The sequence below is a fragment of the Streptomyces sp. NPDC058685 genome, assembly GCF_042714725.1.
GTDB lineage: Bacteria > Actinomycetota > Actinomycetes > Streptomycetales > Streptomycetaceae > Streptomyces.
This window is the reverse complement of sequence record NZ_JBHXSL010000008.1, coordinates 91487-148706: the sequence shown is the minus strand read 5'-3', so window position 1 is coordinate 148706 and position 57220 is coordinate 91487. Positions and strand designations below refer to the sequence as shown.

The window sequence follows — 57220 nt, the reverse complement described above, 5'->3', positions numbered from 1 at the left end:
GCGTGGGGCGTGGCGGGCGGCCTCGCGGCCGTCGCCGCGCTGTTCCTCACCGTCTTCCCGACCCCCGGGCTGGAACGCGCCACCTCGCTCGCGGCGCTCAAGGCATTCCCTGCCGCGATCCTCGGTGGACTCGACTCCACCACCGGCGCCCTCGCGGGCGGGCTGATCGTCGGTGTCACCGAGTCGTTCGCCACCGGGTACCAGAGCGAACTGTCCTTCCTGGGCCGGGGCATCGGCGATCTCGCGCCCTATCTGGTGATGGTGCTCGTCCTGCTCATCAGGCCGGCCGGACTCTTCGGCACGAAGGAGCCCGCGCGTGTCTGACACCCTGCCCGAGACGCTCGACAAGTCCCCGTCCCTCAGGGCGCCCAGGGTCTCCGTGGCGTTCAGGAACCCCCGGGCGTACGCCTGGATCCTCGGCGGTCTCCTGCTCCTCGCCCTGCCCTTCTACCTCGACCGCTTCTGGCTCCAGGCCGGACTGTTCGCGATGGCCGCGGCGATCGGCGCCATCGGCATCAATCTGCTCACCGGCGCGACCGGCCAACTCTCCATGGGCCACGCCTTCTTCCTCGCCGTCGGCGCGTACGGCTACTGCGTCCTCGCGGGCGGGAACGACGTCGAGAACGGTCACCGTCTCACCGGCCTCGGCCTGCCGACCTGGCTGGCCGCGATCCTCGCCGTCCTGCTCGCGGGCGCGGCGGGCGGTCTGTTCAGCCCCATCGCCGGCCGGCTGAGCGGGGCGTATCTCGGGATCGCCACCCTCGCCCTGATCTTCATCGGCCAGCATGTGCTGTTCAACGCGAATGATCTGACAGGGGGGTTCAACGGCCGGGCCGTCCCGCCGCTGTCCCTGTTCGGATTCACCTTCGACGACACGGAGGTCGTGATCGCCGCCGTGCCGTTCCAGTCGGCGGAGAAGCTCTGGTACGCGGCCCTGGTCGCGCTCCTCGCCTGCGGGCTGTTCGCCCGCGGTGTGCTGCGCGGCCGCCCCGGGCGCGCCATGAACGCCCTGCGCGACCACCGCATAGCGGCGGGCGTGATGGGAGTCCCGGTCGCCCGCTACCGCGCCGCCGTCTTCGTCCTCTCGTCGATGTACGCGGGTCTCGCGGGCGTTCTGCTCGCCCTGGTCTTCCAGCGCACGGTCCCCGAGTACTTCGGCATGATCCTCTCGCTCGAATACCTCGCCATGATCGTGATCGGCGGTCTCGGCACGGTCGCGGGCGCGGTCGTCGGCGCGGCGTTCGTGTCCCTGCTGCCCCAAGTGCTCACCCACTACAGCGACAGCCTCCCGCTGGTCGCCGCCCCGGGCACGGGCGGCGTCTCGCCGGGGGAGGCGTCGCGCTATCTGTACGGCGCCGCGGTGGTCGCGGTGGTGCTGTTCCTGCCCGGCGGACTCACCCGCCCGACAGTGTCCCGACGGGAGAAGACATGAAGCCGAAGAGATACATGGCGGTGCTGGCCGTACTGGCGCTCAGCGCCGTCGGATGCAGCGAGAAGGCGACGAGCGGTGACGGCGGTGGGAAGGACGCCGGGGGAGTGAAGACCGGCGAAGGCGTCACCGCCAAGACCATCACCCTCGGCGTGCTCACCGACATGACCGGGGTCTACGCCTCACTCGGCAAGAGCGTCACCCAGGCCCAGCAGCTGTGGGCGAAGCAGACCAACGCGGCCGGCGGTGTCTGCGGCCGGCAGATCGAGCTGACCGTGCGCGACCACGGCTACGACCCGCAGAAGGCCCTCGCCGGCTACACCGAGCTCGAACCGAAGGTACTGGGCTTCGCGCAGTTCATCGGCTCGCCGTTCGTGGCGGCCGTCAAGCAGCGCATCGACGGTCAGGACAAGGGCCTCGTCCTGCCGCAGGCATGGTCGGCCAGTCTGCTCGGCAGCCCGTACGTCCGAGTGGTCGGCGCGACGTACGACATCGAGACGATCAACGCGATCGACTATCTGCTCTCCCAGAAGCGCATCGCCAAGGGCGACAAGATCGGTCACGTCTACTTCGAGGGCGACTACGGCGAGAACGCCCTCGCCGGGTCCAAGTACGCGGCCCAGCAGGCGGGCCTCAGCATCGTCGAGCAGAAGATCAAACCGACCGACAACGACATGTCGGCCCAGGTGGCCGCGCTCAAGAAGGCGGGCGTCAAGGCCGTCGTCATCAGCGCGGGACCGCGTCAGGCGGCCTCTCTCGTCGGCGTGGCGGCCGCCGGCGGCTTCAATGTGCCGGTCGTCGGCAACAACTCCGCCTACGCACCGCAGCTCCTCGCCACCCCGGCGGGGCCCGCGCTGATGAAGGACTACTACGTCGCCGCCTCCACCCTCCCCATCGGCGCCACGGACGCGGCGCCGGCCAAGCTGGCCAAGGAGTACGCGGCCGCCTACCCGAAGGACGGCCTCGACAACGGTGTGGTCGCCGGCTACACGGCCATGGGGGTCTACGGCGAGGTGCTGAAGAAGGCATGCGCCGACAAGAACCTCACCCGCGAGGGCATCGACAAGGCCCTGCTGACCCTCTCCGCGTACGAGAGCGGCTTCGGCATCACCCATGACTTCTCCGACCCGGCCGCGCCGTCGACCCGGCAGAGCGTCATCATGAAGCCCGACAACAAGGTCCCGGGCGGACTGAAGGTGGTGCGGCCCGCGGCCGTGGCCAAGGCGGCGGAGTCCTTCAAGAGCGGCGGCTAGGGCCTGTCCCACCGCGGCTGAACCTGTCGCACATACGAGGAGGGCCCGGGTGCGGATCGCACCCGGGCCCTCCTCGTATGCCGTCGCCGTGTCAGGGCAGCTGCGCCGCCCGGGCCTCACGGCTCTCACGACGGTTGTCACGGATCGTGTTCACCCGTCGTGCCGTCGCGAAGAGCGGGATCGTCGCCGCCAGCACGATCTGCAGGGCGCAGCCGGTCTGGAGCAGCAGCTGACCCGCCGGGGCGTCGAACGCCCAGGCCGCCAGCAGCCCCATCGCGGCCACGATCCAGCCGAGCATCGCCACCGCCAGGACACCCCGCGGCTTCGGGTACTCGACCCGGCTCACCATCAGCCACGCCGTACCGATGATCGCCAGCAGCGTCGGGATGAACGGCAGCTCCAGCAGAACGATCGAGACCACCGTGAGCGCGCCGAAGGGGCTCGGCATGCCCTGGAACATGCCGTCCTTCAGGGTCACGCACGAGAATCTCGCGAGCCGCAGGACCACCGCCAGGAGGACCACGATCGCGGCCACCGCCGAGACCCGCTGGTGGGCGTCGTCCGCGACCATGCCGTACACGAGTACGAAGTAGGCCGGGGCGAGCCCGAAGCTGATCAGGTCGGAGAGGTTGTCCAGCTCCGCGCCCATCGGTGAGCTGCGCAGCTTGCGCGCCACGAGCCCGTCGCAGAGGTCGAAGATCGCGGCGAGCAGCATCAGGATCACGGCGGTGGCGGCGCTGTGCCGCGCCATGCCGGTCTCCTGGCTGCCCTGGAGATGCGGGATGAGGATGCCGGTGGTGGTGAAGTACACCGCCATGAATCCACACGTCGCGTTACCGAGAGTGAGGGTGTCCGCTATCGACAGCCGCAGAGAGAGAGGCATCTCCTCCGCGTCGTCCTCGGCATCCGCCTCGGAGGCCCAGCCCGCCTGCGTGTCGGGATCAACCACGGTCAATGCGAGTCACCCCCGCAGTCGTGGTCTGACCGACCTCGACAGCGACATCGACACCTTCCGGAAGGTAGATGTCCACGCGCGAGCCGAAGCGGATCAGGCCGATACGGTCACCCTGCTCGACCTTCGTGCCCTGGGGCACGTAAGGAACGATGCGCCGCGCGACGGCACCGGCGATCTGCACCATCTCGATGTCGCCGAGCTCGGTGTCGAAGTGCCAGACAACGCGCTCGTTGTTCTCGCTCTCCTTGTTGAACGCCGGCACGAAGCCGCCGGGGATGTGCTCCACGGACGTCACCGTGCCCGCGAGGGGCGCGCGGTTGACGTGGACGTTCAGCGGGCTCATGAAGATCGCGACCCGGGTGCGTCCGTCCTTCCACGGCATGATGCTCTGCACCACACCGTCGGCCGGGGAGATGACGCGACCCTGAGTGATCTCGCGCTCGGGGTCGCGGAAGAACCACAGCATGCCCGCCGCGAGCGCGGTGGCGGGCACGGCGACGACCGCCGCGCGCCGCGAACGGCGCGAGCGGGCGAGGCTGAGGGCGGCGGTGGCGACGGTCGGCAGAAGCCACGGCGATGCTCCGCGCGCGAGGCGTACACGGCCGCGAGGTGCAGAGGTTTGGCTGTGGGGCATGGATGACCTTCGTAGCGGATGATGCCGCGCTGGCAACGGGGGACGGCGGCTTTCCGAGCGATGTTATCGGTTGTGAGCCGTAACTGGGAAAGCCAGAAGCCGAGTCGGTCGGCCGGAAACCCTCAGAGAACGCTGACAGGGTGTGATCTTCTTCGCGGTCGAACCGCCACGAAAGAGACAATCACCCCTGGAACCGGTACTCCTCGAGCAGCCTGCGTCCAATGATCATTTTCTGGATTTCGGCGGTACCTTCACCGATCAACAGCATCGGAGCCTCGCGGTAGAGGCGCTCGATCTCGTACTCCTTGGAGAAGCCGTAGCCGCCGTGGATCCGGAAGGCGTCCTCGACGACTTCCTTGCAGTACTCGGAGGCGAGGTACTTCGCCATCCCTGCCTCCAGGTCGTTTCGTTCCCCGGAGTCCTTTTTGCGTGCCGCGTTCACCATCATCGCATGCGCGGCCTCCACCTTGGTAGCCATCTCGGCCAGCTTGAACTGGATCGCCTGGTGCTGGGCGATGGCCTTGCCGAAGGTGTGGCGCTGCTGTGCGTAGGAGACGCCCAGCTCAAAGGCACGTTGCGCGACACCGCAGCCACGTGCCGCGACATTGACGCGGCCGACCTCGACGCCGTCCATCATTTGGTAAAACCCTCGGCCGGTGGTGCCGCCGAGTACCCGATTGGCCGGAATGCGCAGTCCGTCCATGATGAGTTCGGTCGTGTCGACGCCCTTGTAACCCATCTTGTCGATCTTCCCGGGGATGGTGAGGCCCGGACGGACCTCTCCGAAGCCGGGCTCCTTCTCGACGAGGAAGGTCGTCATCGACTTGTGGGGGGCGGTGCCCTCCGGGTGTCCTTCGTCACTCCGGCACAGAACGGCCACCAGATTCGACGTTCCGCCGTTCGTGAGCCACATCTTCTGGCCGTTGAGGACGTACTCGTCGCCGTCCCTGACGCCCTTGGACGTGATGGCCGACACGTCCGAGCCCAGCGCCGGCTCCGACATGGAGAACGCGCCGCGCACCTCGCCCAGCGCCATCCGGGGCAGGAAGGTGTCCTTCTGCTCCTGGGTGCCGTGCTGCTTGAGCATGTACGCCACGATGAAGTGCGTGTTGATGATGCCCGAGACGGACATCCAGCCGCGGGCGATCTCCTCGACGCACAGTGCGTACGTGAGCAGCGACTCGCCCAGACCGCCGTACTCCTCGGGAATCATCAGCCCGAACAGGCCGAGCTCCTTGAGGCCTTCGACGATCTGCGTCGGGTACTCGTCGCGGTGCTCCAGCTCGGTGGCGACCGGGATGATCTCCTTGTCGACGAAGTCCCGGACCGTCGACAGGATTTCCTGCTGGATGTCGGTCAGCCCGTGCGTCTGGGCGAGTCGGCTCATGACTACTTCTCCGGCTTCTTGGAGGGCTCGATCAACTCCGGGCGGCCGGGCTGCTCGCCGCCGCGCTCCTTGATGTACGTCTCGGTCGGGACCATCACCTTGCGGCGGAACACGCAGACCAGCGTGCCGTCCTGCTTGTACCCCTTCGTCTCGACGTGGACGATGCCGCGGTCGCTCTTGGACCGGGACGGCGTCTTGTCGAGGACGGTCGTCTCGCCGTAGATCGTGTCGCCGTGGAACGTCGGCGCGACGTGCTTCAGCGACTCGATCTCCAGGTTGGCGATGGCCTTGCCGGAGACGTCCGGCACGGACATACCGAGGAGCAGCGAGTAGATGTAGTTGCCGACGACGACGTTCTTGCCGAAGTCCGTCGTCTTCTCCGCATAGTTGGTGTCCATGTGGAGGGGGTGGTGGTTCATGGTCAGCAGACAGAAGAGGTGGTCGTCGTACTCGGTGACCGTCTTCCCGGGCCAGTGCTTGTAGACCGCCCCGACCTCGAACTCTTCGTAGGTGCGTCCGAACTGCATGGTGCTCAGGCCTCCGGGGCTTCGAACGTCGAGGTACGGGTCATGCCCGCGGCACGGCCCTTGCCGGAGATGACCAGGGCCATCTTGCGGCTGGCCTCGTCGATCATCTCGTCGCCGAGCATCGCCGAGCCCTTCTTGCCGCCGGCCTCGGACGTGTAGTAGTCGTACGCGTCCAGGATCAGCTCGGCGTGGTCGTAGTCCTCCTGCGAGGGCGAGAAAACCTCGTTGGACGCCTCGACCTGACCCGGGTGCAGGACCCACTTGCCGTCGAAGCCGAGTGCCGCGGCCCGCTGGGCGACGGCCTTGTAGCCCTCGATGTTCTTGATCTGGAGGTAGGGGCCGTCGATCGCCTGGAGGTTGTTGGCACGGGCGGCCATCAGGATCTTCATCAGGATGTAGTGGTAGGCGTCCGCCGGGTAGCCGGGCGGCTGCTCGCCGACGACCAGCGACTTCATGTTGATCGAGGCCATGAAGTCGGCCGGGCCGAAGATGATGGTCTCCGTGCGCGCGGATGCCTGGGCGATCTCGTTGACGTTGTTCAGACCCTGCGCGTTCTCGATCTGCGCCTCGATGCCGATCTTGCCGACCTCGAAGCCCATCGTCTTCTCGATCTGGGTCAGCAGCAGGTCCAGCGCCACGATCTGCTGGGCGTCCTGCACCTTCGGCAGCATGATGCAGTCGAGGTTCTGCCCGGCGCCCTCGACGACGGTGACCACGTCGCGGTAGGTCCACTCGGTGGTCCAGTCGTTGACTCGCACGACCCTGGTCTTGCCCGTCCAGTCACCCTCGTTGAGGAACTTCACGATGGTGTGCCGGGCGTCCGGCTTGGCGAGCGGCGCGCAGGCGTCCTCCAGGTCCAGGAAGACCTGGTCCGCCGGGAGGCCCTGGGCCTTCTCCAGGAAGCGCGGGTTGCTGCCCGGCACTGCGAGGCAGGAGCGGCGCGGCCTCAGACGGTTGACAGTCATGCGGGGACCTCCAGAGGGTCGAGCTTGTTCGCTTTCCGGATCTCGTCGACGATACGGCCGATGATCTCGGTGATGCCGAAGTCCTTCGGGGTGAACACGGCGGCCACGCCGGCCGCTTTGAGAGCGGTGGCGTCGGCGTTCGGGATGATTCCGCCGACGACGACCGGGATGTCCGCCGCCCCCGCCTCGCGGAGCCGGTCCAGCACGTCGGGCACCAGCTCGGTGTGCGACCCGGACAGGATGGACAGGCCCACGCAGTGCACGTCCTCGGCCAGCGCCGCGTTGACGATCTGCTCGGGCGTGAGCCGGATGCCCTGGTAGACCACCTCGAAGCCGGCGTCGCGGGCGCGTACGGCGATCTGCTCGGCGCCGTTGGAGTGCCCGTCCAGGCCCGGCTTGCCGACCAGCAGCCGCAGCCGTCCCGAGCCGAGCTCGTCGGCGGTGCGGGAGACCTTGTCGCGGACGACCGCGAGCGGCGTGCCCGCCTCCGCGGTGACCGCGACGGGTGCGCTGGAGACGCCCGTCGGGGCGCGGAACTCGCCGAACACATCGCGCAGCGCCCACGCCCACTCGCCGGTGGTGACACCCGCACGGGCGCACTCGACGGTGGCCGCCATCAGGTTCTCGGTGCCCGCGGCGGCCTTCTTCAGCGCGGTGAGCGATTCCGTGGCACGGGTCTCGTCGCGGTTGTCCCGCCACTCGTGCAGCTTGGCCACCACCCGCGCCTCGTTCTCCGGGTCGACCGTCATGATCGCCGTGTCGAGGTCGGCCGTCAGCGGGTTCGGCTCGGTGGTCTCGAAGATGTTCACGCCGACGATCTTGTCGTCGCCGCCCTCGATCCGCGCCCGACGCTCCGCGTGCGAGGAGACCAGCTGCGACTTGAGGTACCCGGACTCGACGGCCGCCATCGCGCCGCCCATCTCCTGGATCCGGGTGATCTCCGCCAGGCACTCGTCGACCAGCGAGTCCACCTTGGCCTCGATGACGTGCGAGCCGGCGAAGATGTCCTCGTACTCCAGCAGGTCCGACTCGTGGGCGAGGACCTGCTGGATGCGCAGGGACCACTGCTGGTCCCACGGCCGCGGCAGACCGAGCGCCTCGTTCCAGGCCGGGAGCTGCACCGCGCGGGCGCGGGCGTCCTTGGACAGCGTGACGGCCAGCATCTCCAGCACGATGCGCTGCACGTTGTTCTCCGGCTGCGCCTCGGTGAGCCCCAGGGAGTTGACCTGGACGCCGTAGCGGAACCGGCGCTGCTTCTCGTTCTCGATGCCGTACCGCTCACGGGTGACCTGGTCCCAGATGCGGCCGAAGGCGCGCATCTTGCACATCTCCTCGATGAAGCGGACACCGGCGTTCACGAAGAACGAGATACGGGCGACCACGTCGCCGAACTTCTCCGCCGGCACCTGGCCCGAGTCCCGCACCGCGTCCAGCACCGCGATCGCGGTGGACATCGCGTACGCGATCTCCTGGACCGGCGTGGCGCCCGCCTCCTGCAGGTGGTAGCTGCAGATGTTGATGGGGTTCCACTTGGGGATGTTGGCCACCGTGTACGTGATCATGTCGGTGGTCAGCCGCAGGGAGGGCACGGGCGGGAAGACATGCGTCCCGCGCGACAGGTACTCCTTGACGATGTCGTTCTGTGTGGTGCCCTGAAGCCGGGTGGCGTCCGCGCCCTGCTCCTCCGCGACGACCTGATAGAGCGCCAGCAGCCACATCGCGGTGGCGTTGATCGTCATCGAGGTGTTCATCTGCTCCAGGGGGATGTCCTGGAACAGCCTGCGCATGTCACCGAGATGCGAGACGGGAACCCCGACCCGGCCGACCTCGCCGCGGGCGAGGATGTGGTCCGGGTCGTAGCCCGTCTGCGTCGGCAGGTCGAACGCGACCGACAGACCGGTCTGGCCCTTGGCGAGATTGCGCCGGTAGAGCTCGTTGGACGCCTCGGCGGTGGAGTGGCCCGCGTACGTCCGCATGAGCCACGGCCGGTCCTTCTGACGCTCTGTCATGTGTGGGACCTCAGTCAGACGTTGCGGAAGCGGTTGATGGCGTCCACGTGCTTCTCGCGCATCTCCTCGTCGCGCACACCCAGACCCTCGCTCGGGGCGAGAGCGAGGACGCCGACCTTGCCCTGGTGGAGATTGCGGTGCACGTCGTACGCGGCCTGGCCGGTCTCGTCGAGGGAGTAGACCTTGGAGAGGGTGGGGTGGATCTTGCCCTTGGCGATCAGGCGGTTGGCCTCCCACGCCTCGCGGTAGTTGGCGAAGTGGGAGCCGATGATGCGCTTGAGCGACATCCACAGGTAGCGGTTGTCGTACTCGTGCATGTAGCCCGAGGTGGAGGCGCAGGTGGTGATGGTGCCGCCCTTGCGGGTGACGTAGACGCTCGCTCCGAAGGTCTCGCGGCCGGGGTGTTCGAAGACGATGTCGATGTCCTCGCCGCCGGTGAACTCGCGGATGCGCTTGCCGAAGCGCTTCCACTCCTTCGGGTCCTGCGTGTGCTCGTCCTTCCAGAACCTGTAGCCCTCGGCGCTGCGGTCGATGATCGCCTCGGCGCCCATCGCGCGGCAGATGTCCGCCTTCTGCTCGCTGGAGACGACACAGATCGGGTTGGCGCCGCCGGCCAGCGCGAACTGGGTGGCGTAGGAGCCGAGTCCGCCGCTGGCGCCCCAGATCAGGACGTTGTCGCCCTGCTTCATGCCCGCGCCGTTGCGCGAGACGAGCTGGCGGTACGCGGTGGAGTTGACCAGGCCGGGGGATGCGGCTTCTTCCCAGCTGAGGTGGTCGGGCTTGGGCATGAGCTGGTTGGACTTGACCAGGGCGATCTCGGCGAGGCCGCCGAAGTTGGTCTCGAAGCCCCAGATGCGCTGCTCGGGATCGAGCATCGTGTCGTTGTGGCCGTCGGACGACTCCAGCTCGACGCTCAGGCAGTGCGCGACCACCTCGTCGCCCGGGTTCCAGGCGTTCACGCCGGGTCCGGTGCGCAGGACGACGCCCGCGAGGTCGGAGCCGATGACGTGGTAGGGCAGGTCGTGGCGCTTGGTGAGCTCGCTCAGGCGGCCGTAGCGCTCCAGGAAGCTGAAGGTGGACACCGGCTCGAAGATCGAGGTCCACACGGAGTTGTAGTTGACCGAGCTGGCCATGACGGCCACCAGGGCCTCGCCGGGGCCGAGTTCGGGGACCGCGACGTCCTCGACATGGAGGGACTTGCGGGGGTCCTTCTCCTTGGTCTTGAGACCGTTGAACATCTCGACCTCGTCCTTGTGCACGGTGACCGCGCGGTAGGACTCGGGGATGGGCAGTGCGGCGAAATCGGCGGGCGTGCTGTCCGTCGACTGAATGGCGTCCAGGATGTCCTTCACGGGTGCCTCCGGCGAAGCGCGTTGCGGGGAACGCTGAGGGGAACGTCGGTGTGCTGCTGTGTGGAGGTGTGCCGTCGGTTCGGCGGGTGGTGCGGGTGTGGCGGCGCCGGTGGGCGCGAAGGGTGCCTGTGACGCAGGCGTCCGGGCCGCAAACTCAGGGTTTGCTGGGACAGCCGGCGTACGAATGGTCTCTGCACGCCGGCCGCCCGGACAACTTCAACGTATGGCACGGCGTGCCATGTGACAAGACACTGCGTGCCAACAATTTCTCTCAGTTGTCATCCGGGCGGCACGTATGAGCAACAACGGCCGCCCCCGAGGGGACGGCCGTTGCTCACTGTGAGTGATCGCGTGCGCTCCGCTGCTCGGAGCGGGGAGCCCGGGGGTGATTCCCGGGGCGGCCCGGCGGTCGCGGGTACCGCCATCCGTATGAACTTCAGGGTCCGGCGGAGAGGCCGGGACCCCTGGGGCGTCGGGTCAGCCGCGGCGGTCCTGAAGTGCCCGCTCGATCGTGCGCATCACGTCGTCCAGCGGCGCGTCCGTACGCGCCACGGCCACCAGGACCTCGCCCTCGGTGGTCACCGCCGCGGCCGGTGCCGGATCGCCGGAGCGGGATGCGGACGCCGTGGGCACCCGGTCCCGCGAACGGCCGGCTCCTATGCCGGTGCCGAAGGTGTCGCGGACGATCGCGAAGGCGTGGTCGAGCTGGGTCTCCACGTCGCCCTGGCCGCCGGCGCGCAGCCAGCGGCGCAGCACGTGGTTGTGCGCGGTGACGACCGCGGACGCCGCCACCTCCGCCAGCAGTGGATCGTCGTTGCCGTCGTGGTGGTCGCGCTCGTCGAAGTGCCCCAGCAGATAGCGGGTGAACAGCCGCTCGTAGCGGGCCACCGAGGCGATCTCGCGCTCCCGCAGGGTCGGGACCTCGCGGGTCAGCCGGTAGCGCTCCACGGAGACGGCGGGTGAGGCCGCGTACATCCGCATGACCTCCTTGATTCCCCGGCACACCGTGTCGAGCGGGTGCTCGTGCGGCGGAGCCGCGTTCAGCACGGCCTCGGCCCGAACGAGCGTGTCGTCGTGGTCCGGGAAGATCGCCTCTTCCTTCGAGCGGAAGTGGCGGAAGAAGGTCCGCCTCGCGACGCCCGCGGCCGCCGCGATCTCGTCCACGGTCGTCGCTTCGTAGCCCTTGGTCGCGAACAGTTCCATCGCCGCGGCGGCCAGTTCGCGCCGCATCTTGAGGCGCTGTGCGGCGGCGCGACTGCCGGCTGCGCTCTCCGGGGCGTCGGACGTGGCCTTGGTACGGGCGGGCTTGGCGGGCTGCGGCATGACCTGAACGTACTGCATCCGTGCAGGAGAGCGCGCCTGTGGGTGGGGAGCGCCCGCCCCTGTGGCGGGGGCGGAAACGGGGGCCGGAGCCGGGGGCGGACCGTCCGAGGGATCGAGCAGTCCGCCCCAGCCGGCGGTGTGATCAGCGGCGGGCATATTCGCGGAAGCCACGCCCGGTCTTCCGGCCGAGGCAGCCCGCGGCCACCAGGTGCTCCAGCAGCGGCGCGGGAGCGAGACCCGGGTCGCGGAACTCGCGGTGCAGCACCTTCTCGATCGCGAGCGAGACGTCGAGCCCCACCACGTCGAGGAGTTCGAAGGGCCCCATCGGGTAGCCGCCGCCCAGCTTCATCGCGGCGTCGATGTCGTCGAGGGTGGCGTAGTGCTCCTCGACCATCTTGATCGCGTTGTTCAGGTACGGGAAGAGCAGCGCGTTCACGATGAATCCGGCGCGGTCGCCGCAGTCCACCGGGTGCTTCTTGATCTTCGCGGTCACCGCGCGGACCGTGGCGTGGACGTCGTCCGCCGTCAGAACGGTGCGGACGACCTCGACCAGCTTCATCGCCGGCGCCGGGTTGAAGAAGTGCATGCCGATGACGTCCTGCGGGCGCGAGGTGGCGCGGGCACAGGCCACGACCGGCAGCGAGGAGGTGGTGGTGGCGAGCACCGCACCCTCCTTGCAGATCTTGTCCAGGGTGGCGAAGAGCTGCTGCTTGATCTCCAGGTCCTCGGCGACGGCCTCGACCGCGAGATCGACGTCCGCGAAGGCGTCCAGGGAACCGGCGGGAGTGATCCGGCCGAGCGTCTCGTCCCGCGCTTCGGCCGTCATCCGGCCCTTGTCGACAGAACGGGAAAGAGACTTGGTGATACGGGACTTGGCCGTCTCCGCCTTCTCCAGCGAGCGCGCGGCGAGCACCACGTCGTAGCCCGCCTTGGCGAAGACCTCGGCGATACCGCTCGCCATGGTGCCGGAACCGGCCACGCCCACGGAACGGACCTCACGGCCGCCCGCCCCCTCGGCCGCCGGCTGCGGGGTGAGCGCGTCCGGCACCGGGGTCGCGGCACCGGGTGCCGCGTAGGTGTAGAAGCCGCGCCCCGCCTTGCGGCCGGTCAGACCGGCCTCGCTCAGCTGCTTGAGGATGGGGGCCGGCGCGTGCAGCCGGTCGCGGGACGCGGAGTACATCGCGTCGAGAACCGTCCGGGCGGTGTCGATGCCGATCAGGTCCAGCAGGGCCAGCGGTCCCATCGGCAGGCCGCAGCCGAGCTTCATCGCGGCGTCGATGTCCTCGCGGGAGGCGTACTTGGCCTCGTACATCGCGGCGGCCTGGTTGAGGTAGCCGAAGAGCAGTCCGTCGGCGACGAATCCGGGCCGGTCGCCCACGGCGACGGGCTCCTTGCCGAGCTCACGCGCCAGCGCGGTGACCGCTTCGACGGCGGCGGGCGCGGTCAGCACCGAGGAGACGACCTCGACCAGCTTCATCGCGGGGGCCGGGTTGAAGAAGTGCAGTCCGAGCACGCGCTCGGGGTGCGACGAGTCGGCGGCCAGGCGGGTCACGGACAGGGCGTTGGTGCCGGTGGCGACGATGGTCGTGGGGCGCACGATGTCGTCCAGCGCACGGAAGACCTGCTGCTTGGCCTCGTACGACTCGGACACCACCTCGATCACGAGATCCGCGTCGGCGGCCGCCTGGAGATCGGAGAACGTGCGGAATCGGGCGAGCGTGTTGCTCCGCTCCTCCTCGGTGATCCGCTCGCGCTCCACGGCGCGTGCGGTGGAGGCTTCGAGGGCGACGACGGCCTGGCGGGCGGCCGCGGCGCTGATGTCGATGCCGATGACCTCACGTCCGGCCCGGGCGAGCACCTCGGCTATGCCGGTGCCCATGGTGCCGAGGCCGACGACGGCGATGGTGTGGAGAGGGGTGTCCATCAGGGGACTCCAGGGATGAGTGACGACTGAAGAAGAGGCGCGCGCGGGGAGATGCGCACGGGCGGTGCGCGTGGGAGGTGCCAAAGGGCGCACGGCGCACGAGGATGGCTGTCGTGGTGAAGGGCCGGCGGACTCTGTCCCGGAGTCACGCCGTACGTGATACGTCCACCGACGCATCACGGTGCTTGCCGAACCGACTGCACTCGCGGTGGCTGCGTCACCAGGCCACCGGGAGCTCTGCGGGGGTACCCGCTCACTTGAGATTAACTCGCCAGTAACGAGCGCGCCAGACCTGGTCCGGTGTGATCTGGATCGCCGCCGTGCGCGGCCCCTCCCGTCGCTACGCTGACCGGCATGGACGAGGAGTTACGGTCCCTGGCCCAGCGGCTGAGGGGCGAGTCGGGCGGCTCGGTCAGCTACGAACGGTTGCTGGCGACCGAGGACCAGGAGGAGCTCGCGGGCGTCCTCATCGAACAGGAACGCCCCTTGTGGGCGCGGGAGATGGCAGCCTTCCGGCTCGGGTGCGCGGGGGACCGGCGTGCTTTCGAAGCCCTGGTACTGCTGCTCAACCACCGTGATCCGGCGCGCTGCGTCTCCGCTGCCCACGCGCTGGCGGCGCTGGGCGATCCCCGTACCCCGCGGGCGGCGGCCGCGCTGGCCACGAACGAGCTCAGGGTCGCCTACGCCCTGGTGCCGGTCCGGCTGCTGACCCGCCTGCGCGCCCCGGAATCGGCGCCGGCCCTGATCACGGTCCTCCGGCGACGGCTGGCGCCGGGTGATCCGCACTGGCGGGTCGCGCTCGCGTGTGTGGAGGGCCTCGGCGCCCTCGGTGACCGGCGCGCGGGGGACATACTGCGCTCCGCGCGGACCCATCCACGTCTCACGGCGGCGGCGGAGGCGGCACTGGCCCGGATCGGCTGACGGACCGGCGGTCGAACATCGTTCCGTCACGAGGGCGCGCTCGACGAAGGCGCTCTACGGAGGCGCTCCACGAAGGCGCTTCCGGGGCGACCGGGTACCGAAGGCGGAACGACGCGAGCCTGCGCCGGGCCGCAGCGACGCAAGCGGGCTCCGGGCCGGAGGATTCCGGACCCGGAGCCCGCGGGCTCCCCCGATGTGCCCGTCGGGGTCGGTAGAACCCGACGGGCAGTCTGTGGCGTGCGCGTGCGACGCCGACCCGCGCCGGCCCGCGCTGGTCGGTGTGGCCGGCGCCGCGAGGATCAGTAGAGCTTGGCGACCGCGGTACGCGTGGTCTTCCGGAACCCGTCCAGGGGCGCCCCGTCCAGCTCGCCCAACTGGCTCCAGCGGACGACTGTCACGGCCTTGCCGTCGCGGCCGACCGAGTAGAGCGCGATGTCGGAGGAGCCGATCTCGGTGTCGTGGGTGTCGATGCTGTAGACGTTCGCACCTTCCTCCACATCGACCCTGCCGTGGTGGAATGCCTCGCCCTCGATGGTCGGGTACTGCTCCTTCATCCGGTCGAGGCAGCTCTCGACCGATGCCCGGAGCTTGGTGACGAGCGCCTTCGCCTTGGCTTCGGTGGCCGCGACCGTGATGGTCTGCTGCGCTCCCGTGTCCAGCTCGGTCCTGAACTCCCGGTGCTTGCTGCCTGCCTTGGGCGCGACTGCCTGGGTGCAGAAGTCGTCGCCCGTGCCGGGCTTCACCGGGTCGGCGTGCCAGGCGGTGTAGGCGGCCGGCAGCTGGGAGGCGGACAGGAAGGCGGGCGACACGGGAGCGGCGGTGGCCGCGCCGATCGTGACGACGGTCAGACCGACGGCCGCCGTGGTCAGGGCAGCGGTGCGGAACATGTTCATGAAGGACTTCCCCGTTGTTCGTGGTTGGTGGAGCGATCACCAGCTTTGACGGCTCGTGAGGCGGCGGCAAGCACCTGGGGCACGTCCGGAACCGTGGAACCATTCCACCCCCGTTGACGTGGGACTCTTCAGCAGGGGTGAAACGCCGTCATGGGACGGCCGGGGGGAGCTGAAGGCGTGAGCACACCGCGGGAGTCCGATACGGAGGCGTTCGCGCAGCGGCTGCGCGAGATCCGGGACGCGTCGGGCCGCAGCTACGGCGCACTGGCACGCCGGGTGGGCGTCAGCGCGTCGACCCTGCACCGGTACTGCTCGGGAAGCACGGTGCCGGTGGAGTTCGCGCCGGTCGAACGACTGGCCCGGCTGTGCGGGTGCGGCGGTGAGGACCTGATCGCGCTGCACCGGCTGTGGGTTCGGGCGGACGCCGACCGCCGCCGGCGCATGGAGAGCGGCGGCGGGCGGGCGGACGCGGGTGACCCGCACGGCACTTCGGGCCTGGCGGCGACTTCGGAGGCATCGGACACGTCGGAGGCGCCGGCCACCTCGGACACCTCGGAGGCATCCGAGGCACCGGCCACGTCGGGTATTTCGAAGGCTTCGGGTACTTCGAAGGCGTCGGGCAATCCCGCTTCGGGCGCCCCCGTTCCGGCCGCCCCCGCCGAGGACGCGCGTGTCGGCATCCCCGTGCCGGGCGGGCTCCCGGACGGAGACCGGGTATCCGCACACCGGCCCCGGCAAGCGGCCGCACCGGCAGCCGTGCCCGCATGGGCCGGCTCGGGTCTGTTCCGTCGTCCCGCTGCCTACGCCGCCGCCCTCGTCGCGTCCGTCCTCGCGCTCGTCCTGCTCATGGCCTTCGACCAGTCACCGCTCTCCGCCGCGGACCGGCAGCGCCCGACCGCCCAGCAGCCCGGCGACCAGGACACGGGTACCTCTCAGCCGCCGGGGGACGGCTCCGCTCCCCAGGAGCTCACCACCCCCGAGGCGGCCGGTACGGATTCCGCGGAAGGGGAGCACGGCTCGGGGGAGGGGAGGAGCCCCGATCCCCGGACGAAGGCCACCCGGGCGCCCGGCGGCTCCCAACCCCGCGGAAGCGGCACGCCGTTCACCTGGACCACGGATCAGCATGTGTGGCAGAACGGCTGCAGCCACACCTATCTCGTGAAGCGTGGCCCCTCCGCCGTACCCCCTCCGCCGGCCGAGGCCGACGCAGAACAGTGGGCACGGTCCGTGGGCGCGGTGCACGCGGGCGACGCCGGTGTACGGATCACGGTGCAGGGCCGCAACGACACGGCGGTCGTGCTCCAGGGCATCCAGGTCCGGGTGGTCGCGCGCCGGGCACCACTGAAGGCCGACGCCTACAGCATGAGCCCGGGCTGCGGCGGATCGATCACTCCCCGGCTGTTCGACGTCAACCTCGACGCCTCCCGCCCGGTCGCCCGCTCCGTGGCGGGCAACGATGCCGGTGACGCGATCCCCGCACTCTCCTTCCCCTACAAGGTGTCGGCGAAGGACCCGGAGATCCTGCTGGTCACCGGCCGCACGGTCACCTGTGACTGCGACTGGTTCCTGGAGCTGGCGTGGAGCAGCGGTGACCGGTCCGGCACCGTGCGCATCGACGACCATGGGCGCCCGTTCCGCACGAGTGGCTACCAGGGCAGGCCGGTCCACGAGTACGACTCCGGTTCCCGCCGCTGGATCTCGGCGGGGAGCGAGACGGACGCCGAGACGGACGCCGAAACGGAAGGGGACGGCGGCACGGAAGCGGGCGCCGAACGGGGCGCGCACGCCGAGTCGGGTGCGGGCACGCAAGCCGGTGCCGGGACGAGGGCGGGCGCACATCCGTCGAAGGCACCCGTCACGATCAGAGCCGGCCGGTGAGAGATCGCGTGTAGCGGACCTCCGGGACCGGCACACCGTCCACGTCGAAGAGTTCCTCCGCGCCGTCGGGAGTGAAGCCGGCCCGCTCGTAGAATCTGCGGGCGCGGTCGTTCTCCTTCAGCACCCACAGCTCCATCCCGCGGAACCCGGCCTCCCACGCCCGGCGCGTCAGCTCCTCCATCAGCTGCCGCCCCACCCCTGTGGCGACCTGCTCGGGCAGCACGTAGATCGCGTACAACTCGCTTTTCTCGGCGGTCGTGCCCGCGTCCCTGCTCGGCCCGAAGCAGCCCCAGCCGACCACGGTGTCGTCCCGCTCCGCGACCACATTCGTCACCCGGCCCGCGCTCCGGGCGAAGAAGCCGCGGCGCTTCTCCGCGTCCTCGGCGACGCTCATCGCGTCGAGGTAGGACTGCGGCATCAGCCCCGCGTACGCGGCCTGCCAGCCTCGCACCCGGACGGTGGCGACGGCGTCGCAGTCATCGATCGTCATGTCCCGGATCCGCACCCCCACGGCTCAGATCTCCTCCCCGACCAGCGCGAACGCCTCGATCTCCACGAGCAGTTCGGGCCGGAACAGGGCAGCCACCTGGACCGCCGAACTCGCCGGCAGGTGCTCCCCGGCGAACACCTCGTCCCGGGCGGCACGCACCGCGGGCAACTGAGCCACATCGGTCACGAAGTACGTGAGCTTCACGACGTCCGAGAAGGTCGCACCCGCCGAGGCGAGACACCGGCGGATGTTCTCGAACACCTGCCGCGCCTGTGCCGCGGGGTCGCCCTCGCCCACGATCCTGCCGTCCTCGTCGAAGGCACACTGCCCGGATATCGCGACGAACCGGCCGGTGCCCCAGACGACATGGCTGTAGCCGGTGCCGGGGGCCACGCCGTGAGGGGCTTTCACATGGGTGAGCTGTGCAGTCATGCGTACATCCTTGCGTACGCCACTGACAATCCGGACCGACGGCTCCCTCGCCCGCCCGCACCGGCCCGTGCCATCCCGTCTGCCCGGCGGCGCCCTCAGAGCAGGGTCAGCTGCGTCGGCGCCGCCTCCTCGACCGCGGCCTCCGGCGTACGGATTCGCCGGGGCATCCCGCGGTCCGCCGGTCCGATCCCGAACTCGGCCGCCAGTTCGTGGACATGGCGGGTGATCCGCCGCTGGTACCACTTCGGTGCGTACGCCCCCTCGGCGTACAGCCGCTCGTAGCGCCGTACGAGATGAGGGTGGTGCTCGGACACCCAGGCCATGAACCACTCACGCGCACCGGGCCGCAGGTGCAGTACGAGCGGGGTGACGGACGTGGCCCCGGAGGCGGCGATCGCCTTCACCGTCGCGCGCAGCTGGTCCGGGCGGTCGCCGAGGAAGGGGATGACGGGTGCCATCAGCACCCCGCAGCCGACCCCGTGGTCGGTGAGGGTGCGGACGACATCGAGGCGGCGCTCCGGTGCCGGTGTGCCCGGTTCGACCGTGCGCCACAGCGTCTCGTCGATGAAGCCCACCGACACGGATATCCCGACGTCGGTCACCTCCGCCGCCTGCACCAGCAGATCCAGGTCGCGCAGGATCAGCGTCCCCTTGGTGAGGATGGAGAAGGGGTTCGCCCGGTCCCGCAGCGCCGAGATGATGCCCGGCATCAGGCGGTAGCGCCCCTCGGCCCGCTGGTAGCAGTCGACGTTCGTGCCCATCGCGACATGCGCGCCCTGCCACTGGCGGGACGCGAGCTGGCGGCGGAGCAGATCGGGCGCGTTGATCTTCACCACGATCTGGGAGTCGAAGCCGAGGCCGGTGTCGAGATCGAGATAGCTGTGGGTCTTGCGGGCGAAGCAGTACACGCAGGCGTGCGAGCAGCCGCGGTACGGGTTCACGGTCCACTCGAACGGCATGCGGGAGGCGCCGGGCACCCGATTCAGAATCGAACGCGCGCGGACCTCGTGGAAGGTGATCCCCCGGAACTCCGGCGTGTCGAACGTCCTGGTGGTCACCGCGGACGTACCGAACAGCGCGGTCTCCCCGGCCGTTGCGGGGTTCTCGACCAGATTGTCCCAGCGCATGGTCGCCTCCTCGGTAGCACTGACCCCAGAATAGAACACGTGTTCCCTTGATCACTGCAACCCCTGCGGGAAGGCGTGTACGCCGGCGGCGCCGACGCCGCGGATTTGGGTGCCCGCACCCGAGGTGGTTGGCTAGCGCCACCCCGAACAACCGAGTGCTGGAGGAACAGCGATGGCGCAGGTCGAGGCCACCACGGAACGAATCATCTCGGCGGACGCGGAGAAGGTGTTCGATGCCCTGGCCGACTACGAGAACACCCGCGCGAAGCTGCTGCCCGAGCACTTCAGCGAGTACGAGGTCCGGGAGGGCGGGGACGGCGAGGGCACCCTCGTGCACTGGAAGCTCCAGGCCACGAGCAAGCGCATCCGCGACTGCCTCCTCGAGGTGACCGAGCCCACCGACGGGCAGCTGGTCGAGAAGGACCGCAACTCCTCCATGGTCACCACCTGGACCGTCACCCCCGCCGGGGAGGGGAAGTCCAGGGTCGTCGTCACCAGCGTCTGGAACGGCGCCGGGGGCATCGGCGGATTCTTCGAGCGGACCTTCGCCCCCAAGGGGCTCGCCCGCATCTACGACGCCGAACTCGACAAGCTCGCGCACGAGGTCGAGAAGTGAGCCGGCCCGAGTCGCTGTAACACTCACCGTTTCGAGTGGTTTTCCCGGCGGTCTCGTGATGCGCCCCGGCGCCACGAGCCGCGGGAAAGCCCCTGATGAGCGCCCGACGCGCGCCCCCCGAACGGCAGTTGGCGTCCACGGCACGCCGCGTCCCCGAACTGCGCCCCGCTTGCTCCCTCTTGGCGTGTAATGCGAAGAATGACGCCGCGCAGGGCGTGACGAGGGGAGCAGATACGTGGGCGGCATCACTCTGGTGAAGGACGAGCAGGCCGCACCGGTCGCGGGCGGTCCCTCGGATCCCTCACCCCCTGCCGCCGCTGCCGCGGCCCCCGAACCGCTGAGCCCCCGGCGTGTACGCCTCGTCTTCTGCGGCCTGATGCTCGCGCTGCTCCTCGCCGCGCTGGAGCAGATGATCGTCGCCACCGCGCTGCCCAAGATCGTCGGGGAGCTCCAGGGGCTGGACCGGATGCCCTGGGCGATCACCGCCTATCTGCTCACCGCGACGGTGGGCCTGCCCGTCTACGGCAAGCTCGGCGACCTCTTCGGCCGCAAGGGCGTCTTCCAGTTCGCCATCGTCGTCTTCATCATCGGCTCGGCACTGGCCGGATGGTCCCGCAGCATGGACCAGCTCATCGCCTTCCGTGCCATCCAGGGCATCGGCGCCGGCGGCCTGATGATCGGCGTCCAGGCGATCATCGCCGACATCGTCCCGGCCCGGGACCGCGGGCGGTTCATGGGCCTCATCGGGGCCGCCTTCGGTCTCGCATCCGTGGCCGGACCCCTCCTCGGCGGGTTCTTCACCGACCATGTCTCGTGGCGCTGGTGCTTCTACTTCAACGTGCCCTTCGGCGTGCTCACGCTCATCGTGGTGACCGCCGTGCTGAAGCTCCCGAAGCCCGCCGCACGAGGGCGGCTCGACGTGCTGGGCGCGCTCTTCCTCGCGGCCGCCTCCACCTGCCTGGTCCTGCTGACCAGTTGGGGCGGCACGGAGTACGCCTGGGACTCGCGCGTCATCCTCGGCCTGGCGGCCGGCGCCGCCGCAACGGCCGTCCTCTTCCTCGTCGTCGAGTCCTTCGCCCCCGAACCGATCATCCCGCTGAGGCTGTTCCGCGACTCGGTCTTCAACATCACCAGCCTCGTCGGCGCCGTCGTCGGCGTGGCACTCTTCGGTGCCGCGAGCTATCTGCCGACCTTCCTCCAGATGGTCGACGGAGCCAGCGCCACCGAATCGGGCCTGCTGATGCTCCCGATGATGGGCGGCATCGTCGTCGCCTCCATCGTCTCCGGCCAGCTCATCAGCCGCACCGGGCGCTACAAGGTCTACCCGGTGCTCGGCAGCGCGGTCTCGGTCGCCGGCATGTGGCTGCTGTCGCGTCTTGAGACCGACACCTCCCGGCTGGAGTACAGCATCTGGCAGGCGGTGCTCGGCGTCGGCATCGGGCTGGTGATGCCGGTGCTGATCCTCGCCGTGCAGAACGCGGTACCGCCCGCCGACCTCGGCACCGCCACCAGCGCCAACAACTACTTCCGCCAGATCGGCGGCAGCGTGGGCGCGGCCGTCTTCGGCACCCTCTTCGCCGACCGGCTCACCGATTCGCTCGCCGACCGCCTCCCGCGGGGCGCGGGCCTGCCGGATCCGGAGTCGATCACCCCGCAGCTCGTGCACGCCATGCCGCCGGCGATGCGCGACGGCTACATCCAGGCGTACGCCGACGCCATGCCACGGATTTTCCTCTATCTCGTGCCGGTGCTCGTGCTCGGCCTGTTCATCGCCTTCTTCCTCAAGGAGAAACCGCTGGTGTCCCACAACGCCTCCGCCGCCGAGACCGCCTCGGTGCCCCCGGCCCGCAGTGCGCCCGCCCACTCCTTCGGCGTGCCCGTCTGCGGGACCGTCCAGCACCACGACGGCACCACGGTGCCGCGCGCCGCCCTCACCCTCATCGACGTCCAGGGGCAGCAGATCGGCCGGGGCGCCAGCGGCGAGGACGGGCGGTACGCGCTGAGCGTGCCCGGCTCCGGCTCCTATGTGATGATCGCCGCCGCCGGCGGGCACCAGCCGCAGGCGGTCACCGTCACGGTCGGCGAACGCCCCGTCGAACTGGACGTGGTCCTCGGCGGCGCCGGACGTCTCGCGGGGACGGTGACCACCGCCGACGGCATGCCCGTACGGGAGGCGACGGTCACCCTCACCGATGTCCGCGGCGACGTCGTGGCCACCACCCGCAGCGGGCGCGAGGGCGGGTATGTGATGACGGAACTGGTGGCGGGGGAGTACACGCTCGCCGCGAGCGCCCCCGCCTTCCGCCCCGCCGCCCTCCCGGTGAGCGTGCAGGCATCGCGGGAGACCCGGCAGGACATCGAACTGGCCGGCGGCGCGGTGCTGCGCGGCACGGTGCGGGCCGGCGGCGGGCGACCCGTGGAGGAGGCCCGGGTGACGCTCCTCGACGCGGCGGGCAATGTGGTCGACACTCTCACCACGGGCCCCGACGGCACCTTCCGGTTCGTCGACCTCTCCTCGGGTGAGTACACGGTCATCGCGGCAGGTTACCCGCCGGTCGCCACAGTTCTGCAGGTCGCGGGTGGGGGGCGCACCGAACGCGATCTCCAGTTGGGGCACGAGGACTGACTCTTCGTCAGTTTCGCGCGGGCGCACCACCTATTCCACGGTTGCGCCGCACACCGTGTCGCCGCCGCCGTACCGTGGTGCCGAGGCCGCGGTTTCCGGCGGCGGGGAAGGAGCCTCCCAGCCATGGACAGTGGTGTTCCGACACCACCACGGCAGTTCGCCGTGGCCGGCCGGATTCCGCTCGCCGTGGTCGTCGTGGACGGCGACGGCCTGGTCTCCCACTGGTCGACCGGAGCGCGCCGGCTCTTCGGTCATGCCCGCCAGGAGGCCGTCGGGCGGGCCGCCACCGAACTGCTCCCGGTCACCGGGGCGTTGGCGGCCGACGGCGAGTACGAGGGGTACGACGGCTTCGGCGGCCCCGGCACCGGCCTCGACGCCTCGCTGAACGGCCGCACCTCCTATCCGGCGGCGGGCAGGGCCCGGCTCTCCGAACCCGGCAGCGAGCGCATCGACGTGCTCTGGTGGGCGTACCCCATGGTCGGACCCGGCACCGAGCGACTGCTCGTCCTGGCCGCGGACGCACGGCTGTTCGGCGCCGAGGACGAGAGCGTCGAGCGCATCGCGCCCGGTTTCGCCCTGCACACCGAGTTCTCCGGCTCGGACGAACTGGCGCGCAGGCTCCCCGAGATCCTGCCGAGCATGAGCGTGCGGGAGTCGACGCGGATCGTCTCCCAGATCCTCGAACTCGGCTACCCGGTACTGGAGTTCAGCCATCACGACCGAGTGCCGGTCACGCCCGACTGGGGTGTGCCGCGGCGGGCCGAGCGCAGAGCACGGCAGCGGGCGGCCGAGGCGGCCGTCGCCGCGGGCGGGCACGCGGACGCCGCCGATCTGGAGCAGGACCTCGAATACGCCGCGGTCCGCGAGCGCCTCGAATTCCTCAACGAGGTGAGCGGCCGCATCGGATCCTCCCTGGACCTCTCCCGCACCATCCAGGAGGTCAGCGCGGCAGTCGTGCCGCGCTTCACCGATGTCGCGGGCACCTATCTGCGCGAGCAGGTCATCGCGGGCGAGGGCTTCCCGGACGGGCCGCCGGACGCGACCACCCTGTGGCACCGGGTCGCCGTCGAGCACGTCGACGAACCGGGCCGCTGGGACGATGTCGTACCGGTCGGCGAGTCGATGCCGTTCCCCGAGCACACGCCGTTCTTCCAGTGCATGACCACCGGTGACCCGGTGCTGGTGCCGCGGATCAGCGAGCAGATGGGCACCGCCATCGCCTCGCAGTTCGAGAAGCGCGACATCCGGCCGCTGATCAACGGCCGCTCCATGCTCGTCGTGCCGCTGAAGGCGCGCAACGTGGTCCTCGGCTTCATGATCCTGCTGCGCCACGCCGAGCGCGCCCTCTTCAACGACATGGACCGGGTGACCGGGGCCGAACTGGCCGCACGCGCCGGGCTCGTCCTCGACAACGCCCGGATGTACACCTATCAGGAGAGCGTCGCCGAGACGCTCCAGGACTCGATGCTGCCGCAGGTCACCCCGCGGATGGCCGGGTGCGACACGGCCACCCGCTATCTGCCCGGCACCCTGCTCGGCCGGGTCGGCGGCGACTGGTTCGACTCCGTGAAGCTGCCCGGTTCGCGGACCGCCCTGGTGGTGGGCGACGTCATGGGTCACGGGCTCAACTCGGCGGCGATGATGGGACAGTTGCGCACCGCGGTACAGACGATGGCCGCGCTCGACCTGCCCCCCGAGCAGCTGCTGCGCAATCTCGACGACCTCGCGCAGCGCCTCGGCGAGCACTATCTCGCCACCTGTCTGTACGCGGTCTACGACCCGATCCGGCACGAGCTGCTGATGGCGAACGCCGGACATGTGCCGCCGGTCCTCGTCCGTGCGGCCGACGGGCGCAGCGAACTGCTCGACCTGCCCACCGGTGCCCCGATCGGCGTCGGCGGGGTGCCCTTCCGGAGCGTCCGGGTGCCCGTGGCCCCCGGCGACCGTCTGGTGATGTGCACCGACGGGCTGGTGGAGGTGCGGGGAGAGGACATCGGGGTCGGCCTCGCGACGCTGTGCGAGTCGGCGGCTCACCCGGCCGCCTCGATGGACGACGCCTGCGACACGATCATCCGGTCGCTCAACACCCGTGGTGGGCGCAAGGACGACGTCGCGCTGTTGATGGCCCGGCTCAACGGCATCGCTCCCGAGTCGGTCGCGACCTGGGAACTGTCGCTGGAGCCGCGGGAGGCGGCCCGGGCGCGCCGGCTGGTCCGTGGGCAGCTGGCGGCCTGGGGGCTGATCCCGGTGACGGAGACGGCGGAGCTCCTGGTCGGCGAGGTCGTGACCAACGCGATCCGCCACGCGGACGGGCGCCGTGCGGAACTGCGGTTGGTCAGAGCCGAGTCGCTGTTGTGCGAAGTGGCGGACGACGACCACACGCTGCCGACGCTGCTCGATGCCTCGGGAGACGACGAGGCCGGGCGCGGACTGCGGGTGGTGAGCGCGCTGTCGCGCGAGTGGGGTACCAGTCGTACGGCAGGCGGCAAGACCGTCTGGTTCGAGCTGGCTCTGCCCTGGACGGGGGCCGCGCGAGCGGGGCGCCCGTAGGGCGGGCCGGTCCGCGAGAACCGGGTGCGCGAAGGGGGTCTGCGTCCGTGCCGGGCGGGGAACGCGCACAGCAGACCCGTGTATGCGCCGGCGACGCTCTGGTGGCCCGATCGTCACGCTGTCGAACGCGACGTGAAGGTATGCACACGACGCTTGTCGCCGTAACACCGGCGCGATAGACCGATCTTGACGTCGTGTCACACCCTGGGGAGCTGGTCATGAGCGTGACGAGTCGGTACAAGGACGCCTGGGAAGGCTTCTGGGGCGAGGCCTCCGGCGAACCGGGATCGGTCCTGTGGGACGCCGAGCCGGCGCTCACCGCGGGACTGCATCTGGCGCTGTACGAGCCGCATGTGGACCACCCCGGACTCACCCTGCTGGACCTCGGCTGCGGCAACGGCACCCAGACGCGCTTCCTCGCCGACCGCTTCCCGAAGGTGATGGGCGCCGATCTCTCGGCCGCCGCCATCGAACTCGCCGTGCAGCAGGAGAAGTCCCCGGCCGCGGGCGGCGACGCGCCCTCGGGCGAGATGCGGTTCCGCCGGCTCGACGCCGTCGACGCCGAACAGGTGGCCGCACTGCGCGAGGAGCTCGGCGACTGCAACGTCTATATGCGCGGGGTGCTCCACCAGAGCGACCCGGAGGACCGCCAGGATCTTGCCGACACGGTCGCGACACTGGTCGGTGAGCGGGGGCGGGCGTTCGTGGTGGAGCTGGCGGAGGCCGCGGGGCAGCAGCTGGCCCGGCTGGCCCAGGCGGCGTCCGGGCCGCCACCCAAGCTCCAGCCGGTCTTCCGGCACGGCATCGTGCCGGGTGCGGTGTCGGACGCGGACCTGGTCGAGTACTTCCTCACGGCGGGACTCACGGTGTTCGCGAGCGGGAGCCTTCCGCTGACGACGACCGAGTACCAGAAGGACGGTTCGCGGATCGAGCTGCCCTCGAAGTGGATGGTTCTCGGCCGTCGCTGATGCGCGCTCCACGCGTTCCATCTCCCTTTCCCAGCACGTCATCTGTCTGACCGTCAGCTTTCTCCCGTCATCGAAAATTGGTCTGGACCACGACGGTGGACTGTGGTTAGGGTGCGCTGTGGACCCGCACCGCTCACCCCGGTCGCGGGTCCGCTCCTGCCGAGCTGCTGATGGGACCGGGCTGTTGATCGACATCGTGGTGGTGCTCAGGGCCGAGGACGCGGTTCTCGACTTTCTCTCCGTACTCACCGACCCGGAGGCCCACGAGGTCCACGTCCTGTGCTGCGGCACAGCGGAATCGGTGGTGCTGCCCGCCGGGAGCGACCGGGCCGACCGGCTCGCCGCGCTGGCCCGGCGGGAACGGCCGGTGGACGAAGCCGCCGCGTCACCCGGACCCGGACCGCTCGCCGAAACCATCGGCAAGGCCGCCGCGGGCCGGCCGGCCCGTGTCTGGACGCACTCGCCCGCCGACAACCGGGGCAGCCGCGGCCTGCTCGGGCGCGACGCGGCCGCGGCGGCCGGGGACCTGTCCGTCCTCCACGCGGTCGGCTACTCGCCCTATCTCCAGGTCGTCAGCGACCTCGACCGACCCCTCGACCGCGACCTCGTCGCCGCCAAACTCCGGTTCGTGAACCGTCATTGCGGTCATCTGCTGCGTACCGATTCCGCCCAGCACCGGATCGACACCGCCCGCATCCCGTCGACCGAACGCTTCTTCACCGCCGCTGCCGACGAGCGCGAGCGGCTGTTCGCCCTCCTCGCGAGCCTCGGTGACGACGCGGCCTCGGTCGTCGACCCGTGGGAGTTCGCCACCTCCGCCTACGAGCAGGAACGGCTCGACGCCACGACCTCGTGGATCGCCGGCTGGTGCACCCTCGACGACGGACCGCTGATCGAGGTCGGCGCCTGCGAGGGAGCGCTGACCTCCCGGCTCACCGGCAAGGGCTTCGACGTGGAGGCCACGGAACCCAACGCGCTGTTCCGTGCCCGGCTGGCCGAACGCGTCGCCGGCGAAGCCCGCGTCCACCCCGACGGTCTCGAGGCACTCGCCGCCGCACGACGCCTTCCGGGCGCCGCGTACCTGCTGATCGAGATGCTCTACTACGGCCAGGATCTCGGACTCCTGGACACGCTTCCGGCCGATCTGGTCTTCGTCGCCCTGGAGCCGGCGGCCCTCGCCGCACGGCTGCGTCCCTGGCTCGCGGCCACGACGCGCTGGGAACAGGTCGACGAGACCCAACTGGTCTTCCCCGCCGTTGAGTCGGTGTGCGGCGGCCGGGCCTATCTGAGCAAGCGCGGCAGCGTCGGCGTCCTGCTGCGCCGGACCGCCGGCTGACAACGCTGTCGCCCCGGAGGGACCCTGTGTACGACGTCTGCGTCGGGCTCGGCTACCACTGCGAGTCGACCTACCAGATCCGGCGCGTCACCGGCAGCGACCGCGCGCACTTCTTCGACTGGCTGGACCTGGAGTTCGAGTCCGTGCTCGAAGCCGTCGAATCCGACTTCCGCGATGTGCTGCGGCCCGGGCTGACCGAGCCGTTCGGCGACGGGGCCTGCGCACTCGACAGGGGGTCCGACATCCGGTTCTTCCACGAGTTCCGGGCCGCGGAGGGACAGCCGCTGACCGCGGACGACATCGCGCGGCAGTTCCCGGCGGTCAAGGCCAAGTTCGAGCACCTGGCGGCGCGGTGGCGGGAGCTGACCGCCTCCGACGCCCGGGTCCTCTATGTGCACCACGACGCCTTCGACGAACTCACCGCGGCCGACCTCCGACGGCTCCGGGCTCTGCTGTCCGCCCACGGTCCCGGCCACCGGTTCGCACTGCTCTGGCTGCGCCGTACGCCTCCGCCGGACGCCGCCGCGCTGCCACCCGGCATCGCCTGGGACACCGTCGCTGCCAGGCCCGGACGCTGGGAGGGCGACGACGACGCCTGGGACGCCGCGTTCGCCCGGCTCGACCCGCACGCACTGTGGCCCGGATCCAGCTGATCCCCGAACCCCCGGGGGCCCGGTCCCCGAGGGCCGGCCCCGGCTGAGCCCCACCGCCCGTCCCCACCCCACCGAGGAGCCCATGTCCGTGTCCGCACACCCCTCATGGCGCACGGTCGTCCTCTCGCCGCACTTCGACGACGCCGCTCTCTCCCTGGGCGGGCTCCTGCCCCGGCTGCCCGGGCCGACCGCGATCGTCACCGTGTACGGCGGCGCCCCGCCCCCCGACGCTCCGACGTCGTGGTGGGACAGTGCCTGCGGATTCTCCTCCGCGGCCGAGGCCTTTCACTGCCGCCGGGCCGAGGACGCGGCGGCGTGCGACCTGCTCGGTGCCGAGCAGGTGTTGCTCGACCATCCCGACGGTCCGTACGCCGACAGCGCCGAACTCCCCGGCCTGGACGCCCTTCTGGAGAACCTCGCGCCGGATGTTCGCGTCCTCGTCCCGCTCGGGACGAACCAGCCCGACCACGCGAAGGTGCGCCACCGGGCCCTGAAGGTCCTCGCCGGCCTCCGCGCGCCCCTGCCCTGGGTGTACGCCGACCTTCCCTACACCGGCCATCTGCCCGAGTGGGGAACCGACGAGGCCGACGCGGCCCTCGCGGCGAACACGACGTACGGCCCGGCGTACCGGGAACTGCTGGACGGCCACCGCACCACGGTCCGCCACGGCCTGCGCCTCGACGACGACCAGTGGGCACGCAAGCGGGCGGCCGTGCTGTGCCATGGCTCGCAGCACGCCCTGCTCGCCGGTGACCACGGCGGATTCCTCGCCCGCACGGGACCGCTGAGCGCCGAGTTGATCTGGTCCCTGGAGCCGGGGACACCTGCGGACGCAGGGTCCTGACGTCGGCGGACGGCACGCGTTGACCGGAACGGGTGATGCCAGTGGTCCACCCCAGAGGCAGTTATCCACAGGGCTGGTCGGCGTGCCGGGCGACGCGTACGGTTTCGTGGCATGAAGATCCTCATCAGCGCCGACATGGAGGGCGCGACCGGTGTCACCTGGCCTGCCGACGTGCTGCCGGGCACTCCCCAGTGGGAGCGCTGCCGGGCTCTGTTCACCTCGGATGTGAACGCCGCGGCCCTCGGCTTCTTCGACGGCGGCGCCGATGAGGTGCTCATCAACGAAGCGCACTGGACCATGCGCAATCTGCTGCTGGAGCAGCTGGACCAGCGGGTGCGGATGCTCACCGGGAGGCACAAGTCCCTGTCCATGGTCGAGGGCGTGCAGCACGGCGACGTGGACGGCATCGCCTTCGTCGGCTATCACACCGGCGCCGGCACCCAGGGCGTGCTCGCCCACACCTACCTGGCCAACTCGATCACGGGCGTCTGGTTGAACGGCACCCGGGCGAGCGAGGGCCTGCTGAACGCGCATGTGGTCGCGGAGTACGGCGTGCCGGTCGTCCTCGTCACCGGGGACGACCTGACCTGCGTCGACGCCGGGGGATACGCGCCCGAGGCGCGCACGGTCGCGGTGAAGGATCATGTCTCGCGGTACGCGGCGGTGTGCCGCACCCCGGCCCGCACCGCGGCCGACATCCGTGCCGCGGCCAAGGAGGCGACCGCGCTCGCCGTGCGTCAGGAACCGGTGCGCGGCGGACCGTTCGCCGTGGAGCTGGAATTCGACGCGGACCATCTGGCGGCGGCCGCCACCGTCGTGCCCGGGGTCGCGGGCAGTGGGGAGCGGCGCGTCGCCTACAGCAGCGACACCATGTACGAGGGCATCCGCACCTTCAAAGCGGTCACGACGATCGTCTCGGCGGCGATGGAGGAGCAGTATGGCTGACGTGACAGGGCCCATCGACGACCGGGCGCTCGACGAGGTGGTGACCTTCACCTCCGAGCTCATCCGGATCGACACGACCAACCGCGGGGGCGGCGACTGCGTCGAGCGGCCCGCCGCGGAGTACGTGGCGCAGCGGCTCGCCGACGCCGGAATCGAACCGACCCTGCTGGAGCGCACCCCCGGGCGCACCAATGTCGTCGCGCGTATCGCGGGCACCGACCCGTCGGCCGACGCCCTGCTGGTCCACGGTCATCTGGACGTGGTCCCTGCCGAGCCCGACGACTGGACGGTGCATCCCTTCTCCGGCGAGATCCGCGACGGCGTCGTCTGGGGCCGCGGCGCGGTCGACATGAAGAACATGGACGCGATGATCCTGGCGGTCGTCCGGGCCTGGGCCCGCGCGGGCGTCAGGCCCCGGCGGGACATCGTCATCGCCTACACCGCCGACGAGGAGGCCAGCGCGGCCGACGGCTCCGGCTTCCTCGCCGACGAGCACCCCGGTCTCTTCGAGGGGTGCACCGAAGGGATCAGCGAGTCCGGGGCGTTCAGCTTTCACGCCGGTCCCGGGATGACGCTCTATCCCATCGCCGCGGGGGAGCGGGGCACCGCCTGGCTCAAGCTCACCGCGCACGGCCGGGCCGGACACGGCTCCAAGGTCAACCGGACCAACGCCGTCAGCCGCCTCGCGGCCGCCGTCGCCAGGATCGGGGACCACCGGTGGCCGCTGCGGCTCACCCCCACGGTGCGTGCCGCTCTCGCCGAGCTCGCCGCCCTTCAGGGCCTCGACGCCGATGTGAAAGCCGACGACTTCGACGCGGACGCCCTGATGCTGAAGCTGGGCGCGGCCGCGGCGCTCGTCGAGCCGACCGTGCGCAACAGCGCCAATCCGACCATGCTGGACGCCGGTTACAAGATCAATGTGATTCCCGGCCATGCCACGGCATTCATCGACGGACGCATGGTGCCCGGCGGCGAGGACGAGTTCCGCGAGACCATGGACCTGCTGACGGGGCCGGACGTGGACTGGGAGTTCCACCACCGCGAGGTGCCCCTCCAGGCACCCGTCGACTCCCCGACCTTCGCCAAACTGCGCGCAGCCGTCGAGCGGTTCGACCCCGAAGGCCATGTCGTGCCGTACTGCATGCCCGGCGGCACCGACGCCAAGCAGTTCTCCCGGCTCGGGATCACGGGCTACGGCTTCTCGCCGCTGAAGCTGCCCCACGGCTACGACTACGCGGCGATGTTCCACGGTGTCGACGAGCGGGTTCCCGTGGAGGCACTCCACTTCGGGGTGCGGGTGCTCGACCACTATCTGCGGTCCGCATAGGGGGAGTTGGAATGGTACCGACAGGAGCCTACGGAACGTGGCCGTCGCCGATCGACGCGGCGCTCGCCGCGTCGCACAGCGGCAGGCCCGAGTTCCCCGGCATGGTCGGTGACGAGGTCTGGTGGACGGCGCCGCGCCCCACCGAAGGCGGCAGACGGGCCCTGATGCGCCGCCGCGCCGACGGCGTCGAGGAATCCGTGCTCCCCGCCCCGTGGAACGTCCGCAGCCGCGTCATCGAGTACGGCGGACACCCCTGGGACGGCGTCGGGGAAGGCGACGGCGGAGCACTCGTCGTCTTCGTGAACTTCGTCGACCAGCGGCTGTACGCCTACGAGCCGGACGAGCCCGGCGCCGAGCCGCGCCCCCTCACGCCGCTGTCCTCCGTGGGCGGCGGGCTGCGCTGGGCCGAGCCGAGGATCCACGCCGAGCGGAACGAAGTGTGGTGCGTACTGGAGGAGTTCACCGGCGACGCACCCACCGACGTGCGGCGCGTGATCGCGGCCGTGCCGCTGGACGGCTCGGCCGCCCGGGACCGCGGCGCCGTGCGGGAGCTCTCCGACGACCGCCACCGCTTCGTCACCGGACCGCGGCTCTCGCCGGACGGACGCCACGCGGCCTGGATCGCCTGGGACCATCCGCGGATGCCCTGGGACGGCACCGTGGTGATGCTCGGCGAGGTCACGGACGACGGGCCGTTCACCTCGGTGCGCTCCGTCGTCGGGGGGAGCGACGAGTCGGTCTGCCAGGCCGACTGGGCCCCGGACGGCTCGCTGCTCTTCGTCTCCGACGCCGGTAACTGGTGGGAGCTCCGGCGTGTCCGGCTGGAAGCCTCCGGGGCCGGTGTCGCGCGGCCGGTCCCGCTGTGTCCCGGCCGCGGGGAGGAGTTCGGCGGGCCGCTGTGGAAGCTCGGCCTCACCTGGTTCCGCCCCCTGGCCAACGGACTGGTCGCCGTGATCCACGGCAAGGGCGCCACCACCCTCGGGATACTCGACCCGGAGACCGGTGAGCTCGTGGACGCCGCCGGGCCCTGGACCGACTGGGCGCCCATGCTCACCGTGCACGGCGACCGGGTCGTCGGGGTGGCCGCCAGCCCGCGCAGCGCCTACGAGATCGTCGAGCTGGACACCCGCACCGGCCGCACCCGGGTCATCGGTTCGGCGCACGACGACCCGGTGGACCCGGCGTACTACCCGGAACCGCAGATCCGTACCTTCGCCGGTCCCGACGACCGTGCGATCCATGCGCACATCTATCCGCCGCACAGCCCCGACCGGGTGGCGCCCGACGACGAACTGCCGCCCTACGTGGTCTGGGCCCACGGCGGCCCCACCAGCCAGGTCCCCCTCGTCCTCGACCTGGAGATCGCCTACTTCACCTCCCGCGGCATCGGCGTCGCCGAGGTGAACTACGGCGGCTCCACCGGATACGGCAGGGAGTACCGCGAGCGCCTGCGCGAGCAGTGGGGGGTCGTCGACGTCGAGGACTGCGCGGCCGTCGCCGCCGCCCTCGCGGACGAGGGCACCGCGGATCCGGCGCGCCTCGCCATCCGCGGCGGCAGCGCCGGGGGATGGACCACCGCCTCATCGCTGACCAGCACCGATGTGTACGCCTGCGGCACGGTCATCTACCCGGTCCTGGACCTGGTGAGCTGGGCCGCGAGCGAGACCCACGACTTCGAGTCCCGCTATCTGGAGTCGCTGATCGGGCCGATCGACGAGGTGCCCGGCCGCTATCGCGAGCGCTCTCCGTCGGAGCACGTCGACCGGATCACCACACCCTTCCTGCTGCTCCAGGGTCTGGACGACGTGATCTGCCCACCCGTGCAGTGCGAGCGGTTCCTGGCGCGGATGGCGGGACGCGGTGTGCCGCACGCCTATATCGCCTTCGAGGGAGAGGGCCACGGCTTCCGCCGTGCGGAGACGATGATCCGCGCCCTGGAGGCGGAACTCTCCCTGTACGCCCAGACCTTCGGCATCGCCCGGCCCGACGTCCCGCTGCTGGAGCTCAAGAAGTGACCGTCGCACCTCTGACGCGGCCCCGACGACTGCGGGCGGGGGACAGGGTCGCCGTCGTCGCTCCGAGCGGTCCCGTCCCCGGCGACCGCCTGGAGGAGGGCCTCGCCATCCTGCGGGGCTGGGGCCTCGACCCAGTCGTGATGCCCCATGTCCTCGGGCGGCACCCCGATTTCTGGTACCTCTCCGCGTCCGACGACGACCGCGCCCGGGACCTGACCGACGCCTGGTGCGACCCGTCGGTGTCCGCCGTCATCTGCGCTCGCGGAGGGTACGGCGCGCAGCGCATGACCGACCTCCTCGACTGGACGGCCATACGGTCGGCCGGCCCCAAGGTGTTCGTCGGCTACAGCGATGTGACCGCCCTGCACGAGGCGTTCGCGACCCGCATGGGCCTCGCCACACTGCACGGGCCGATGGTGGGCGCGGTCACCTTCCTCAAGGACGACCGCACGCAGGAGTCCCTGCGGGCCACGCTGTTCGAACCGGAGTCGGTGCGCACACTCGGCCTGGACACCGCCCGCACGATGATCCCCGGCCGGGCCCGGGGCATCACCCTCGGTGGCTGCGTCAGCCTCCTCGCCGCGGACCTCGGCACACCGCACGCCAGGCCCTCCGCCCGGGGCGGGCTGCTGCTGCTGGAGGACGTGGGCGAGGAGGACTACCGCCTCGACCGGGTGTTCACGCAGCTCCTGCGCACCGGCTGGCTCGACGGTGTCACGGGTGTCGCGCTCGGCTCCTGGGCGCAGTGCGGCCCCTACGAACAGATCCGCGCCGTGCTGCGGGACCGGCTGGGCGGCCTCGGTGTCCCGGTGGTCGAGGAGCTGGGCTTCGGGCACAGCGACACCGCGCTGACGATGCCGCTCGGCGTTCCGGCGGTACTGGACGCCGAGTCGTGCACCCTCACGCTGGACGAGCCGGCGCTGATCTGACGACGGTCAGTCGCCGAGCGCCGCGTACCCCGGCCTGATGACCTCGTCGATCAGCCGGCGGCGCTCCGGCAGCGGCAGGAACGCGGACTCGACCGCGGCGACCGTGAGCTCCTCGAAGACCTCGGGGCCGTAGCCGAACGCGTCCGCCATGTGCTGGAACTCCTGGCTCATGGTCGTCCCCGACACCAGACGGTTGTCGGTGTTGAGCGTGACGCGGAAGCCGAGGCGGCGCAGCAGGTCGAGCGGGTGCGTCGCGTAGTCCTTGGCCGCGCCCGTCTGGAGGTTGGAGGTCGGGCAGACCTCCAGCGCGATGCCGTTGTCCCGGATGTAGGCCGCGAGCCCGCCCAGCTCCGCCGTGCCGTCGTCGTGCACCGTGATGTCGTCGGTGATGCGCACACCGTGCCCGATCCGCTCGGCGCCGCAGATCTGTACGGCCTCGTGGATCGACTCGGCGCCCACGGCCTCACCGGCGTGGATCGTGAAGTGGCAGTTGTGCCGCTTCAGATGCTGGAAGGCGGGCAGGTGGCGGGCCGGCGGGTTGCCGATCTCGCCACCCGCGATGTCGAAGCCCGCCACCCCACGGTCCCGGTGGGCGACCGTGAGCTCGGCTATCTCCAGCGAGCGGTCGGTGTGACGCATGCCGGTGAGCAGGGCGCGGACGGTGATCCGGCCGTCCGTACGGCGCTCGCCCTCGCGGAATCCGGCGTTGACCGCGTCGACGACCTCGTCGAGGGTCAGACCGCGCTCCAGGTGCTGCTCGGGGGCGTAGCGCACCTCGGCGTAGACGACACCGTCCGCCGCCAGGTCCTCGGCGCACTCCGCCGCGATGCGCTCCAGCGCCTCGCGGGTCTGCATCACCGCGCAGGTGTGGGCGAAGGTCTCCAGGTAGCGTTCGAGCGAGCCGGAGTCCGCCGCGTCACGGAACCAGGTCGCGAGTGCGGCCGGGTCCTCGGTGGGCAGATCGCGGTAGCCGCACTCCCGGGCCAGTTCGATGATCGTGGCGGGGCGCAGGCCGCCGTCGAGGTGGTCGTGGAGGACGACCTTGGGCGCGCGCAGGATGTCAGACAAGTGCATGCACCGGGAGTGTACGGCACCCGCTTCGTACGGGCCGTGACGGCCGTCTCATGAGCCGGCCGATCGGTTCGTCCGGAGCGCCGGCCCCGCGTTCGGTGTTCGGAGCCGTCCCCGCCGGTCAGTTCGTCTGGAGCACCGGCATCGCGGGCGCGCCCGTCGGCAGCATGTGCTTGGCGGCCAGGATCGGGGTGTCCTCGGCCCGTACCACCTGCGTGATCAGCACGGCGGGGGTGTCGGCCGCCCGGCCCAGCTGCTCGCCGCGCCGCCTGCCGAGCAGCGTCGCGCTCATCGCGCTGTGCGCGGTCAGGGCGAGGCCGCGCGAGGCACCGGTGAGGACCGCGAGCATCGAGCCGGCAGGGGCGGACGCGGTGCGCAGCGCCTCGGCGAAGTCGGGGTGCGCCTTCTCCAGCACCTCGTCGGCGGCCGCCCACTCCTGGCTGAGCGCTGCCGCCGTACCGTCCCCGGCCAGCAGCGACTCCCAGAACCGCAGCTCCGCGCCGGCCGGTGCCAGCAGATGCTGGGTGGTGAAGTCGGTGGGTTCCTCGACCGTGCGCAGCAGCGGCCGCACCCGCAGCGGTGACCCCGCGGCGAGCAGGTCCTCCAGCGGCTGGATGTGCTCGAAGCCCCGTCGCGGCGGGCGGTCGCTGACCGTCCTGCCGACACCCCGCCGGACCGAGAGCAGTCCGTCCTCCTGGAGCAGGAGCAGGGCCTCGCGCAGGGCGGGCCGGCTCACCCCCAGTTCACCGGCCAGCCGGGGTTCCGACGGAAGGGTGGAGCCGGGCGGGTAGGTGCCGTCGTGGATCGCGTCGGCGATCCGCTCGTACAGCACGACGACCGGTCTGCGCTGCTGACCGCCGACTGCCATGGCCCCTCCTCGATTCGCCCCGGCCACTTGTCAGACAAGGATGGTGAACGGCGCTCGAGGTGGCAAGCCGCCGACGGCCGGTGTCGTCAGCTTGCCATGACGCCACCCGTACGCGCGGCCCGGCGTCCGGCAGGCCACTTGGGCCGCGGATCGACCTGACGCGATGTCGGATTCCTCCACTCCGCGTCGTACCTCGCCCGGGGCGGTCGTGCCGCGATCGGTCCCGCGCCCACGACGACGCCGAGGACTTCACCGCCGCCGCCTTCCTCGCGTCGCACACATTGAAGACCCGGTGGACGCGCGTGAGGATGGAACGATGCGAAATATCGTGATCGTCGACGCCCCCTCGAACCTGGGCCTGCGCCCGCCCGCCCCCGGAGCCGTGCCCGGCTGTTACAAGCTCGCCGGCGCACTGCGCGAACAACGCATCGTCCAGCGGCTCGGGGCCTTCGAGGGCGGTGTCGTCGTACCGCCGCGCTACGACCGGGGCGACTGGCAGGAGGGCGACGGAGTCTTCAACGCCGACGCGATCGCCGCGTACACCCCCAGGCTCGCGGACCGTATCGAACACCATGTGCGCGCCGGTGACTTCCCCCTCGTCCTCGGCGGAGACTGTTCGATCCAGCTCGGCGCCTCACTCGCCTTGCGCCGGCTGGGCCGGTACGGGCTCGCCGCGATCGACGCCTCCGCGGACTTCCGGCACCCCGGCAACTCCGCGCACGTGGGCGCGGCGGCCGGTGAGGAACTGGCGCTCGCCACCGGACGCGGCCAGGAGGACCTGACGAACCTGGAAGGGCTGCGGCCCTATCTGCGGGACGAGGACATCCGGCTCATCGGCATCCGCGACTTCTTCCACGACGACCGCGCCGAACTCGCCGAGCTGAAGATCCCGACGATGACGGTGGCGGAACTTCGGGAGTGGGGCATCCCCGAACTGACGTCGGCCGTTGTGCAGACCCTCGAAGTGCCCCCGCTGGAGGGCTATTGGGTCCATCTCGACGCCGATGTGCTCGACCCGCGCGTCATGCCGGCCGTCGACAGCCCCGACCCGGACGGGCTGCTGCCGCACGAACTGACCCTGCTGCTCAAGGGACTGGTGCGTTCGCCCCGCTGCGTGGGCATGAATGTGACCGTGTACGACCCCGATCTCGACCCGGAGGGCGGCGCCGGAGCGCTGCTCACCGACCTGATCGTCGCCGCCTTCACCGAGGACTGACCCTCCGAGCCTCTGGCCGGGGCGGCGACAACCCTGTTCCATGGTCGTCGGGTTGCCGCCGGATCCGTCGGCGGCCCCGCGGCGAGCAAAGCGAGGTTGCCTTGGCCACGACCGTCCGGCGCACCGTACTGACCCTGCCCGCAGCCCCCGTGGGGCCGCCGAACCCGCTGCCCGCGCTGCGACCGCTCGACGAGATGCACGCGATCGACGAGCGGACCAGAGCGGAACTGCCGCGCGAGATGGCGCGGCAGATCGGCTACGAGCCGTTGCGCACCCTGCTGCCGGTGCGCGTACTGGACGGCTACGGCCGCGACCGCGCCCCCGCCGATCTCGACGCGATCGTCATCGAGAACGACCACCTGCGTGCGACCGTGCTCCCGGGCCTCGGCGGCCGGATCCACTCGCTGCACCACAAGCCCACCGGCCGTGAACTCCTCTACCGCAACCCGGTGTTCCAGCCGGCCGACTTCGCGCTCAACGGCGCCTGGTACTCCGGCGGTATCGAGTGGAACATCGGCGCGACCGGCCACACCACACTGTCCTGCGCACCCCTGCACGCGGCCGTCGTGCCCGCCCCGGACGGCGGCGAGATGGTCAGGCTCTGGGAGTGGGAACGGCTGCGGGACCTGCCCTTCCAGGTCGATCTGTGGCTGCCGGCCGACTCCGCGTTTCTCCATGTCGGCGTGCGGATCCGCAATCCGCACGAGAAGCCCGCGCCCGTGTACTGGTGGTCCAACATCGCCGTCGAGGAGCACGCGACCACCCGCGTGCTCGCCCCCGCCGACGAAGCCTGGCACTTCGGCTACGAACGCAGCCTGCGCCGCGTGCCCGTACCGGAGTACCGCGGCGCGGACCGGACCTATCCGCTGCGCAGCGAGTACCCGGCCGACTACTTCTACGAAGTGCCCCCCGAGGCCCGTAAATGGATCGCCTCCCTGGACGCCGCGGGGCAGGGCCTCGTCCAGACGTCGACCGACACCCTGCGCGGCCGGAAACTGTTCCTGTGGGGCTCCGGACGAGGCGGCCGGCGCTGGCAGCAGTGGCTCACCGAGCCGGGCACTCCGGGATACGCCGAGATCCAGGCCGGTCTGGCCCGCACCCAGCTGGAACACGTACGGCTCGACGGCGGCGAGGAGTTCAGCTGGCTGGAGTCGTACGGACCGCTGACCGCGGATCCCGCCACGGTGCACGGCGAGGACTGGGACGCTGCCCGTGCCGAGGTGGAGGCGCGCCTCGCGGACGCACTGCCGCGGGAGGCCGTCGACGCCGCGTACGAGGCATGGCTGCCCTGCGCGGACACCGAACCGTCCACCCGGCTCGCCCGCGGATCCGGCTGGGGCGCGCTCGAAGTCCTGCGCGCGGGCCACAAACTACCCGGCACACCCTTCGACGAGTCGACGCTCGACGAGGAACAGGCGCCCTGGCGTGAGCTGTTGACGAGCGGTGTCCTGCCCGAGCCGCGCCGCGTCGCCCCGCCGGGCCCCTCACTCGTCGCACCGCACTGGCGGGACATGCTGGAGACCGCTCCCGCCGACCCGCTGACCGAGTACCACCTGGGTGTGGCCCAGTGGCACGCCGGCGATCTCGCGCAGGCCGTCCGGAGCTGGGAGCGGGGGCTGGCGCTCGCCCCCTCGCGCTGGCCGTTGCTGCGCTGCCTCGCCGTCGCGGACCAGGAGGGCGGCAACGGTCAACGGGCCGCCGAACGCTATCTGGAGGCCTTCGACGACCTGTGCCAGGAGCGTCGCGACGACGGCGAGGCGTGGACGGCGGCGCTGGCGGCTCTCGGCCGCGAGGCGATCGACGCCCTCCTCGCGGCCGACCGCCCGGCGGACGCCCGCTCGGTCTGGTCCCGGCTGCGTCCGGCGGTACGGCAGCGCGGCCGGTTCCGTCTGGCGGAGGCCAGACTGCTCCTCGCCGAAGGCCGGCCGCAGGAGGCGCGGGCGGTCTTCGACGAGGGCTTCGAGGTCGCCGACCTGCGGGAGGGTGCGGAGATCCTCAACGAGGTCTGGGCGGCCACGACGGACGACCCGCTGCCCGACGCGTACGAGTACCGGATGAGGCCGCAGGGCTGACGCACGCGCCCCGGCGGCCGGTGCTCAGACCGCCTTGCGGTCGACGTACTCGAAGACCGAGCCGTCGGGGTGAACGGCGATCAGATTGCGGCCCGCGGGGGTCGGGACCGGTCCCGCCACGACCTGAGCGCCGACCTGGGAGAGGGTGGCGTACGCGTCGTCCACATCGGCGACCGCGATCGTCGCCGTCACCTTGCGCAGCACTTCGAGCTCCGACTCGGGGCCGCTCATCAGCAGGAAGCAGCCGACGGCCGCCACCGAGACACCGCCACGCTCGAAGCGCATCGGCTCGGTGCCGGTGAGGCGTTGGTAGAAGGCCGCCGCGGCCTCCAGATCGTCGACGCAGATGCGCAGCGTGGTTCCCAGGATCTCCATACGCAGAGCCTAGTAAAGGGGGCGGGGAGGCGGAATCGGATGCCCGATTGAGGGCGTGATGCGAAGATCCGCGGCGCCGGTCGTGCCTGCGGCGGGGGCGTTGGTCCACACGGGGCGTTCAGGCCCGGCAGAGCACCTCGGCGTGCGGCACCAGGAAGCAGGCGTCCTCGTGCGAACCCCACGCGCGCCACCCCTCGGCGATGGCCTTCAGCCGGTCGGCGGTGGTGTGACCGCCGTCGACGGCGAGTTCGGCGTACACCGATGCCGTCGTACGGTCCGCCCACAGCCCGCTCCACCAGGTCCGGTCGTGCGCTCCGGCGAAACACCATGCCGAGGCGGTGACGGTGACCTCGTCGAAGCCGGCGGCGCGTGTCCAGGACAGCAGCTGCCGACCGGCGTCGGGCTCACCGCCGTTGGCTCGCGCGACCCGACGGTAGAGGTCCAGCCACTCCTCCAGCACAGGCGTCTCGGGGAACCAGGTGAACGTGCCGTAGTCGCTGTCGCGCGCGGCGACCGTGCCGCCGGGGCGGCAGACCCGGCGCATCTCGCGCAGCGCCTGGACCGGATCGCCGACGTGCTGAAGCACCTGATGGGCATGGACGACGTCGAACGAGTCGTCCGGGAAGTCCAGTGCGTGGACGTCGGCGACGGTGAAGTCCGTGTTGTCCAGGCCGCGTTCGGCAGCCAGCTCACGGGCCTTTCCGACGATGTCCGCGGCCAGGTCCACACCCGTGACACGGCCCTCGGGGACCAGGGCCGCCAGATCGGCGGTGATGGTCCCCGGGCCGCAGCCGATGTCGAGGATCCGCATGCCGGGCCGGAGCTCTTCCAGGAGGTAGGCGGCCGAGTTGGCCGCGGTGCGCCAGGTGTGCGAGCGCAGTACGGACTCGTGGTGACCGTGGGTGTAGACGGCGGTCTCCTGCGGCATGGCCGGATCTCCTCTGGTGCGAACTGCCCCGGATGATGAGAACAGCCTAGGACGCTTCGCCGCATATTGAGACCTGCGTCTTGCATGATGGACGCGGACCGGGCGTGGGCGTTAGGCGCCGAGGCCGCCGGGTACCCGCGCCCCATGGACACGAACCTGTCGGATCTTGCGGCTCAGAATGTGGCGCAGGTCGTCCGGGACGCCATCAAGGACGAGTTGCGCGAGCAGACCAGGAAGCAGCGGCACGCCGCCCGTATGTACGCGGGCGCCAGTGCCGCCGGTCTCTACGGCGGTGCGGCGGTCGTCGCCTGCGCCGTCCTCGCCCTCGCCCTCGTGATACCCGGCTGGGCGGCCGCCCTGATCGTCGCCGTCCTGCTGCTGGCCGCGGCCGAGATGATGAAGCGCGCCGCGAAGCCGGGGCCGGGTGCGGCCGTCGCCGGCACGACCGGAACCCCGGCGGTGGTCGAGGAGCCGCCCATGCCGGAGGCGCCCCCGGTCGTACCGCCCGCCGGGAGCCCGGTCCGCCCGCCGCCCGTCACGCCGCCGGCCGTGCCGCACGCACGCGAGAAGGAGTAGGTCCGGGAAGGGCAAGTCCCCGACCCGGCAAGGGGAGTGTGCGGACAGGTGAGGGGCGTCCACCGCGGTGGACGCCCCTCACCCGTATCCAGGTGGGCGAGGGAAATCGCCTTTCGCGTCGGGCTCGGGAAGGCTAGGGTTCCGGCGCAGCGAGCCACCCACGAGGAGCCAGAGATGCCCGGTCGTCCGAGCGCGCGTTGACGTTGTAGGCCGTGACCGGCCTGTCATCGCGTGCTGCCCTTGACGTTGCGGCACAGCGAGCCTTCCCCTGCCCGAACCGGTGCGCCTGAGACGCGCCGGGTGACGGGCCTCGTTGTCGGCAACCCGAGGGATTCCCGTGCCGTCCGCATCCTGCGCCGTATCCGATTCCGGCCGGCCTGCACCGTCGAGCCTGTGGCGGGACGCCGACTTCCGCAGACTCTGGATGGGGCAGACAGCCTCCCAGCTCGGCGAACACGCGAATCTGGTGGTCCTGCCACTCTTCGCCGTCCTGACGCTCGACGCCAGTGCCGGCCAACTGGGCGCCCTTCGCGCGGTGGGGCAGGCGCCGATCCTGCTGCTCTCGCTCTTCGTCGGCGCGTGGGTCGACAGTTGGCGGACCCGTACGACGATGGTGCTCACGGACGTCGGCCGGGCCCTGGTCCTGGGCGCCGCCGCCGTGGCCGGCCTCTTCGGCGCGCTCGGTCTGCCCGCGCTGCTGTTGCTCGCCTTCGCCGTCGGAAGCCTGTCCGTGTTCTTCGACGTGGCCTACCAGGCGTCTCTCGTACGACTGGTGGAACGCGACCGACTGGTGCGAGGCAACAGCGCGCTGGAGGGGAGCCGTTCCGCGGCGCAGATCGGCGGCCCCGCTCTGGGCGGTGCGTTGGTGACCCTGCTGTCGGCACCTCTGGCCACCGCTTCCAACGCGCTGTTCTTCACGCTGTCGTTCCTGTCGATCCGGCGGATCCGCCGCTCCGAACGCGTCCCGGAACGCGCGGAGCGACCGCCTCCGGTCTGGCGGCGGATCCATGAGGGCGTGCGTTTCGTCGCCGGCGACACCGCACTGCGGACCGTGTGTCTGGCCTCGGCCGCCTTCCAGTTCTCCTTCGCGGCCATGATGACCGTCTATCTGCTCTACCTGCCGCGGGAACTGCACCTGTCCGGCACCGTCGTAGGGCTGGCACTCGCGGCGGCAGGGCCGGGCGCGCTCCTCGGCTCGCTGCTGGCCGCCCGTCTGCCGCGCCGGTTCGGCCACGGTGCCGTGCTCGTGTGCGCGGCGGCCCTCGGCGACGGCGTGTTCCTGTGCGTGCCCGCGCTGCGCGGCTCCTCCGTGGTGACGGTTCCCGTGCTCCTCGCGGCCGGCTTCGTGTTCGGGCTCGGCGGTCAGTTGGTGAACGTCACGGTCATGGCCGTCCGGCAGGCCGTCACCCCCGCCGGGATGCAGGGCCGCGCGGCTGCGACGATCACGTTCGTCGGCATGGGGCTGACCCCGCTCGGTTCTCTGCTCGGCGGATTCCTCGCGCAGGAGTGGGGACTGCGCACCAGCCTGCTGGTGACGGCCGCGGGCATGCTGCTGTCCCCGGTCGTGATGGCAGTGTCCCCGCTCGCCCGCCTGGGTCGGGAGCTCCCCGCCGCGCCCGAAGCGCCGCCGGGTTCTGACGAGGCGGCGCCCTGTTCTGACGTGGTGCCGCCGGTTTCTGACGACGCGCCGCCGGGTTCTGACGACGCGCCGCCGAATGCGGGCTCCCCGAAGTGAGTCCCTGCCCGTCCGACGTCACAGAAGCGCCTGCGGCCGGTAGACCGTGAGCGCCTCCGCCGCCTTGTCGATGACCAACTCGCCGGGTGCCTCGGTCACTTCACCGTCGAACGCCAGTGGAGTGCCCGGCGCCAGGCCCGTGATGCGGACCCTGCGCAGCTTCTGGGCCGCGTGCACCGGTGACCGGCTCAGCGGTCCCGCGAGTGCCGCCGCCAGCAGCCGCACGCCCGGCCACCGGCCGCCGTGCACGACGCGCACGTCCAGCAGTCCGTCGGCGAGATCCTGCCGGTGTCCGGGCGTCGGCCCCATGCGCTGGTACATGCCGTTGCCCGCGAAGAGCAGCCACATCGGGCGCCGGCGGCCCTGGACGTCGGCCTCCAGCGGATGCTCACCGCGCAGGACGACCAGCGCCGCCAGAACGCCCGCCGGCCAGCCGCCGATCCGCGGTGACCAGTGCTCGCGGATGCGGACCAGTTCCGGGTAGACGCCCAGGCTGAAGGTGTTGAGGAAGTATCCGGAGCGCTCCTTGCCCTCGGCGGCGGGCGGGCCGGGTGTGAAGCGGCCGAGGTCGACCTTGACGGCCTCGCCGCCCGCGAGCGCCCGGCACGTGTCGTGCACGGACTCGATGCCGAGGTCGTACGCGAAGTGGTTGAACGTACCGCCGGGGAAGACCGCCAACGGCACACCGCGGTGCGCGGCCACGACCGCCGCCCGGTTGATGGTGCCGTCGCCGCCGAAGATGCCCAGCGCCCGGCCGCGTCCGGCCGCCTTCTCCAGCTCCGCGTGCAGATCCTCCGGCTCGCACTCCACGACCTCGGCCATCGGCAGCGCCTCGTGCAGCAGGTGCGAGGAATCCGCCGATCCCGACTGCCGGTTGACCACGACCACCAGGCCGTCGCCGCCGGGCAGCACGGGCGCGCTGGTCTGCGGCCGGCCGGGGGGCGGCAGCTGGGACCTGGTCGGCACCACGCCGCGGACGGCGAAGGCCGCTCCCACGCCCAGCGCCGCCCCCACCAGGACGTCGCTCGGGTAGTGCACGCCCGTGTAGACACGGGAGAAGGCCACCGAGGCCGCCGCGGGGGCGATGATCGCGCCCCAGCTCTTGGACTCCAGGGCGACACCGGTCGCGAAGGCGGCCGCCGAGGCGGCGTGCCCGGACGGGAAGGACGTCGTGAAGGGCTGCCGCTTCAGCTGCCGTATCACCGGCACAGCGTCGAGCATCGGCCGCGCCCTGCGCACCGACCGCTTCGCGACCGTGTTGATGGTGGCCGAGGCCAGTGCCAGGGACGCCACACCGCGTACGGCCGCCCGGCGGGAGCGGGGGCTGCGCCCCAGCGCCACCATCCCGGCCGCCGCACCGAACCAGAGCAGTCCGTGGTTGGCGCTGCGGCTCAGCCGTGGCAGCACCGGCTCGGCACCCGGCCACTCCCGGGCGGCGACCGTGCTGAAGATCTGCCGGTCCCAGCTGCTGAACAGCGCCGAGATTCTGTCCCGGAGCTGCGGGTTCACCTGTGTACGCGCGTCAGACATGGGTCGCGGGTACCCCGTGGGCGCGCTCGCCACGCTGAACGTCCGGCATCGGGCACCTGTCCCTCCGGCATCCGTGAACACCCCGGCGCGGGGCCTTTCAGCGCCTACGATCAGGGGCATGGTCGTCGACAGGCACAACCGCGCGCTCCCGGCCGCTTCTTCGCGCCGCCCGCGGTCCTCCTGTCCCTGTTGATCTCGGACGCACCTCCCGGCTTCCCCCGGCCTTCGCGCCTTCTCCGCCTCACCGGCGTTCCGCCCCACCCGTACGCCTGTCTCTGACGTCTTCCCGATTTCGAGGAGTTTGTGGTGACATCTGCCCTGAACCGTCGTGACCTGCTGAGACTGTTCGCCGCCGTACCCGCCGCGGCCCACCTGCCGGTCGTCGCCCCCGCCGCGGCCGCCCCCGCGGGCCCTGCCGCCCCCGGCATTCTCAAGCCGCTCCCGCCGGAGATCTTCACCGTGCGCGGCACCAACGCCGAGACCAACCCCGCGGCGCTGCGCGCCACCGGGCTGCTGACCCCCGCCGACCACTTCTTCGTCCGCAACCACACCTCCACCCCGCGGATCGCGGAGAGCGACTGGAAGCTGACGGTCTGGGGGAGCGGACTGCACGGCCGCCGCCCGGTCGACTTCAGCTACGGCCGGCTCCGGTCCCTGCCCTCGGTCACCCGGACCGCGGTCGTCGAGTGCGCGGGCAACGGCCGCAGTTTCTACACCACCCAGCAGGGCGAGACGGTCACCGGAACCGCCTGGACGCTCGGAGCCATCGGCGCTGCGCGCTGGCGCGGGGTCCGGCTGCGGGACGTCCTGCACCGCGCCGGTGTCTCCTCGTCCGCGGTGGACGTGATGCCGCGCGGCCTGGACGACCCGTTCGTCAGCAACGGCGTCGACCTGGGCCACGTGCGGCGCCCGCTGCCGCTTTCCAAGGCGCTCGACGACGTCATCCTCGCGTACGAGATGAACGGTGAACCCCTGCCGTACGACCACGGCTTCCCCGTCCGCGTGATCGTGCCCTCCTGGATCGGGATCGCCTCGGTCAAGTGGCTGGGGGACATCGAGGTCAGCGACACCCCGCTCGCCTCACCGTGGAACACGGACTTCTACCGCCTCTTCGGGCCGGCGCACCCGCCCGGCGGAAGTGCTCCGCTCGCTCGCCAGACGATCAAGAGCGCCATCGAGCTGCCCTTCGGCGCGCCCCTCGAAGCGGGCCGGACCCATCGGCTGACCGGCCGAGCCTGGTCGGCCGCCGCCCCGGTGCGCGAGGTCGAGATCAGCACCGACGGCGGAAGCCACTGGCGCCGGACGCGGCTGCGCGACACCCCACGGCGCAACGGCTGGGTCCGCTGGACCGCCGACTGGAGGCCGCACGGCACCGGCCCGGCCGAACTGCTGGCCCGTACGACGGACCGCGCGGGCAACACCCAGCCGGTGCGGTCCGTCCACAACACTCAGGGCTATCTCTTCGATGCGGTGGTCCGCCATCCCGTCTCCGTTGTCTGACGCCCCACGGTTGTCCGACGCCCCGCCGCGTTCGCGCGGACCGGTTCTCCCGCGCGGCGGGCTCGGGCAAACCTCCGTATAAAGGGCTCGTGGGCCGGGCGGGCCCTCGGGACACGAACGGCGGAGGCGGCGGCATGCAGCGGACGGACCCGGAAGGCCGCGGACCTGTCCGCTACGGACCGCCGGCGCCCGAACCGGGACTCCCCGTCCTGCCGGAGCTCGCCGAGGCGACCGCCGCCGCGGCCGCACGGCCCGTGGGCGAGCCGCCGGGCGGCGGCCCCGAGCTGCGGGAAGCGGCCTGCGGCTACTGGTCGCGGCGCGGGCTGCGCAGCCGGTCCGACGAGGTCGTCGCCGCCTCCGGTCCCCAGCCCCTGCTGTTCGCCCTCATCGCCGCCCACCGAGGGGACGTGCTGCTGCCCCGTCCCTGCCCCGCCTGGTGGACCCCGCAGGCCCGGCTCCTCGGCCGGCCCGCGTACCACGTACCGACCCCGGCGGAGTGCGGCGGCGTACCCGACCCGTACGCGCTGCTGGAGACCGTGCGCCGGGTGCGCGCGGAGGGTGGCGAACCGGGGCTGCTGCTGCTCTCCGTCGCCGACGACCCCACCGCGACGGTGGCGCCGCCCGAGCTCGTGCGCGAGGCCTGTGAGGCGGCGGTCGCCGAGGGCCTGCTCATCATCAGCGACGAGACCTGGCGGGACACCCTTCACCGGCCGCACGAGACCGTGCTGGTGAGCCCTGCGGAGATGTGCCCGGGCGAGGTCACCGTCCTCAGCGATCTCGCCGGCGGGCTGATGCCCGCCTCGTGGCCGGTCGCCGTCGCCCGGTTCCCCCCGACGGAGCAGGGAGCCGCACGGCGCGCCAGAACCCTCGACATCCTCACCGCCCTCGGCGCCGTGGTGGCCGAACCGGTCGCGGCCGCCGCCGCCCTGGCGCTGGACGAGCCCGGGCCCGTCGTCACCAGGTCGGAGCAGGCGGCCGGGCTGTACGGGGCGGTGACCACCGCGATGCACCACGCCGTGCTCGTCTCCGGAGCGGTCGCCCGCCCGCCGCGGGCCGGCCGGCATCTCTACGCCGACCTCGGCCCGCTGCGCGCCCCCCTCGCCCGGCTGGGTGTGACCGACTCGATGGAGCTCGAGGAGTATCTGAGCGACCGTCTCGGGTCACCCGCGCCCGGCGGGCACCGGTTCGGTGACGAGCTGGGCGAGCTGCGGGTGCGGCTGGCCGCCGGGCCGCTGCTGGGCACCGGCCCCGAACAGCGTCACGAGTCCCTCACCTCACCGGCGCCCCTGGAATTGCCGCACGTATCCAGGGCATTGAGCATTCTTGGAACGGCCTTCGACGAACTGCGTTGAACGGAGTCCCGGATGACGGAACAGACCGAACAGGCGGAGCTCTCGGGACAGGCGGACCGGACCGACCAGACGCCCGGGGCGGACCGCACGGGGGCGGCGGGACCGGCCCTCACCACCTCGGAGCCCACCGCGTCACCGACCGGCGGCGTACGGCCGCGTCCGCGGACCCGTCCGATCGGCGAGATCCGTCACTGGCCCCGCTCGTTCGCCGACCGTCTGACCACTCCGCTGCCCGGGGTGCGGGCCATGGCCCGACTCGCCCGTGAAGGCGCGGTGCGCCCCGGCCGGGACGGGCTCCAGGACATCCCGCTGCTGCCCTTCGAACCCGGTCCGCTGCCCGCCGTCGACGCCACCACCGTCGCCGTCACCTGGGCAGGACACGCCAGTTGGGTGCTGCGCATCGGCGGGCTCACCGTGCTGACCGACCCCGTGTGGTCCCGCAGGATCTTCGGCACCCCGGCCCGGGTCACACCTGTCGGGGTGCGCTGGGAGGACCTGCCGCCGGTCGACGCCGTGGTCATCAGTCACAACCACTTCGACCATCTGGACGCGCCGACGCTGAAGAGACTGCCGCGGCACACCCCGGTCTTCGCCCCCGCCGGCCTCGGCCGCTGGTTCCGCCGCCGGCTCTTCACCCGGGTGACCGAGCTCGACTGGTGGGAGGGCGCGGAGCTGGACGGCGTCCGCTTCGACTTCGTACCGGCCCACCACTGGTCCAAGCGGACGCTCGTCGACACCTGCCGCTCGCTGTGGGGCGGCTGGGTGCTCGGCGACCGGATGGGACGGTCCGTGTACTTCGCCGGCGACACCGGCTACGGCCACTGGTTCCGCGAGATCGGCCGCCGCCACCCCGGTCTCGATCTCGCGCTCCTGCCCATCGGCGCCTACGCCCCGCGCTGGTGGCTCAGCGATGTGCACACCGATCCGGAGGAGGCCGTGCGTGCCTTCGAGGATCTCGGTGCGCGGCACATGGCCCCGATGCACTGGGGGACGTTCGTCCTCTCGGCGGAACCGGTCCTCGAACCGCTCCTTCGGGTGCGCGCCGCGTGGGAGCGGACCGGCCGGCCGCGCGAGCAGCTGTGGGACCTGCCGGTCGGCGGGTCGCGGGTGCTGGCCGCGGGCTGACGGAACCGTCGCCGTCGCCGCGGGACGCGCCGCCGGCCCGTGGTTCGACCGGTGCGCCGCTCTCCCTACGCGTGCTGTCCCGACGAGCCCGACCGGTGCCCCTTCCGGCGCCACCGGCGCCACAGCGGCGGCGCCCCGCTGAGCACCACCGTCAGCGCCACCGCGACGACCACGCCCTTCCACGGTTCGTCGAACAGCGAGCCGCCGAGTATCCCGATCAGCTGGTACGTCGCCGCCCACGCCAGGCACGCCGGGATGTCGCCCCGCACGAACGAGCGCAGCGGCATCTTGGCCAGCAGACAGGCCAGCATCACCGGGATGCGCCCGGCCGGTACCAGCCGCGACAGCACCAGGACCGCCACGCCGTGGTCCTCCAGCTTGGTCTGCGCCTGTTCGAGGTGTTCCGGCGCGGCGCGGTCGCGGAGCGCGGCCAGCCAGCGCGAGCCGTTCTTGGACCGGACGCCGCGCTGCCCGAGCCAGTACAGCGTCACATCACCCAGGAACGCGGCGAACGACGCCACCAGGAAGACGAACAGCAGGCTCAGCGGCGACGTCTGATGGAAGGCCACCACCGCCGCGGAGCTGACCACCGCCCCCGTCGGCACCACCGGCACCAGGGCTCCCAGCGCCACCAGCAGGAACAACGAGGGATAGGTGACGGCCTGCTGGGTGGACTCCGGCGGCAGCTGGGCCACGAAATCCGACAGCTGCCCGAACAGCTCCGCGGCCTTCGAGCTCACCGCCTCGCCTCCGGTCTGACCCGCTCGCCGTGGCCGAGACGGTGCACGGCCACCTTCGGCGCGATCCGCGCCGACTTGCGGACGAACTCCTCGCCCGGGGCGTAGAACTCGTGCGGCCGGACGCCGTCCATCCCGATCGGCCAGTACGTGCCGTAGTGGACCGGCACCGCGGCGCCCGGCGCGAGGGAGACCAGCGCCTCGGCGGCCCGGCTCGCGTCCAGATGCCCCTGCCCGAGACAGGGACCCCAGCCGCCGACCGGCAGCAGGGCCACGTCGACGGGACCGACCTCGTCCGCCATCGAGTCGAAGAGTCCGGTGTCCCCGGCGAAGTACGTACGGGCCGCACCGGTGATCACATAGCCGAGCGCGGGCGACCGGTGCGGCCCGACCGGCAGCCGCCGTCCGTCGTGCAGGGCGGGCACCGCCCGCACCACCACGTCGCCCACCGGCACCTCGTCACCGGGGAGGACCTCGGTGACCGGCAGCCGCAGGCGCTTCAGGCCCGGCACGGAACGGCTCGCGCCCCGCGGCACGATCAGCGGGGTGCCCGGCGCGATCCTGGCCAGTGACGGCAGGTGCAGATGGTCGGAGTGCAGATGGGAGACGAGGACCGCGTCGGCGACGGCGGCCTCCGGCGGCGGCACGTCCCCGCGCCGCCTGCGCAGATGCGCGAGCCGGCGCACGAACAGCGGGTCGGTCAGCACCCGGACCCCGGAGTCCTCGACCGTGCAGGTGGCATGACCCCACCAGGTGACTTCCACCGGCACGCAGCGCCTCCTTCTGCCCACGTCGGCCCGTTGTGCGAACCACGAGGACCGTTCTGCGAACCCCTGCCCGTTTCGCGGGCGGGTACCCGTACGAGCCTATGGCCTGTCGTTCCCGGCAGGCCCGGGCGTCCCGGCGCACGAGCCCTCCGCCCGCTCCCGTCGCGCCCTCTGATGCGCCTTTGTGCGCGCTCCCTGGAGCCGGTCCGGTCGGAGTAGGGTCGGCGCGACCGCGGAGCGCAGGGGGATGTTGATGGATGCCTTACGAGTGGCGGCGATCGCCAGCCTGACGCCCCTCGAGGAGCTCGACAGCGACCCGTTCCTGGTGGACACCCGCAGCCAGCACGCGATGTGCGCCCGCTGGGCCGCCGACAAGGGCGGGGTCGTCACCCGGCAGCTGCTGTTCTACGGGCTGCGGCACGACCACTGCGGGCTGTGGGCCGATGTGGACGCCGGCGAGGTGGACCTCTTCGTCGCCCCCAACGACCGAGTACTGGAACGGGCGTTGACGTCGGTGCGGGATTTCGTCGCCGAGTGCGAACGCCGTGGCGTACGGCTGGAGACGGCGGGCCTGGACGAGCCCGTCTACGACGCGGCCATGAAGGCGGACGTCCATCGCAGGCTCTCCATGCCGACCGCCGGCTACAACGGCCGCTGACCCGCAGCCCCGGCCTGCGGGGACGCGCGAGCGGATCATGTCCGTCGCTGTGCCACGCTGGAGACCTGATCCAGGGGTGAGGTGGAAGCGGCGTGGTCGAAAGCCGATGGCGCAGGGCGGGGAGCACCCTGCTGCGAGTGGCCGCCGTGTGGATGGTCTCCACACTGACGATGCTGGCTCTCGCCGGGCTGCTGCCCGACTTCCGGCTCCAGTCCGAGGACGGCGAGAGCATCACCCGTACCGCGGTGACCGCCGCCTGGGGCGCGGGCGCCTTCGGTCTGCTCAGCGCGCTGGTGTGGCCGGTGGCGGTACGGGCGCTGCTGCTCGTACCGGCACTCCTGCTCGGCCTGTTGGTCTTCTTCCTCAACGGCTCCCTGCTGCTGCTCGCCCTCCGGCTGATCCCCGACGGCGGCGGAGAGGCGGCCCCCGAGACAGCGGTCCTCGTCGCCGCCGTGATGTCCGCCGTCGCCTCGGCGACCTCCACGGCGCTCGCCGTGCACGACGACAACGCCTACCGGCGCCGGCTCTCCCGGCTCGCCACCCGGCGCCGCCGAAGACGCGGTGAGGACGTCGGCCGTACCGCCGCCGACGGCACGGTCTTCCTCCAGCTCGACGGAGTCGGTCACGAGGTGCTCCAGCGCGCGGCCAAGGACGGAGTGATGCCGACCGTCGCCGAGTGGCTCGCCACGACGCACCGGCTGACCCCCTGGCGTACGGACTGGTCCAGCCAGACCGGCGCCAGCCAGCTCGCCATCCTGCACGGCAGCAACCACGACGTCCCCGCCTTCCGCTGGTACGAGAAGGACACCGGCCGGGTCATGGTCAGCAACCGGCCCGCCAGCGCGGCCGAGCTCCAGCGCCGTGCCATCGAGCGCACCGGCGACGGCGGGCTGCTCACCGTCGACGGAGCCAGCCGCGGCAACCTCTTCAGCGGCGGCGCCGACCAGCTCGCGCTGGTGCTGTCGATCGCGGCCAGGCGCGGCAAGGCGAACCGCTCCCGGGCCGGGTACTTCGCCTACTTCTCCGACCCCGCCAACGCCGTCCGCACGGCCGGCGCCTTCTTCGCCGAAGTGGTCCGCGAGATCCGCCAGTCGACGCGGGCCCGGCTGCGCGGTGACACACCGCGGATCGGCCGCGGCGGTCTGTACCCCTTCATCCGGGCGTTCGCGACCGTCGTGGAACGCGACGTCGTCGTCGCCGCGGTACTCGGGGACATGCTCGCCGGGCGCACCGCCGTCTACGCCGACCTCGTCGCCTACGACGAAGTGGCCCATCACTCGGGACCGCACAGCCGCGACGCGATGCAGGTCCTGGAGCGGCTCGACCGTTCGCTCGCCCTGATCGCCAAGGTCTCCGAGCACACCCCGCGCGGCTACCGGATCGTGCTGCTGTCCGACCACGGTCAGAGCCCGGGCCAGACCTTCGAGGGCGCCTACGGTCTCACCCTCAAGGACCTCGTCCGGGCCGGCTGCGGTCTGCCGGTGTCCCGGCGCGCCGAACGCTCCAGGAGCGGCGCGGAAGCGCGGGACGCGGCGCGCCACACCCTGCACACCGCTCTGCACCGGCCACTGGCGGAGGGGGACGAAGTCGCCGCACCGAGCTCCGAACCGATCGTGCTGGCCTCCGGCAATCTCGCACTGATCTCCTTCCCCGACGTGCCCGAGCGGCTCAGCCGGGAGGAGATCGACGCCCGCCATCCCGCCCTGCTGCGGACGCTCGCCGGCCACCCGGGCGTCGGGTTTCTTCTGGTGCGCAGCGAGAAGCACGGCTCGCTGGTCCTCGGCCCCGGCGGAGTGGAGATCCCGCTCGCGGAGCTGGACGACGACGGCCCGCTGGCGGTGTTCGGCGCCGGTGCGGCCGATGCCGTGCGCCGTACCGACTCCTTCCCGCACGTCGCGGACATCATGGTCAACTCGATGTACGACCCCGAGACGGGCACCGTCCACGCCTTCGAGCCACAGATCGGCTCCCACGGCGGCCTCGGGGGCGAGCAGTCCCAGCCCTTCCTGCTGTCGCCGCTGGAGCTGTCACCGCCCGTGAGCGGCGGCGCCGAACTGATCGGTGCGGAGCAGGTGCACGAGGTCCTGCGGCGCTGGCTGAACGAGTCCGAGGGGCCGCAGGTGCCGATCTCTCCCCTCGGCCGGACGGCGTCGCCCGGATAGCGTGGGCCGCTCCGTGGGGTCCACCGCGAGTGCCGATGTGGGGAGTGCCGCGTGCGTGCTGTCGTGTTCGAGGAGTTCGGGAAGCCGCTCGCCGTACGGGAGGTGCCCGCACCGGCGCCCGCGGAGGACGGCGCGGTGATCCGCGTCGAGGCGACCGGGCTGTGCCGCAGCGACTGGCACGGCTGGATGGGCCACGACGCCGACATCACGCTGCCGCACGTGCCCGGCCACGAACTGGCCGGTGTCGTCGAGTCGGTCGGCGCCGACGTCACCGACTGGCGCCCGGGGGACCGTGTCACCGCGCCCTTCATCTGCGCCTGCGGCCGCTGCGCCGCGTGCGCGCGGGGAGCGCAGCAGGTGTGCGAACGTCAGGAGCAGCCCGGGTTCACGCACTGGGGGTCGTTCGCGCAGTACGTGGCCCTCCGGTACGCCGACACCAATCTGGTGGCCCTGCCCGATGCGATGTCCTTCGCCACCGCCGCCGGTCTCGGCTGCCGGTTCGCGACCGCCTTCCGCGCGGTGGTGGGCCAGGGCCGGGTGCGGGCGGGGGAGTGGGTCGCGGTGCACGGCTGCGGCGGGGTGGGACTGTCCGCGGTGATGATCGCCGCGGCGTGCGGGGCACGGGTGGTTGCCGTCGACGTGTCGCCGACGGCTCTGGACCTGGCGCGGGCGGTCGGCGCCGAGGTCTGTGTGGACGCCTCCGCGCTGACCGGTGGCGTCGACGCCTCGGTCCCGAACGGTGGAGCGACCGGCGCCACCCCGAACGGTGGAGCGACCGGCGCCACCCCGAACGGTGGCGCGACCGGCTCCGCCACGGCCGCCGGCGTGGCCGAAACCGTCCGTGCGGCGACCGGAGGCGGCGCCCACCTCTCGCTCGACGCCCTCGGCTCCCAGGTGACGTGCGTGAACTCGGTCCAGTGCCTTCGCCGTCAGGGCCGTCACATCCAAGTGGGCCTGCTGCCCGATGGCGTACGGCTCCCGATGGACCGGGTCGTGCCGCTGGAGCTGGAGATCCTCGGCAGCCACGGCATGGCCGCCCACGACTACCCGGCGATGATGGCGATGGTCGCGTCCGGGGCGCTGCGCCCGGATCTCCTGGTGACGAAGGAGATCGGTCTGGACGCGGTCCCGGAGGCGCTCGCGTCGCTCGGCACCGCGCCCGGCAGCGGCGTGACGGTGATCCGGCCGCACGGGGTGTGAGAGCGGCGGCGGAGCCGTCCGTGCGGCCGGCCGGTGCACCCGTCCGGATCCGGCGTGTACGGGATTCGGGCTAACGGACGTCCCCCGGTGGAGGGGATCTCCGGCCGCGACGGCCGCGCCGCGGGCCCGCAGGGGTAGTGGAGGCCTGTCCAGGAAGGTCTCGCCCCATGAACCAGCCCGCGCCGTACACCGTCGCCCTCCGCGCCCTGGCGCGCAGGGCTGCGCCGATAGCGCTGGTGGCTCTCCTCGCCCTGTTGGGCATGTCCCTCGGACCCGGGGCGCAGACGGTGGCGGCGGGCGAACTCCGGCCGCCGGCCTCCGCGCCCGCCGACCCGACGAACCCGGGCCAGCCCGAGGAGGGCGACACCGGGTCCTCCGCGCCGAACCGCGCCCGCGCCTCGCTGCGGCCGCCGGGTGACGACGCCGGCGCGGGGCACGGCGGACGAGCCGTCAGGTGCCCCCAGCGCTTTCCGGACGGGCCTCCATGTGTTCCACCGGCCGTGCGCTGCGTGGTGCTGCGCTGCTGACCGTGCTGAGGACCCCCAGCACTGATCCGCACCACCACCCCCACACCACGCGAGGTGCACAGCCATGCCCATCGATCCGTTCGCCGCGCTCAGCGCCATGGTCCGCGCCGAGGCGGCCCGCACCGAGACCACGCACACCGTCGAGCCCACCGAGCGGCGCAGGCCCCCCGAGACCGAGTCCGAACCGGGGCCTGACGCCCGCCGCTCGCGCACCGACGACCGCACCGTCTGACGTTCACACCGCCCGACGCCCCTGCCACCGGCCCGTTTTGGAGCATCAGCAGATCATCAATACGATCCGCTGATGATCAATAGAAAACGGCTGGCGGCCGGGGCGTGCGGCCTGCTCGCCGCCCTCGCCGTCGGGCTCTTCCCGGCCGGCGCCGCCGCCGACGACGAACCGGCGGACAAGTCCCCCGAGGCAGCTCCCAAGGTCGAGTTGGTGCTCGACGTGAGCGGCTCGATGCGTGCCCGCGACATCGACGGCCAGACCCGTATGTCGGCGGCGAAGCAGGCCTTCAACGACGTACTGGACGCCGTGCCCGCCGAAGTCCGGCTCGGCATACGCACCCTGGGGGCCGACTACCCCGGCAAGGACAGAAAGGTCGGCTGCAAGGACACCAAGCAGCTCTACCCCGTTGGGCCGCTCGACCGGACCGAGGCCAAGACCGCGATCGCCACCCTCGCCCCCACCGGCTGGACGCCCATCGGTCCGGCGCTGCTCGGCGCGGCCGACGACCTCGAGGGCGGCGACGGCACCCGGCGGATCGTGCTCATCACGGACGGCGAGGACACCTGCGCCCCGCTCGACCCGTGCGAGGTCGCGCGCGACATCGCGGCCAAGGGCATCCACCTCGTCATCGACACCCTGGGACTGGTCCCGGACGCGAAGACCCGCGATCAGCTCAGCTGTATCGCGGAAGCCACCGGCGGCACCTACACCTCGGTACAGCACACCGACGAACTGTCCGACCGCGTCAACCAGTTGGTCGACCGCGCGGCCGAGCCCGTGGTCACCCCCGTCGCCACCCGGGGCGCGACACAGTGCGCGAAGGCCCCGCGGCTCGAACCCGGTCTCTACAGCGACCGGGAGACGTTCGGCCAGCACCGCTGGTACCGCGTGGACGTGCTGCCCGGCCAGGAACTGCGCGCCTCGGTGAGCATCGGCGCCGACCGTGCCGTCAACAACGACTACGGCGTCCTCATGCGTGCCGTCACCGTGCACGGCCGGGAGATCGTCCGCGGTTCGGAGGCGGGTGACGGACGCACCGACGTCATCTCCACCGGCCTGCGCTATCCGAAGCCCGAATCCGACGATGCCGACGACACGGACGACTCCAAGTCCGCCGCCGAGTCCGTCTGCCTGGAGGTCAGCAACGCCTTCGCCGCGGCCCCCGCGGTGAAGACCACGCCCGGTATGCCCGTCGAGCTCACCGTCGACATCGTGGACGCGCCCGACGAGTCGTCCGACGTCGCCGCCTTCGGTCTCGGCCGCGGCTGGTGGCTCCTGGCCGTCCTCGCGCTCACGGGCCTGCTGGCCGGAGTGCTGTGGGGCTGGATCTCGCGCTGGCGCGTCGCCGTTTGGAGGACCAACTGATGCGTATCGCACGCGCACTGACGATTGTGCTGCTCGCCGCAGCCGCACTGAGCGGTACGGCGGGTGCCGCCCTCGCCGATGACCCGTCGGCGTCCCCGAGCGACGGCGCGAGCGGGGCGGGGCCGACCGAGGCCGGTACCGGTTTCCGTGACGCCACCGCGATCGAGCAGGGGCAGCCCGCCACCGCCACCGCGTCGGCGGGCGACTATCTGTACTGGGTGTTCCCGGCGGACGCGGGCCACCGGGCCACGGTGAAGGCCACCGTCACCCTGCCCGAGTCGGCGACCCGGACCGGTTCGTCCACCTGGCGGCTCGATGTGTACGACGGGCTGCGCCGGCGCCAGGCCTGTATGTACGGCATGCAGACCCGGGCGGCCGCGAAGCACGCGGCGACCGTGGAGCTGTCCTGCACGCTGCGGACCGTCCGTTCCTGGGCTGAGCCGTGGGACAACGATCCGCTGCCCGGCAGTTACTACGTCCGTCTGACCGTGACCGAGCTCCCCGAGGAGGACCTCGGACTGCCGGTCCGCGCCGAGGTCCGTGCGGACGTGTCCGACGTGGGCGGCGCCTCCGCCGTGGACGGCTCACTCGCCGCTCCGCTGGTGGCGGGCGCGAAGACGGCCGACGAGGCGGGCGAACCGAAGCAGGCGGGTGTTTTCGCTGAGCCCGAGGACGGCTGGTCCTCCGGCTGGTGGTCGGACCGCTGGATCTGGACGGTCGCGGGCGGGCTGCTCTGTGCGCTCGGCGCGATCGCCGGATACGCGCTGACCCGGGGCGCGGGCCGTCCCTCCGGCGTACCGCCGACCGCCTGACACACGGGGGCGGGGGGGGGGCGCCCGCCCCCCCCCCCCCCCCGCCCACCCCCCCGCCGCACCCCCCCCGGGGGCGGGCCCCGGGGCAACCCCCCCCGGGGGGC

Annotated in this window: 50 protein-coding genes (1 of these 50 only partly in view); 30 read left to right on the top strand and 20 right to left on the bottom strand. The window is 71.6% G+C overall.

Annotated features, from left to right (window positions below):
• The 3 genes in view from ACFWU3_RS10240 to ACFWU3_RS10230 are tightly spaced (at most 55 nt apart) and all read left to right on the top strand, a layout consistent with a single transcriptional unit that may run on beyond the window.
• Window positions 1-324, top strand: partial view of a branched-chain amino acid ABC transporter permease gene (locus ACFWU3_RS10240; protein ID WP_313943231.1) — the 3' end only. 567 nt of this gene lie to the left of the window's left edge; only the last 324 of its 891 coding nucleotides appear in the window; its start codon lies beyond the left edge, outside the window; it ends in the stop codon at window positions 322-324.
• Between the two features lie 55 nt (window positions 325-379).
• Window positions 380-1432: a branched-chain amino acid ABC transporter permease gene (locus ACFWU3_RS10235; RefSeq protein ID WP_384434298.1), complete on the top strand. Its 1053-nt coding sequence runs from the start codon at window positions 380-382 to the stop codon at window positions 1430-1432.
• A complete protein-coding gene (locus ACFWU3_RS10230; protein ID WP_384434016.1) occupies window positions 1429-2682 on the top strand; it encodes an ABC transporter substrate-binding protein in 1254 nt (417 codons plus the stop codon). The genes ACFWU3_RS10235 and ACFWU3_RS10230 overlap by 4 nt, the downstream gene beginning before the upstream one ends.
• 91 nt (window positions 2683-2773) lie before the next feature.
• On the opposite strand, the gene pssA is transcribed toward ACFWU3_RS10230, so the two are convergent.
• The 9 genes from pssA to ACFWU3_RS10185 all read right to left on the bottom strand — a co-directional run bounded on the left by pssA (window position 2774) and on the right by ACFWU3_RS10185 (window position 13758).
• Window positions 2774-3637 (bottom strand): CDP-diacylglycerol--serine O-phosphatidyltransferase, encoded by an 864-nt coding sequence (gene pssA / locus ACFWU3_RS10225; protein ID WP_384434013.1) that lies wholly within the window; start codon window positions 3635-3637, stop codon window positions 2774-2776.
• Entirely contained in the window at window positions 3624-4271 is a 648-nt protein-coding gene (locus ACFWU3_RS10220) for a phosphatidylserine decarboxylase (RefSeq protein ID WP_352205475.1), read from the bottom strand. Before ACFWU3_RS10220 ends, pssA begins: the two co-directional genes overlap by 14 nt.
• A 181-nt stretch (window positions 4272-4452) precedes the next feature.
• Complete coding sequence (locus ACFWU3_RS10215) at window positions 4453-5658, bottom strand: acyl-CoA dehydrogenase family protein (protein WP_384434010.1); 1206 nt, start codon at window positions 5656-5658, stop codon at window positions 4453-4455.
• Window positions 5659-5660: 2 nt separating this feature from the next.
• On the bottom strand, window positions 5661-6185 hold the full coding sequence (locus ACFWU3_RS10210) for a MaoC family dehydratase (RefSeq protein ID WP_313943227.1): 525 nt from the start codon (window positions 6183-6185) through the stop codon (window positions 5661-5663).
• Between the two features lie 5 nt (window positions 6186-6190).
• A complete protein-coding gene (locus ACFWU3_RS10205; protein WP_384434006.1) occupies window positions 6191-7150 on the bottom strand; it encodes an HpcH/HpaI aldolase/citrate lyase family protein in 960 nt (319 codons plus the stop codon).
• Window positions 7147-9159: a protein meaA gene (locus tag ACFWU3_RS10200; protein ID WP_384434003.1), complete on the bottom strand. Its 2013-nt coding sequence runs from the start codon at window positions 9157-9159 to the stop codon at window positions 7147-7149. The genes ACFWU3_RS10205 and ACFWU3_RS10200 overlap by 4 nt, the downstream gene beginning before the upstream one ends.
• A gap of 14 nt (window positions 9160-9173) precedes the next feature.
• Window positions 9174-10511: a crotonyl-CoA carboxylase/reductase gene (gene ccrA / locus ACFWU3_RS10195; RefSeq protein ID WP_384433999.1), complete on the bottom strand. Its 1338-nt coding sequence runs from the start codon at window positions 10509-10511 to the stop codon at window positions 9174-9176.
• A 477-nt stretch (window positions 10512-10988) separates the two neighbouring features.
• Window positions 10989-11834, bottom strand: coding sequence for a TetR family transcriptional regulator (locus tag ACFWU3_RS10190; RefSeq protein ID WP_384433996.1), 846 nt, complete (start codon window positions 11832-11834; stop codon window positions 10989-10991).
• A gap of 142 nt (window positions 11835-11976) precedes the next feature.
• Window positions 11977-13758: a 3-hydroxyacyl-CoA dehydrogenase family protein gene (locus ACFWU3_RS10185; RefSeq protein WP_384433993.1), complete on the bottom strand. Its 1782-nt coding sequence runs from the start codon at window positions 13756-13758 to the stop codon at window positions 11977-11979.
• 354 nt (window positions 13759-14112) lie between these two features.
• Here ACFWU3_RS10185 and ACFWU3_RS10180 point away from each other — a divergent pair, with 354 nt between their 5' ends.
• Window positions 14113-14679, top strand: coding sequence for an adenylosuccinate lyase (locus ACFWU3_RS10180; RefSeq protein WP_384433990.1), 567 nt, complete (start codon window positions 14113-14115; stop codon window positions 14677-14679).
• A gap of 299 nt (window positions 14680-14978) precedes the next feature.
• Here ACFWU3_RS10180 and ACFWU3_RS10175 read toward each other — a convergent pair whose 3' ends face one another.
• Window positions 14979-15572 (bottom strand): hypothetical protein, encoded by a 594-nt coding sequence (locus ACFWU3_RS10175; protein WP_384433987.1) that lies wholly within the window; start codon window positions 15570-15572, stop codon window positions 14979-14981.
• Between the two features lie 177 nt (window positions 15573-15749).
• On the opposite strand from ACFWU3_RS10175, the gene ACFWU3_RS10170 reads away from it, so the two are divergent.
• Window positions 15750-17450 (top strand): helix-turn-helix domain-containing protein, encoded by a 1701-nt coding sequence (locus tag ACFWU3_RS10170; RefSeq protein ID WP_384433985.1) that lies wholly within the window; start codon window positions 15750-15752, stop codon window positions 17448-17450.
• Here the strand turns inward: ACFWU3_RS10170 and ACFWU3_RS10165 are convergent.
• From ACFWU3_RS10165 to ACFWU3_RS10155, 3 genes are all read right to left on the bottom strand, one after another.
• The gene (locus tag ACFWU3_RS10165) at window positions 17434-17940 is read right to left on the bottom strand and encodes a GNAT family N-acetyltransferase (RefSeq protein ID WP_384433982.1); all 507 of its coding nucleotides are present in this window, start codon (window positions 17938-17940) and stop codon (window positions 17434-17436) included. The two genes, ACFWU3_RS10170 and ACFWU3_RS10165, sit on opposite strands and share 17 nt — an antisense overlap.
• A gap of 24 nt (window positions 17941-17964) precedes the next feature.
• The gene (locus ACFWU3_RS10160) at window positions 17965-18372 is read right to left on the bottom strand and encodes a RidA family protein (protein WP_384433979.1); all 408 of its coding nucleotides are present in this window, start codon (window positions 18370-18372) and stop codon (window positions 17965-17967) included.
• Between the two features lie 95 nt (window positions 18373-18467).
• Window positions 18468-19499, bottom strand: coding sequence for an Rv2578c family radical SAM protein (locus ACFWU3_RS10155; RefSeq protein WP_384433976.1), 1032 nt, complete (start codon window positions 19497-19499; stop codon window positions 18468-18470).
• Window positions 19500-19671: 172 nt separating this feature from the next.
• Here ACFWU3_RS10155 and ACFWU3_RS10150 point away from each other — a divergent pair, with 172 nt between their 5' ends.
• From ACFWU3_RS10150 to ACFWU3_RS10100, 11 genes are all read left to right on the top strand, one after another.
• Window positions 19672-20115 (top strand): SRPBCC family protein, encoded by a 444-nt coding sequence (locus ACFWU3_RS10150; RefSeq protein WP_384433973.1) that lies wholly within the window; start codon window positions 19672-19674, stop codon window positions 20113-20115.
• Window positions 20116-20350: 235 nt separating this feature from the next.
• The gene (locus ACFWU3_RS10145) at window positions 20351-22741 is read left to right on the top strand and encodes an MFS transporter (RefSeq protein ID WP_384433970.1); all 2391 of its coding nucleotides are present in this window, start codon (window positions 20351-20353) and stop codon (window positions 22739-22741) included.
• Window positions 22742-22864: 123 nt separating this feature from the next.
• Window positions 22865-25291, top strand: coding sequence for a SpoIIE family protein phosphatase (locus ACFWU3_RS10140; protein ID WP_384433967.1), 2427 nt, complete (start codon window positions 22865-22867; stop codon window positions 25289-25291).
• Window positions 25292-25509: 218 nt separating this feature from the next.
• Window positions 25510-26259, top strand: a complete 750-nt coding sequence (locus ACFWU3_RS10135; RefSeq protein WP_384433964.1) for a class I SAM-dependent methyltransferase — start codon at window positions 25510-25512, stop codon at window positions 26257-26259.
• Window positions 26260-26443: 184 nt separating this feature from the next.
• A complete protein-coding gene (locus ACFWU3_RS10130) occupies window positions 26444-27595 on the top strand; it encodes a hypothetical protein (protein ID WP_384433961.1) in 1152 nt (383 codons plus the stop codon).
• Window positions 27596-27621: 26 nt separating this feature from the next.
• On the top strand, window positions 27622-28248 hold the full coding sequence (locus ACFWU3_RS10125; RefSeq protein WP_384433958.1) for a papain-like cysteine peptidase: 627 nt from the start codon (window positions 27622-27624) through the stop codon (window positions 28246-28248).
• Window positions 28249-28330: 82 nt separating this feature from the next.
• The gene (locus ACFWU3_RS10120) at window positions 28331-29092 is read left to right on the top strand and encodes a PIG-L deacetylase family protein (RefSeq protein ID WP_384433955.1); all 762 of its coding nucleotides are present in this window, start codon (window positions 28331-28333) and stop codon (window positions 29090-29092) included.
• Between the two features lie 111 nt (window positions 29093-29203).
• The gene (locus ACFWU3_RS10115) at window positions 29204-30037 is read left to right on the top strand and encodes a M55 family metallopeptidase (RefSeq protein WP_384433952.1); all 834 of its coding nucleotides are present in this window, start codon (window positions 29204-29206) and stop codon (window positions 30035-30037) included.
• Window positions 30030-31364, top strand: a complete 1335-nt coding sequence (locus tag ACFWU3_RS10110; RefSeq protein WP_384433949.1) for a M20/M25/M40 family metallo-hydrolase — start codon at window positions 30030-30032, stop codon at window positions 31362-31364. The genes ACFWU3_RS10115 and ACFWU3_RS10110 overlap by 8 nt, the downstream gene beginning before the upstream one ends.
• 11 nt (window positions 31365-31375) lie before the next feature.
• Complete coding sequence (locus ACFWU3_RS10105; RefSeq protein WP_384433946.1) at window positions 31376-33379, top strand: prolyl oligopeptidase family serine peptidase; 2004 nt, start codon at window positions 31376-31378, stop codon at window positions 33377-33379.
• Window positions 33376-34308, top strand: a complete 933-nt coding sequence (locus ACFWU3_RS10100) for an LD-carboxypeptidase (RefSeq protein ID WP_384433943.1) — start codon at window positions 33376-33378, stop codon at window positions 34306-34308. Before ACFWU3_RS10105 ends, ACFWU3_RS10100 begins: the two co-directional genes overlap by 4 nt.
• 6 nt (window positions 34309-34314) lie before the next feature.
• On the opposite strand, the gene ACFWU3_RS10095 is transcribed toward ACFWU3_RS10100, so the two are convergent.
• Entirely contained in the window at window positions 34315-35382 is a 1068-nt protein-coding gene (locus ACFWU3_RS10095) for an adenosine deaminase (protein ID WP_384433940.1), read from the bottom strand.
• Between the two features lie 118 nt (window positions 35383-35500).
• Complete coding sequence (locus tag ACFWU3_RS10090) at window positions 35501-36247, bottom strand: GntR family transcriptional regulator (protein WP_384433937.1); 747 nt, start codon at window positions 36245-36247, stop codon at window positions 35501-35503.
• Between the two features lie 316 nt (window positions 36248-36563).
• On the opposite strand from ACFWU3_RS10090, the gene ACFWU3_RS10085 reads away from it, so the two are divergent.
• Together ACFWU3_RS10085 and ACFWU3_RS10080 are read left to right on the top strand one after the other, a co-directional pair.
• The gene (locus ACFWU3_RS10085) at window positions 36564-37463 is read left to right on the top strand and encodes an arginase family protein (RefSeq protein ID WP_384433934.1); all 900 of its coding nucleotides are present in this window, start codon (window positions 36564-36566) and stop codon (window positions 37461-37463) included.
• 101 nt (window positions 37464-37564) lie between these two features.
• Window positions 37565-39535 carry a DUF5107 domain-containing protein gene (locus ACFWU3_RS10080; protein WP_384433931.1) on the top strand — a complete coding sequence of 657 codons (1971 nt, stop codon included), beginning with the start codon at window positions 37565-37567 and terminating at the stop codon, window positions 39533-39535.
• A gap of 24 nt (window positions 39536-39559) precedes the next feature.
• Here the strand turns inward: ACFWU3_RS10080 and ACFWU3_RS10075 are convergent, their stop codons facing one another.
• Together ACFWU3_RS10075 and ACFWU3_RS10070 are read right to left on the bottom strand one after the other, a co-directional pair.
• Window positions 39560-39910, bottom strand: a complete 351-nt coding sequence (locus ACFWU3_RS10075) for a VOC family protein (RefSeq protein ID WP_327678709.1) — start codon at window positions 39908-39910, stop codon at window positions 39560-39562.
• Window positions 39911-40028: 118 nt separating this feature from the next.
• On the bottom strand, window positions 40029-40838 hold the full coding sequence (locus tag ACFWU3_RS10070; RefSeq protein WP_384433928.1) for a methyltransferase domain-containing protein: 810 nt from the start codon (window positions 40836-40838) through the stop codon (window positions 40029-40031).
• Window positions 40839-40982: 144 nt separating this feature from the next.
• On the opposite strand from ACFWU3_RS10070, the gene ACFWU3_RS10065 reads away from it, so the two are divergent.
• Together ACFWU3_RS10065 and ACFWU3_RS10060 are read left to right on the top strand one after the other, a co-directional pair.
• On the top strand, window positions 40983-41414 hold the full coding sequence (locus tag ACFWU3_RS10065; protein ID WP_384433925.1) for a phage holin family protein: 432 nt from the start codon (window positions 40983-40985) through the stop codon (window positions 41412-41414).
• Window positions 41415-41751: 337 nt separating this feature from the next.
• Window positions 41752-43149 carry an MFS transporter gene (locus ACFWU3_RS10060; protein WP_384433922.1) on the top strand — a complete coding sequence of 466 codons (1398 nt, stop codon included), beginning with the start codon at window positions 41752-41754 and terminating at the stop codon, window positions 43147-43149.
• Window positions 43150-43167: 18 nt separating this feature from the next.
• Here the strand turns inward: ACFWU3_RS10060 and ACFWU3_RS10055 are convergent, their stop codons facing one another.
• Complete coding sequence (locus tag ACFWU3_RS10055; protein WP_384433919.1) at window positions 43168-44679, bottom strand: bifunctional phosphatase PAP2/diacylglycerol kinase family protein; 1512 nt, start codon at window positions 44677-44679, stop codon at window positions 43168-43170.
• A 306-nt stretch (window positions 44680-44985) separates the two neighbouring features.
• Here ACFWU3_RS10055 and ACFWU3_RS10050 point away from each other — a divergent pair, with 306 nt between their 5' ends.
• The 3 genes from ACFWU3_RS10050 to ACFWU3_RS10040 all read left to right on the top strand — a co-directional run bounded on the left by ACFWU3_RS10050 (window position 44986) and on the right by ACFWU3_RS10040 (window position 48656).
• Window positions 44986-46179, top strand: a complete 1194-nt coding sequence (locus tag ACFWU3_RS10050) for a sulfite oxidase (RefSeq protein WP_384433916.1) — start codon at window positions 44986-44988, stop codon at window positions 46177-46179.
• A 134-nt stretch (window positions 46180-46313) separates the two neighbouring features.
• Window positions 46314-47531 (top strand): aminotransferase class I/II-fold pyridoxal phosphate-dependent enzyme, encoded by a 1218-nt coding sequence (locus ACFWU3_RS10045; RefSeq protein WP_384433913.1) that lies wholly within the window; start codon window positions 46314-46316, stop codon window positions 47529-47531.
• Between the two features lie 12 nt (window positions 47532-47543).
• On the top strand, window positions 47544-48656 hold the full coding sequence (locus ACFWU3_RS10040) for an MBL fold metallo-hydrolase (RefSeq protein ID WP_384433910.1): 1113 nt from the start codon (window positions 47544-47546) through the stop codon (window positions 48654-48656).
• A 65-nt stretch (window positions 48657-48721) separates the two neighbouring features.
• Here ACFWU3_RS10040 and ACFWU3_RS10035 read toward each other — a convergent pair whose 3' ends face one another.
• Together ACFWU3_RS10035 and ACFWU3_RS10030 are read right to left on the bottom strand one after the other, a co-directional pair.
• A complete protein-coding gene (locus tag ACFWU3_RS10035; protein ID WP_384433907.1) occupies window positions 48722-49396 on the bottom strand; it encodes a DedA family protein in 675 nt (224 codons plus the stop codon).
• Complete coding sequence (locus ACFWU3_RS10030; RefSeq protein ID WP_384433905.1) at window positions 49393-50163, bottom strand: MBL fold metallo-hydrolase; 771 nt, start codon at window positions 50161-50163, stop codon at window positions 49393-49395. The genes ACFWU3_RS10035 and ACFWU3_RS10030 overlap by 4 nt, the downstream gene beginning before the upstream one ends.
• 250 nt (window positions 50164-50413) lie before the next feature.
• On the opposite strand from ACFWU3_RS10030, the gene ACFWU3_RS10025 reads away from it, so the two are divergent.
• The 7 genes from ACFWU3_RS10025 (at window position 50414) to ACFWU3_RS09995 (ending at window position 57116) form a co-directional block, all read left to right on the top strand.
• Window positions 50414-50818, top strand: coding sequence for a hypothetical protein (locus tag ACFWU3_RS10025; RefSeq protein WP_384433902.1), 405 nt, complete (start codon window positions 50414-50416; stop codon window positions 50816-50818).
• A 92-nt stretch (window positions 50819-50910) separates the two neighbouring features.
• The gene (locus ACFWU3_RS10020) at window positions 50911-52980 is read left to right on the top strand and encodes an alkaline phosphatase family protein (RefSeq protein WP_384433900.1); all 2070 of its coding nucleotides are present in this window, start codon (window positions 50911-50913) and stop codon (window positions 52978-52980) included.
• A gap of 51 nt (window positions 52981-53031) precedes the next feature.
• Window positions 53032-54180 (top strand): zinc-dependent alcohol dehydrogenase family protein, encoded by a 1149-nt coding sequence (locus ACFWU3_RS10015; protein WP_384433897.1) that lies wholly within the window; start codon window positions 53032-53034, stop codon window positions 54178-54180.
• Between the two features lie 167 nt (window positions 54181-54347).
• Complete coding sequence (locus ACFWU3_RS10010; protein ID WP_384433894.1) at window positions 54348-54707, top strand: hypothetical protein; 360 nt, start codon at window positions 54348-54350, stop codon at window positions 54705-54707.
• Between the two features lie 64 nt (window positions 54708-54771).
• Window positions 54772-54939 (top strand): hypothetical protein, encoded by a 168-nt coding sequence (locus ACFWU3_RS10005; protein ID WP_384433891.1) that lies wholly within the window; start codon window positions 54772-54774, stop codon window positions 54937-54939.
• A gap of 72 nt (window positions 54940-55011) precedes the next feature.
• Window positions 55012-56304, top strand: coding sequence for a VWA domain-containing protein (locus ACFWU3_RS10000; protein WP_384433888.1), 1293 nt, complete (start codon window positions 55012-55014; stop codon window positions 56302-56304).
• The gene (locus ACFWU3_RS09995) at window positions 56304-57116 is read left to right on the top strand and encodes a hypothetical protein (protein WP_384433885.1); all 813 of its coding nucleotides are present in this window, start codon (window positions 56304-56306) and stop codon (window positions 57114-57116) included. The genes ACFWU3_RS10000 and ACFWU3_RS09995 overlap by 1 nt, the downstream gene beginning before the upstream one ends.
• Window positions 57117-57220: the final 104 nt, after the last annotated feature.

What these genes read in the sequence shown, in the direction of transcription:
- ACFWU3_RS10185 (WP_384433993.1), bottom strand. Translation starts at nt 13,758, where the DNA reads ATGGACACCCCTCTCCACACCATCGCCGTCGTCGGCCTCGGCACCATG.
- ACFWU3_RS10025 (WP_384433902.1), top strand. Translation starts at nt 50,414, where the DNA reads ATGGATGCCTTACGAGTGGCGGCGATCGCCAGCCTGACGCCCCTCGAG.
- ACFWU3_RS10115 (WP_384433952.1), top strand. Translation starts at nt 29,204, where the DNA reads ATGAAGATCCTCATCAGCGCCGACATGGAGGGCGCGACCGGTGTCACC.
- ACFWU3_RS10105 (WP_384433946.1), top strand. Translation starts at nt 31,376, where the DNA reads ATGGTACCGACAGGAGCCTACGGAACGTGGCCGTCGCCGATCGACGCG.
- ACFWU3_RS10210 (WP_313943227.1), bottom strand. Translation starts at nt 6,185, where the DNA reads ATGCAGTTCGGACGCACCTACGAAGAGTTCGAGGTCGGGGCGGTCTAC.
- ACFWU3_RS10200 (WP_384434003.1), bottom strand. Translation starts at nt 9,159, where the DNA reads ATGACAGAGCGTCAGAAGGACCGGCCGTGGCTCATGCGGACGTACGCG.
- ACFWU3_RS10005 (WP_384433891.1), top strand. Translation starts at nt 54,772, where the DNA reads ATGCCCATCGATCCGTTCGCCGCGCTCAGCGCCATGGTCCGCGCCGAG.
- ACFWU3_RS10205 (WP_384434006.1), bottom strand. Translation starts at nt 7,150, where the DNA reads ATGACTGTCAACCGTCTGAGGCCGCGCCGCTCCTGCCTCGCAGTGCCG.
- ACFWU3_RS09995 (WP_384433885.1), top strand. Translation starts at nt 56,304, where the DNA reads ATGCGTATCGCACGCGCACTGACGATTGTGCTGCTCGCCGCAGCCGCA.
- ACFWU3_RS10220 (WP_352205475.1), bottom strand. Translation starts at nt 4,271, where the DNA reads ATGCCCCACAGCCAAACCTCTGCACCTCGCGGCCGTGTACGCCTCGCG.
- ACFWU3_RS10175 (WP_384433987.1), bottom strand. Translation starts at nt 15,572, where the DNA reads ATGAACATGTTCCGCACCGCTGCCCTGACCACGGCGGCCGTCGGTCTG.
- ACFWU3_RS10010 (WP_384433894.1), top strand. Translation starts at nt 54,348, where the DNA reads ATGAACCAGCCCGCGCCGTACACCGTCGCCCTCCGCGCCCTGGCGCGC.
- ACFWU3_RS10165 (WP_384433982.1), bottom strand. Translation starts at nt 17,940, where the DNA reads ATGACGATCGATGACTGCGACGCCGTCGCCACCGTCCGGGTGCGAGGC.
- ACFWU3_RS10215 (WP_384434010.1), bottom strand. Translation starts at nt 5,658, where the DNA reads ATGAGCCGACTCGCCCAGACGCACGGGCTGACCGACATCCAGCAGGAA.
- ACFWU3_RS10045 (WP_384433913.1), top strand. Translation starts at nt 46,314, where the DNA reads ATGCAGCGGACGGACCCGGAAGGCCGCGGACCTGTCCGCTACGGACCG.
- ACFWU3_RS10150 (WP_384433973.1), top strand. Translation starts at nt 19,672, where the DNA reads ATGGCGCAGGTCGAGGCCACCACGGAACGAATCATCTCGGCGGACGCG.
- ACFWU3_RS10095 (WP_384433940.1), bottom strand. Translation starts at nt 35,382, where the DNA reads ATGCACTTGTCTGACATCCTGCGCGCGCCCAAGGTCGTCCTCCACGAC.
- ACFWU3_RS10075 (WP_327678709.1), bottom strand. Translation starts at nt 39,910, where the DNA reads ATGGAGATCCTGGGAACCACGCTGCGCATCTGCGTCGACGATCTGGAG.
- ACFWU3_RS10000 (WP_384433888.1), top strand. Translation starts at nt 55,012, where the DNA reads ATGATCAATAGAAAACGGCTGGCGGCCGGGGCGTGCGGCCTGCTCGCC.
- ACFWU3_RS10135 (WP_384433964.1), top strand. Translation starts at nt 25,510, where the DNA reads ATGAGCGTGACGAGTCGGTACAAGGACGCCTGGGAAGGCTTCTGGGGC.
- ACFWU3_RS10140 (WP_384433967.1), top strand. Translation starts at nt 22,865, where the DNA reads ATGGACAGTGGTGTTCCGACACCACCACGGCAGTTCGCCGTGGCCGGC.
- ACFWU3_RS10065 (WP_384433925.1), top strand. Translation starts at nt 40,983, where the DNA reads ATGGACACGAACCTGTCGGATCTTGCGGCTCAGAATGTGGCGCAGGTC.
- ACFWU3_RS10070 (WP_384433928.1), bottom strand. Translation starts at nt 40,838, where the DNA reads ATGCCGCAGGAGACCGCCGTCTACACCCACGGTCACCACGAGTCCGTA.
- ACFWU3_RS10190 (WP_384433996.1), bottom strand. Translation starts at nt 11,834, where the DNA reads ATGCCGCAGCCCGCCAAGCCCGCCCGTACCAAGGCCACGTCCGACGCC.
- ACFWU3_RS10085 (WP_384433934.1), top strand. Translation starts at nt 36,564, where the DNA reads ATGCGAAATATCGTGATCGTCGACGCCCCCTCGAACCTGGGCCTGCGC.
- ACFWU3_RS10055 (WP_384433919.1), bottom strand. Translation starts at nt 44,679, where the DNA reads ATGTCTGACGCGCGTACACAGGTGAACCCGCAGCTCCGGGACAGAATC.
- ACFWU3_RS10230 (WP_384434016.1), top strand. Translation starts at nt 1,429, where the DNA reads ATGAAGCCGAAGAGATACATGGCGGTGCTGGCCGTACTGGCGCTCAGC.
- ACFWU3_RS10180 (WP_384433990.1), top strand. Translation starts at nt 14,113, where the DNA reads ATGGACGAGGAGTTACGGTCCCTGGCCCAGCGGCTGAGGGGCGAGTCG.
- ACFWU3_RS10160 (WP_384433979.1), bottom strand. Translation starts at nt 18,372, where the DNA reads ATGACTGCACAGCTCACCCATGTGAAAGCCCCTCACGGCGTGGCCCCC.
- ACFWU3_RS10110 (WP_384433949.1), top strand. Translation starts at nt 30,030, where the DNA reads ATGGCTGACGTGACAGGGCCCATCGACGACCGGGCGCTCGACGAGGTG.
- ACFWU3_RS10155 (WP_384433976.1), bottom strand. Translation starts at nt 19,499, where the DNA reads ATGCGCTGGGACAATCTGGTCGAGAACCCCGCAACGGCCGGGGAGACC.
- ACFWU3_RS10090 (WP_384433937.1), bottom strand. Translation starts at nt 36,247, where the DNA reads ATGGCAGTCGGCGGTCAGCAGCGCAGACCGGTCGTCGTGCTGTACGAG.
- ACFWU3_RS10040 (WP_384433910.1), top strand. Translation starts at nt 47,544, where the DNA reads ATGACGGAACAGACCGAACAGGCGGAGCTCTCGGGACAGGCGGACCGG.
- ACFWU3_RS10120 (WP_384433955.1), top strand. Translation starts at nt 28,331, where the DNA reads ATGTCCGTGTCCGCACACCCCTCATGGCGCACGGTCGTCCTCTCGCCG.